Raw genomic sequence first — 57,671 nt, 5'->3', positions numbered from 1 at the left:
TCCGCGGATCGTGGCCCAGACGACCTTGCCGTGCCGGGTGGGCATCGCGCCCCACACGGTGGCGGCCGCGTGCACCGCCCGCAGGCCCAGGCCGCGCCGGCTCAGAGTGTCAGGTGTCATCGGGTCACGGGTGAGCAGTCGAGGCAGCCCCGGGTCGCCGTCGCACACCGCCAGATGGACTCCGTCGCCCCGGCGGGAGAGTAGGACGGTGATCGGGGTGCCGGCGTGCTGGACCGCGTTGTTCACCAGTTCGGAGATCACCAGGCGGGCCCGGTCGCGCAGGTCCGGAACCCGCCAGGCCACGCAGATGTCGGAGACGAGGTTGCGGGCTCGCGTTGCCGCGTGGGCGTCCGGGGCGAGGTCGAGTTGCATCCGGCCGGTCAGCGGCAGCCGTTGCGCGGCGGCCGTGCACGCCTGGGCCACGGTGGGAAAGATCGGCAGCGACCGGACCACGCCGAGGCGGTACAGCCGCTGGGTCAGCCTGCTGTCCTCCGGTACACACGCCAGCACCTGCACCGCGGGATCCATGGCGGCACCCAGGCGCCGCGCGGTCATCCACATCGGCGCGCTCGTCGCATGGCTGTCGGCCAGGGCTGTGAGGTCGAGGATCAGAGCGGCGGGATGCTCGCTCAGGCACTTGTGCATCGCCGTGTCCGTCGTGCGCAGCAGCCCGCGCCCCCAGGCGCCGTGCACCCCGAGCACGGCTGTGGACGCGCCCACGTCGAGGCAGACGCTGACACCGTCGCCCTGGCCAGGGGCGTACTGGTCCAGCAGATAAGGAGGCTGCACACCGGGCACAACCGGTGTCACGCGGCGGCGGTACGGCGCCCGCGGTTTACCGGCACCATGCGCTCATACGGGCACTATGGGCATTGCCGGACTCCGGTCGCTGTGTAGATAACTCCGGCGTACAGGTTTGAGACCGGCAAAAGGGGCAATCCCGGCGGGGAAATCATCGGTCAAAGGAGCTTGGCAGCCGATTCGGGGTGCGGTCGTGGCGATGGTCGACGATGCGATTCTGGGTGATCCCGCACGTCTGGCCGCGGTGCACCGGGCGCGTCGCGCGTTGCCGGCCCAGCCGATCCCGCTGACCGCCATCGCGCGGCTGGCGGCCCGCCTGCTGCACGCGCCGATGGCGTCGGTGACGCTGGTTGGCCGCGACGAGGGATTCTTCGCCGGTAGCCATGGCCTGCCGCAGTCGCTGACCACGGACGGCCGGGCGCCCATCGAGTACTCGGTGTGCAAGTACATCGTCATTCAGGATCATCTGGTGGTGTGCGAGGACATGCTGCACGACGACATCAGTGATCTGCGTGAGCATCCGCTGGTGACCGAGTACGGCGTCCGGTCGTTCCTCGGCGTACCGGTGCGCGACGACGCCGATCGTCTGCTCGGCTCGATGACCGTGCTCGACACCACGACCCGGCAGTGGACCGACGACGACCTGACGACCCTGCTGGAGATCGCCGAGCTTCTGCGCCCGCCCGCACCCGTCGAGGCCGCCGACCAGGTGGCGTCGCTCGACAGCGCCGCGCTGCTGGACAGCGTGCAGGAGGCGGTTCTCGCGGTGGACTCGGACGGGACCGTCGTCGGTTTCAACCGTGCCGCGGAGGATCTCCTCGGATTCAGCCGGGCCGAGGTGTGTGGCAGACACCTCGACGACAGCCTGTTGCCCGGCTACGACGGGCAGCCGATCGGTGCCGCGCTCGAGCGGCTGTTCGCGGCGGGGCCGCGCCGGCCGGTGCTGCGCCGGGTCAGCGTCCAGCGGCGCGACGGGCACCGGCTGACGGTCGCGGCGTCGCTGTCGGTGGTGCACGGTGCGGCCGGGGCGCTGGCGTGCGCCTTCCTCACCGACTTGACGCAGCAGATCGCCGCGGAGAAACAGCAGGCCGCTGCGGAGGAACAGCAGGCCGCCGCGGAAGAGCTGCGGGCCGCTGCGGAGGAACAGCAGGCCGCTGCGGAAGAGCTGCGGGCGGCCGCGGAGGAGCGGGCGGACCACGACAGCAGCTTCCTGATCGCTCTGCTGGACAGCCTGTCGGTGGGAGTCCTCGCCTGCGACGAGGCCGGCCAGGTGGTCTTGATGAACCGGGTGCTGCGCGAGATCCAAGGAGTGCCGCTCACCGCGGCGGTTCCGGCCGACTATCCGGCGCTGGTACGGGACGTGCTCCACGACGCCCGGATGCGGCGGCTCCCGTGGGAGGACGTCCCGCTGATGCGGGCGTTGCGCGGCGAGAGCGTGGACGGTTTCGACGTGGTGACCGCTGCCCCCGGGGAGCCGGTGCGCACCTTCGCCACCACCGCCCGGCCGATGATCGCCGGCGACGGGCGGCTCCTGGGTGCGGTGGCGGTGGCACACGAGCTGACGGCGATCCGCCGCGCCGAACGGTTCCGCGCCTGCCACCTCGCCGTGGAGGATGCTCTTCGGGCCGCGGACTCGGAGACCGACGCCGCTGCCGCCGTCCTGGAGACGGTCGGCACCGCTCTGGGCTGGCCGTACGCGGAACTGTTCCTGATCAACGAGGGCACCGGACAGCTGCACCCGGCCGGTCAATGGGACGCGTCCGGCGACGACCCGGACGGTTTCCTCGGCGATACTCCCGTTCACGGTGCCGGGGTCACCGGCCGGGTCTGGCGCAGCGGCCGGGCGATGTGGGTCGCCGACATCGCCGCCGACACCGAGCTGAACACGCCGTACGAGCAGGCGAGGGTGCAGGCGTGGCTGCGGCACGGCATCCACACCGTCCTGGCCGTCCCGGTCCGCGACGGCGGAACCCTGCTCGGTGTTCTCACCTGCTACGCGGACGCCCCGGAACAGCACGAGCAGCTGCTCACCGTGCTGCTGGACGGTGTCGCGGCTCAGTTCGGCGTCTATGTGGCGCTGCGCCGCGCCGAACAGCTCACCCGGCAGCTCGCCCGCGCCCAGGACGACCTCATCGCCCTGGTCGGCCACGAGATGCGCACGCCGCTCACCTCGATCGCCGCGAACGTCACCATGCTGGACGAGGAGGCCGGCTTCCTCGACGAGGATCACCGGCAGATGTTGCACTCGGTCACCCGTAACACCGCGGCATTGCAGCGGGTCGTCGACAAGCTGCTCGACCTCGCCGGTCTCGACTCCGGTCACCTCGGGCTGGCGATCGGTGAGGTCGATCTCGCGGCGATCGTCGCCGAGGCGGTCGCCGGGGCCCGCCGGTCCGCCGCGGACACCGGCGTCCTGCTGCGCACGGACCTGCCGGCGCGGGTACTGCTGGACGGGGACGCGCGCCGGTTGCGGCAGGTGGTCGACGATCTGCTGTCGAACGCCGTGAAGTACAGCCCGCTCGGCGGGGAGGTGCGCATCGAGCTGATCGCGGGCGGGAGCATGGCCGAGCTCTGCATCTCCGATACCGGAATCGGTACGCCGGCCGAAGAGCGTGACCGGGTCTTCGACCGGTTCTTCCGTGGCAGCAACGTTCGTCATCAGGGGACTACCGGCAGCGGGCTCGGGCTGAGCCTGGCCCGCACGATCGTCCGGATGCACGGCGGGACGATCCAGCTGACCGCCAATCAGCCGTCCGGTACGGCGGTTCACGTCCGGCTGCCACGGGCGGAAGCCGGCCGCCCGGAAGCCTGAGCCGGGATGGGCTGACCCGGCTCATGAGCCGGCGGCTGCCGGCGGCCTTGCGGTGCGGGTGGCTGTGCCGCGCGATTGTCCGAGGGCTTTTCGTGGGTCGTACGAAAAAGGGATCTTGAAGTTGAGGCCACCCTTGGGGGATGAGGCGCGTGGGGGTGGTGGTCGTGACGATGATGCCGAGGGCACCGTGCCGATCGGACGGAGTGCGGCATGTCGGACAAAGTTGGACAACAGCAGGTGGATGGCGGATCGCGGGAGCAGAGCGCGGCAGCCCCGTCGCCGTTTCCGCCGATCGCCGACCACGCGTTTCTCTCCGACTGTCACACCGGGGCGCTGATCGCACCGGACGGGTCGGTCGCGTGGCTGTGCGTGCCGAGCTTCGACTCACCGAGCGTGTTCGGCACCGTGCTGGACCGGCAGGCCGGCTACTTCCGGCTGGCACCGTTCGGTATCAACCACCCGGCCGCCCGTGCCTACGAGCCCGGGACGAACGTGCTGGTCACCACGTGGAAGACGCCCACCGGCTGGGTCGAGGTGCGCGAAGCGCTCACCATGGGGCCGCACGACGGTACGGACGAGGTCACGCCGCACACCCGCCCGCCGGCCGACGACGACGCCGACCACATGCTGGTGCGCACGGCGCGCTGCCTGGAGGGCACCGTCGAGGTGGAGCTGGTCTGCGAGCCGGTGTTCGACTACGGCCGGACGCCAGCGGTGTGGACCCTCGATGCGGACGCCGGCCGGCACACCGCCGAGGCGAGCGGAGCCGGTCAGAGCCTGCGGCTGCGGACCGACCTGGCGCTGGGCGTCGAAGGTGATCAAACTCGGGCACGGCGCACCCTGTACGCGGGTGACGAAGTCTTCTGTTCGCTGTCCTGGGCGGCCGGACCCGCCCCGGTGCCGAGCCTCGACGACGCCCGCGGCAGGCTGGCCGCCACCTCGCGGTACTGGCGCTCGTGGCTCGACCGCGCCCGCATGCCCGACCACCGGTGGCGTGACCCGATCCAGCGCTCCGCCCTGGTGATCAAAGGGCTGTCGTACATGCCGACCGGTGCCACGATTGCGGCGCTCACCACGTCGCTGCCGGAGACGCCGGGCGGCGAGCGCAACTGGGACTACCGCTACACCTGGATGCGGGACTCGACCTTCACGCTCCAGGCGCTGCACTATTTGAATCTCGACTGGGAGGCGAACGAGTTCATGCAGTTCGTCGCCGACCTCGAGCCGAACGCCGACGGTTCCCTGCAGATCATGTACGGCATCGACGGCCGGCGCGACCTGACCGAGTCCACCCGAGACGACCTGTCCGGATATGCCGGCGCCCGCCCGGTGCGGATCGGCAACGGGGCCTTCGACCAGCGGCAGAACGACGTGTTCGGCGCTGTACTGGACTCCGTCCTGCTGCACAGCCGCCGCAGCCAGCGCCTGCCCCGGCGGCTGTGGTCGCTCGTCGAGTCGCAGGCACGCTGCGCCATGGCGATCTGGCGGGAACCGGACCAGGGCATCTGGGAGGCGCGGGGCAAGCCGCAGCACTATGTGTCGTCCAAGCTGCTGTGCTGGGTCGCGATGGACCGGGCCGCCAAGCTGGCCGAGATCCGATCGGACGCCGCCCTGGCCGAGACCTGGCGGGCCAGCGCCGAGGAGATCAAGCAGGACGTCCTGGCACACGGCGTGACCGACGCCGGCGTGCTGCGCCAGCACTACGAGACCGATGCGCTGGACGCGTCCACGCTGCTGGCGGCGATGTTCGGCTTCTTCGACCGCGGCGACCCCCGGCTGCACGCCAGCGTTCTCGCGATCGCCGACCAGCTGACCGAGAGCGGCTTCGTGCTGCGCTATCGCACCGAGGAGACCGACGACGGCCTGTCCGGGCGGGAAGGCTCGTTCCTCATCTGCTCGTTCTGGCTGGTCTCGGCGCTGTCCATCGTCGGGGAGGAGCAGCGCGCCCGCGATCTGATGGAACGGCTGCTGCGGGTCGCCTCGCCGCTCGGGCTCTACGCGGAGGAGTTCGACGTGGAGACCGGGCGCCACCTGGGCAACTTCCCGCAGGCGTTCTCCCATCTGGCGCTGATCGAGGCGGCGGCGCGGATCATCGTCACCGAGTTCGAGAAGGAGTTCTCCTGACTCCTCACTCCGCGTGGATGAGCAGCGCCGCCATGTCGAGGTCGCGGACGGTCATGGCGTCCGGCAGGCCGTGGGTCTCGACCAGGCCGCCGACCGTCACCGTCCGCTCCTCGCCGGCGGCGCCGAGGGAGAAGCTGTCCAGCTCGTCGCGGATCAGGCGGGCCACCCGCCTGCGGTCGTCGGGGGTCAGGTCGGCGGAGAGCACCACCCTGGTCAGTACGTCGGCGCGGATCTGCTGGAACCGGTCGGCCTGGCCGAGCAGCTGGGCCTCCTGAGCCTGGCCGATCAGGACGTCCCACTCGGGGAAGCGCCAGTCGTCGCGTTCCGGCATCACCTCGAGGCGCAGCACCAGGTGGTCGAGGCCGGCGATCGGTTCGCCGCTGCCGGTGTCGACGAGGCGGCCGTGGGAGACGGTGAACGAGCCCGCCGGCAGCTCGCCGGTCGTGGCGAGCGCGCCGACCAGGTGGCCGGGTTGCAGGCCCTGCGCGTCGGCGGTGAGGCTGCGCTGGAGGGCCAGGACCGGGCGCTGCCCGCCGGCCTCCATCCGCTCGTCGATGCGGTTGATGCCGTTGGCGACCTTGCCGGCCACCGCGGCGACGGTGGACAGCGGCGGAGTGAGCAGGGAGGAGAACTCGCCGACGATGTCCAGGGCCATGGCCAGGTCGTCGTTGCCGGCCACGTCGAGCAGGGCGACCTGCAGGTCGACGGTGCCGCCGGCGTACGGCAGGAGCGCGGTGAGCGGGATGTCCCGGCGGATACCGGGGCCCTCCTGTCCCTGCGGCGGCCGGATGACGGTGGGCAGGACGGTGCCGGGGCTGCCGGCGAAGGAGAGCCGCACCGAAGCCTGGAGTGCGGGATAGCGGTCGGTCGCGGAGCGACGGTCCTGGGCGAGTGACATCTCCGACAACCACAAACGCAGATAGCCACGGTACGGGCGGACCGGCGCGCCGCCGTCCGCGAAGAAGGCGTCCACCAGTGGTTCGGACTTCGACGACCACCATTCCTTGACACGGGTCCAGAGCCGATCGGCGGGTGTGGACATGTCAGCCCCCTTCAGGCGACGAAGTGCAACACGTGCAGGGCGATCTCCCGGGCGGCGGCGGCCTCACCGCGCTGCACGCCGTACCGGACGATCTCGGTCTTGACGGCGTCGATCGCGCCGGCCACCGCACGGCGGCCGGGCAGCCCGGACCGGTCGGCGAGCCGGCGAGCGAGCTGCCGGGTCACCGGGGTGACCAGGTCGAACGGCAGCGCCGGCAGGACGACGAGGATGGTGGCGCCGGTCGCGGCGACGTCGACGGCGAACTGGCGGAGCAGGCTGAGGTGCAGGTCGTCGACGTGCGGGGGAGCGTCGTAGGGCAGGTCCTGCAGGACGATCAGCGGGCAGGTCGCGGCGTCGATCTCGTCGGGGGCCAGCAGCCAGTCGGTGGGCGCCTTCTCCAGCCGGACGCGGCCGTCGAGGCGCAGCAGGACACCGTTGGAGGTGAGGACGGGCGTACCGACCCGGTGCCGGACCCGGTGCAGCGGGCCGCCGTCGACGGCTTCGATGCCGGTGGTCGCCAGGAGCTCGGGGGCCGGCAGGTGCTCGCCGTACCCGTTGCGCACCTGGGTGGCGCAGCCGGGCGCCGCCATGATGTCCACCCCGCCGTGCGTCCAGATGTGCGATGCGTCCCGCGGGGTGCCGGACGCGGTCCGGTGCCAGGTCAGCCGCCAGCTGTCGGTCCGGCCGGTGGCGGCGGCTATCGTGGCCTCCCAGTCCAGCGTCGCCACGTCGGGGGGCGTCACCAGCGTGCCGTAGCGAGGTCCGCTGCCGGAACCCCGCTGGGAGAAGACGTGGGAGGCAGCCTGCTCGGCGCTCGGCGGGCCGCCGATCTCGATGGACCAGCGGTCTGCGCTCGGCAACAGCAGCCACCGGGTCGCCGCCCGGGCGGGCCTGAGCGAAGCCACTGGTGCGACGGTGAGAGCCACGAGGCTGGCGTGTCCTCCGGCGACAGCCTCGGTCATTCCGAACGCCCAGATGAGCCGGCGTCGCACCACCGGTATCCGCGGAATACCCCAGAAGGCCACAGCGACCGCGCCCAGAGCGACGGCGATGACTGTCCTGCTGCCGGAGGTCCCGTTTCCGCCGCCCGCACGAGGCGGTTCGGGCAGGCTTGTCGTGGTGGGGCGGGGCCCCGGGAGATCTGATCCGGGCGTGGAGCCGACGGTCGGGGTGGGTTGGACCGCCCCGCTATGGGGGTCGTCCGCGAAGAACCACAGGAACAGCCCAGTCAGCGTGGCCACGATCAGTACGAGGAGGCCGAGCACCCCAGACGTGCGCACGAGCCGGGAACGCCGGACCGGCGCGGACGGATGACCCAGAGTAGAGAACCCATAGTCCAGAGGGGCGGGCTCGTCATCCAGAGGTGCGGGCGCATAAGCAGGCGGCGGCGGCCGATCTTCGATCTGCTGCGAGAACACCGCCCGGAACCGCGCCGGATCGACCTCCGGCGACCGCGGCCCCTTCGGCGGCTCGGGCAGCGTCTCCCCGGCGGCGAACGCCGCGGCCACCCGGCACCGGATCAGCCAGTCCCGCCACACCCCCTGATATCCGGTCGCCTCCGGCAGGTCCTCCCACGACGGCAGATCCGCACCGGTGTGCTCCCGGAACTCCTCGTAGTAGCCGGCCAGGTCCCGCCGCCCCCCGCCGTCGTGCAGGTGACCCGACACCAGGGTGGCGCAGACCTCCGCCTGGAAGGCGAGCACCGGACTACGGCCCCGTGCCAGCCGGGCGGCCAGGTCGAGCAGATCGAGCGCCTCCTCCGGCCGGCGCAGCGCACACAGCTCCCCGGCCTCCAGCGCCGCCGACGCCACCGACACGGGAGGGGCGGTGAGCAACGCCGTACGGAAAAGGGCTGAACCCACCGGCTCGGGATCGGTGAACCGGAAGTCAGCCGATGCGGGCTCGCCCGGCTGCAGCGAAAGCCAGTACCGCAGGTCGTCGAGGCCGGGGCCGGTTCCGATTCGCACCGCCTGCCGAACCGCGGCCGCCAAGTCGTCAACCGGCTTGGATCGGTTGCGTGGCCACGAGGCGGCGGGCAGGTGCACCCGTCCCGTTGTCGGGTCGATCCGCTGGCTGGACCACCAGGCCAGCCACATCGCTGTCTGCCACTCGGCACGGGAGTCGAAGGCCGGCGCGACGTCCTCGAGCAGCAGCCGGGCACCCCACAACCGTCCGCAGACACGCGGATCGCCGATCGCGCCGACCCCCGTCCCGGTGTAGCGGTTGAGCTGGTTGGCCAGCGACGCGGACATCGGCGTGCGCATCCGGCGGGCCAGCCGGGCGAGCGCCAGGTTGGCGAGCCGCTCGGTCGCGTCCTCGCCCCGGGCCGACCGGCTCGCCTTGCGGTCCTTCTCCAGCACCTGCTGGGCCCGGTCCGGGCGGCCCGCGGCCAGGTAGCCCTCGGCGAGGGTGACGAACAGCGGCGGTACCGCGTCGTGGATCAGCCGGTCCGGCCGGCGCTGCGCGGAGTAGCTGTGCAGGGCGGCGATCGCGTTCAGGCGCTCCACCGGGACGGTGCCGACGCTCAGCTCCAGCTGGAGGCACTGCGAGACCAGCCGTTCACCGTCGACGGTGGCCAGCCGGGTACGGCCCAGGAACAGCCACTGCTCCCGTTTCCGCGGGTCGGTCATCTCCGCGTACCGGCTGCCGAGCCGGGCCCGGTGCAGCCGGATCCAGGTCAGCGGGTCGGGCCGTCCGGGCAGGTCCGCGGCCGGTGGCCCGCCGTCACCGGAGCGGATCTGCACCTCGGCGGTGACCAGGTAGGACTCCGCCTCCCGGGCGTGCGACGCGGTCATCGTCGCCAGGGCCACACCGGCCGCGGCCGCGGCGTCGGGCGACAGATCGTGTGCGCCGAACCACCGGGTCGCGGTTTCGCGCAGCTCCGTGAGCACGGCGGGGTCGTTTTGCTCGGCGAGGGTCTCCAGCGCGGCCGCGATCGACGGGTTCAGCGCCGGGTCGATGTCCGGTTCACGCAGCAGCGCGACCACGTCGGTGAGCGGGTTCGGGAAGGACGGCTGACGGCGTACGGCAGCGGCGCCCAGAATCGCGCGGCGCAACAGCATCGCGGCCGAACCCGGCGCCCAGTCGTCGCCGGCCGGCGGCACCGGCAGATGCGCGGCGGCCACCGTTTCCGCCACCGCCTGCCAGGCCGCTTCGAGGTCGTCGAACGGGTTCTCCCGCCTGCGCACCGCGATCGCGGTGGCCGCGAGCCCAGCGGCCAGCAGCGGGCGCCCGGCGTCCTCGGCGAACTCTCCCCGCACCCGGGGCAGCACGTTGACCGCCCAGTCCCACCGTCCCTCAGCGGCGATCCGCTCCTCGGCGCCGCTCCAGAGCCGCGCCGCCTCTTCCGGCGCGACCAGCCGCAGCGCGGTGATGACGTGGTCCGCACCGATCCGGTCCAGGTCCTTCTCGGCCAGGTGTTCGGTGAGCCGCTGCGCGAGCCGGGTGCGGGCCGCGTCCAGCCGGGCCCGGCGCTCGGATCGTCCGGCCCATCGCAGCAGGCGGGGCAGGAGCAGCTCGGCGACCTGGAGGACACGATCGCCGGTGTCCGGGTGGGTGGCCGTCTCGACCCATTCCTGCTCGGCCAGCCTGGCGATCGCCGTCACGGCGGTGGTGCCGGCGTCGGCGGCGACCGGCGCGAGCAGTGTCTCGTCGAACCGGCCGAGCAGCGCCACCGCCGGCAGCAGCCGTTCCAGGGCCGGGTCCTGGAGTCGGCCGGCGATGCGGGCCTCCACGTAGGCGTCCTCACCCGCGGTGCGGAGGCGTTCGCCGGTGAGCGCGCGGTCGGACTGCCACCACGACCGGTAGAGCGCCAGGTCGAACGGGTTGTACCGGTCGCCGGGCCGGTCGCTGTGCCGGTCATTGGGCCGGTCGGCGGCGGCGATGCCGGCGGTGCGGCCGGCCTCCGGGGAGCGGGCCAGGATCGCCTCGGCGAGTTCGGCGGGCATCACGCCGGCGCCCAGATAGTCGAGGGCCTCCTCGCGGGTGAACCCGCGCAGCTCGGCCCGGCGCAGGTAGTCGCGCGGCGGCAGCGGGCCGGGCTCGGCCAGGCGCCAGCCGGCACCGCTGGAGGCCAGGTGCCGGCGGCCGGCCAGCAGGACCCGGACGCCGGGCGCGGCCGCGTGCACCTCTTCCAGCAGGGCGAAGGTACGGGCCAGCGCGGGCGCCTCGGCGTTGCCGGGGTGCATCTTGGCCAGCTCCTCGCAGGTGTCGAGGACCAGCACCACCGGCTGGGGCAGTGCCGCCAGGAACCGCCCGAACAGGCTGGTCGCCAGCCGCACGATCGGGTCGGCGTCCGGATCGCCGGTGGGCGGGCGGCCGGCGGCGGAGGCGTGCGCGCTGACCGCCATCTCGAGGAACGCGTCGAGCATCGCGCCCCGGATGGTGTCGTCGGCGTACGGCGCCAGTTCGTCGGCGAGCTCGACCAGCAGCTGCACCGGCCGGCGCATCGGATAGGCCGGGCTGAGATGGTCGAAGTCGACCCGGGCAACCGGGAACTCGGGGACGTGCTCGTCGCGGGCGAAGGCGCCGCTGGACAGGTAGCGGATCAGCATGGTCTTGCCGACGCCGCCCATTCCGATCAGGTGCAGCGCCCAGGCCCGGCCGGACCCGCGGATCAGCTCCCGGACCGCGGTGACCTGCTCCTCGCGGCGCAGGAAGCCGCCGAGTGCCACGGTGTCGTGGCGGCGGCGATAGCCCAGGTGCACCAGGCGCCGGGCCCGGACCACCGCGGAGGCCAGGTGCGGTGCGAGCGGGCCGAGGGCCTCCGCGGTGGACAGCGCCCGCATCGCGCGCGCCAGGTCGTCGGCGATCACCGCGTCGCGGACCCGGTCCAGCAGGGTGTCCCCGGCCACGTGGCCGTTGCCGGCCAGCACCAGTTGGGCCCAGTCGTGCACGGTGTCGCCGACGTCGTGGCCGTCGCTCTCGGCGTCCAGGATCCGCTCGGCGATGGTCGCCGCGGTGTGCTGCACGGTCTCCAGCCCGAAGTGGTCCAGGCATCCGGTGAGCAGCGACTCGCGGACGCTGTCGCGCGGCCAGAAGGTCTTGGTCTCGGAGCCGTCCTCGGCGATCGACTCGTTGAACTCGACGACCGACGCCTGCGCGGCGCGTTCCACGAACGCGCCGACCGGCGGCGCGGGGAACCGGGCTTGTTCAGCGACGTCGACGGTCCAGGCCGGTGGCAGCGCCAGCCACAGCGCCTCCTCCTGCCCCAGATCCCACAGGCCCGGTCCGGCCGCCGGCGCGTCGCGATCCATCTCGGCCACCAGTGCGGCGAGATCTTCGTGGGTCGGTGGCCGGCCGTCGGTCATGTGATGATCCCGTACGCCCGGAGTATCTCGTCGTCAGTGCTCGTGGTGAACCATGCGCGCTCCACCGCGAACTTGGCGAAGCGGCTGAGCCGGACCGGGTCGTACACCTGGTGGCTCTCCTCCATCTTCAGGCGCGCCACCTCGGCCCAGAGATTGTTCGCGACCCGGCGTGGTGCCAGCACCGTGGCCGGACCGCCGGTCGCGGGCGCCGGGTTGAGGTACCACCACTGGTACGCCAGCAGGTCCTCCTCGCTGTTGTTCCGCAGAGCCAGCTCCCGGAAGTTCCGGACGTCACGCAGCGACCACCAGCCCCCGCCGACGTTGGTGGCGGCGATCCCGGCCAGCCGCTGCTCGTTGGCGAGCGCCACCTTGCCGAACAGCACCGTCGGCAGGATCCGCGAGCCCGCGCCGAAGCCGGCCGGCCCCAGACCGCCCTCCTCCGCCAGAGCGTCGAGCGCATGGTCGTAGAGATGCACGTCGTCGAGGAGCAACAGCGGCCGGCAGGCCGCGGCGAACGGCCCGCCCATCGCGGCGGCGTCGGCGGCCAGCGTGAACAGGTCCTCCCGCAGCGGATCCGTGACCTCCTGGATCGACATGTCGTCCGGCGCCAGCCGGGCGAGGCGTTCGAGGCGGGCGATCATCGCGGCCGGCGGCAGGCCGGCGGGCACGTCCACGCCGGCGGCCAGCTGCGCCAGGGTCGCGCTCTGCCAGCCCTGGTCCACGCCGAGGGTCTTGCGCAGCCGCAGCACCCCGTTGGTGATCTTGAGGGCGAGAGTCCGGACGGTGGTGGGCGCCCGCCCCTTCACGAACGGGCCGATCAGGCAGGGGAGGTGACCGGCCCGGACCGCGGCCGCGGCCAGTTCCCGCAGCAGCCGGGTTCCGCCGTACGCGGCGCCGTCGTCACTCTGTGCGGCCAGGACCGCGAGCCCGTCCGCCGGGTCCAGCAGCCGGTCCAGGTCCTGGAAGAACTCGTCCCGCCCGTAGAACACCGGCGTCCAGTCCAGCCCGAGCTGGCACACCTTGTCGCGGATCATCCGGGACGCTGCGGTGTCGACGAGGGTGAAGCCCTCCGCGATCTCCGGGGTGACGAAGAGCGCCGGCAGCGCCCAGTCGAAGGGGTTGAGGTCGTCGACCTTGCGGCGGAACGCGACCCGGCGGCCCTCCCGCACCGCCCGGGCCAGCGGAGTCCCGTCCGAGACCGACGCCGCCACCGAGCGGGTGAACAGGCGGCAGGCGGTGTCCGCCACATCGCCGGCCATCGCGATCACGACCGGCACACCGTCGGCCACCAGGGTCGCGGCCAGCGGCGCGCCACCCTCGCTGTACGCCACCCCGCTCTCACAAGCGCTGATCACCACGGCCACCGGCGGCGGAGCGCTGCCCGCCAGGGCGCCGAACAGCTCCGGCCCGGTGACCTCGGCGCGGGCCGCCGTGTTCTCGTCCGAGCGCAACTCCAGCACCGCCCGCGACGCCAGCTCGTCCCAGCGGCCGTGCCCGATCAGGTGCACGATCTGCGGCTGGAACTCGGCGCAGCTCTGACCGATGCCGGCCAGGCTCGCATCGGTGAGCACCCGCTGCCGGATCGCGCCGCCACCGCGCTGGAGAGCGCGCAGCACCCCCATGAACTCGGCGCCGGGCCGGATCCGCGGATCGGTGAGCAGGCTTCCCACCGCGAACAGGACCCGGGGGATGGTGCGGATCGGCCGGTCCTCGACGGTGACCTTCGACTCCGGCACCTCGCGCAGGAAGACCACCGGCAGGTCCTCGCTCAGGGCCAGGTGCCCCTCGCCGTCGTGCATCAGCTCCCAGACCATCCGGTGCAGGGCACCGTCGGTCACCGGCCAGGACAGCCGGAACTCGAGGACGTCGGCCGGGTCGGCGCGGTCACGGACGACGGCCCAGGCCTCCTGACCGAGCAGGAAGTCGAACAGCAGCCGCCCGTAGGTCAGGACGTCGGCGGCGGTCGCGCTGCGGTCGGCGAGGCGGCCGGACAACCCGGGCAGCACCGCGGCGTCACCGGAATCCGCCCGGGCCGGCCACCAGCGGCCCTCCGTGTCGACGTGCGCCGGGATCGTCCGGTGCGCCACCAGGGTGCCGGCGGTGCGCACCGACACGTTCCAGAGCGGGCCGGACTCCGGCTGGTCCCGGCTGACCGTGATCGTCACTTTCACGGCTCCTCCTCGACGAGCGGGGAGAAGAGCACATCGGTCATCGAGCGGGCGGCGTCCCGTACCGTTCGCGGTGCCGGTGCGTCCGCCGCCCGTACCCCATCCGGCCCACATCCCGGCAGCGTCGCCAGCAGCCGGCGCCGCAACAGGTCCGCGTCCTTCTCGCCGGTGCCGTCGCGCCAGGCCGCCACCGCACCGGCCACGCACAACCGCGCCGCCTCGACGGTGGCCGAAGGCCGCGGCTCGGCCGGCGCCGTCAACTGGCGGCGCCACACCGCCGACGCCTGCCGCCACGCGGCGGCCTTTGCCGCTGCCACCGCGAGAGATTGCTGCCCCACCGGTACGGTCAGCAGCGCCGCGGCGACCCGCGGGACCCTGGCCAGCAGCCCGGCGACACCCGCCGCCGCCGGAGTCGGCTCCTCGGCAGGCTCCCCGGTGACCGCCGCCAACAGCGCGAGGCGCACCAGCGGCGGCGGATATCCCGGCGCCGGTGATCGCAGCTGCCCGTCGCCGGCCCGCAGCTCCAGCTCGCCGACCGCCCACGAGATCGCCGGGCCGACCATCACCGCCGCGTACGCGTCGGCGAACATCTCCACCGACCAGGTCTCCCACCGCAGCACCTCGTCCGGGCCCGCGCCGGCCTCCGCGGCAGCCGCCGCCACCCGGTCACGCGCCGGCTCGGCGCCGCCCGGCGACAGCTCGAACTGCACCTGATGCCCGGTCTCGTGTGCCAGCAGCACCAGCCACCACGGCCGCCAGGCCACCCGCTCCGGCAGCGCGATCACCGGGACCGGCATCGCCCGCACCTGCCCGGCGAGGACGCTGTCGCGCACCGCCAGCAGGTCGTGCGGCATGTCCACCCGCGGTGTCGTCGACGCCGACACTTGTGGATCCAGGTACGGCAGCGGGGCGGGCCCCGGCTTGCCCGCACCGGTCAACTGCCACGTCTGCGCCCAGCAGCTCCACACCACCTGGTCGGCGGCACGCAGCACGTCCTCCAGATGCGGCTGTCTGCGCTGGTCGAACCGCACGGCGAACCACCGCCACAGCCGGCGCACGAAGACGGTCCGCCGATCGGCGCGCCGGCACTCGTCGTAGACCTCGCCCGGGTCCCGGCCGGTCGCGATGCCGCTCAGGAACTCGCGGTTACGCTCCAGCGCCGGGCGCACCACCTCGGACAGGGTGGCGAGCTGCGTCGTGTACTGCCCGAGCGCGTCGACGCCGGCCGCCGCGGTGAACCACTCGTCGAGCTCCGCGATGAACCGGTCCACCTCGTCGATGGACTCGGCAACCCTGGCGACGCTCCGCGACCCGAGCACCCCACCACGTTAGGAGCGCCCGGACGCTGCGGGAACAACCTCGGTTATCAGATCTAGGACCCTGCCCCCGGATGTGATCCTGCTCGCCCGGCGGTCCGGTCCGTTCCAGGAGGGCCCCGGTCGTGCGTACGTTTGTACGCACGACGAGAGGGAACCATGGATCAGACCACCGCGCGCCGCAGGCTCGCGCTCTTCGCGCTCTTCTTCCTGCCCGGCCTCGGCATCTCGTCCTGGGTGACCCGCACCCCCGACATCCGCGACCTGCTCGGCGCCTCCACCGCCGAGATGGGCCTGGTGCTGTTCGGCCTCTCGGCCGGCTCGATGATCGGCATCCTCGGCTCCGGCGCGCTCGTCAGCCGCTTCGGTACGCGCCCGGTCGTGACCGCCGGCATCGTCACCTCCACCCTCAGCATCTCGGTGATCGGCCTGGGCGCGGCCCTGTCGCAGAGCCCGGTGGTGGCGGCCGGGCTGTTCCTGTTCGGCTTCGGCATGGGCGGCGGCGAGGTGGCCATGAACATCGAGGGCGCCGACGTGGAACGCCTCATCGGCCGTCCGGTGCTGCCCACCATGCACGGCTTCTTCAGCCTCGGCACCGTCGCCGGGGCGATCGCCGGCATGGTCCTGACCGCCGTGGCGTTCCCGGTGACCTGGCACCTGCTGGTCATCGGCCTGATCAGCGTCCCGGTGGCGGTGTTCGCCGTCGGCCGTCTGCCCGCCGGCCTGGGCCGTGCGACCCGGGCCACCCGCTCGGCGGCGCCGAGCGAGCCGGTCTGGCGCGACTCGCGGCTGCTGCTCATCGGTGTGGTCGTGCTCGCCATGGCCCTCGCCGAGGGCGCGGCGAACGACTGGCTCCCCCTGATCATGGTCGACGGCCACGGGTTCGATCCCGCCCTGGGCTCCGCCGTCTACGTGGTCTTCGCCGCCGCCATGACGATCGGCCGGTTCACCGGCGACCGGTTCCTGAACCGCTACGGCCGCGCCAAGGTCCTCGGCGCGAGCGCGATCATCGGCGGGGTCGGCGTCGCCCTCGTCGTCTTCGTCGACAGCCAGGTCGTGGCGGCGGCCGCGGTGCTGCTCTGGGGCCTCGGCGCGGCTCTCGGCTTTCCGGTGGCGCTCTCCGCCGCCGGCGACTCCGGCGAGAACCCGGCCGCACGCGTCTCCCTGGTCGCGACCGTCGGATATGTGGCCTTCCTGGTCGGGCCGCCGGCCCTCGGCTTCCTCGGCGAACACTTCGGCCTGCGCGCGGCGATGATCGTCGTCCTGGCGCTGCTGGCGATCGCAGCGGCCGCGGCACCGGCCCTCAACCGCACCGGCACCCGCACCGGCACCGGCACCCGGATCGAAGAGCCGGTCTGACCCCCGGCGGCACCGCTGGGCGCCAGCTGGTGGGCTCGGCTGGGCGTGAGTGGTGTGTTGAGCGGCGCGGAGCACCTCTGAGCGCCAGCTGGTGGGTTCGGCTGGCGCTGAGCGGGGTCTCCGTGCGGCACGGTTGTCGACGGGGCTTTCAGAGGGTGATGACGATGCCGATGCCGGGCGGGCGCTTGATGCGGAGCAGTCGGGAGAGCCCGCCACCGATGCGGGCGGAGAAGTAGCGGCTCTCCAGGAGGCGGCGTGCGGTGTCGGTCTCGGAGGGCGGAAGCAGTGTGGCGGTGCCCCGGACCGGCGTGGCGTCCGGCGCGACCTTACCCCGGATGTCGCAGGCGACGACCTCCACCTCGGGGTTCCGGCGGATCCGCTTGACCTTCCAGGCGTCGGCGGCCGACACGGTGGTCACGGTGTTGCCCTCGGCCACGTGCCAGACCGGCGTCGACACCGGTGTGCCGTCTTTGCGGTAGGTGGTCAGGCTTATCTGCTTGCTCGCGGCGATCTCTGCGGGCACGGTCATGGCGACTCCTCGTGGTTGTTCCGACGGCTTTCGGGCCGGCGAGCGAGTACCAGCGTGACAGGACCGAGCGTGACAGGACCGAGCGGGACAGGACCGAGCGGGACAGGCGCGCACGCGGCAAGGGAGGACCCTCCACGGCGATCCGGCGGCCACCCCCGGCAACGATGGCGGCCGCTCCCGGCAACGATGGCTGCGGCCCCGGCGACGATGGCTGCCGAGCCGGTTTCCGACAGTGACTGGCCCGGCAGCCGTGTGTGATGATTCGCCGGTGGCACACGACGCCGCTCTCGTGGCCCGGTTGCTCGACGAGGCGCGGAGCCTGGTGCTCGGCGAGATCCGCCGCGCCATCGCCGACCGGCGCCGCACCGGGTATGCCCCCCTCTACGACCAGCTCGAGGTCTACCCGTTCCGGGAGGGCAAGGGACTGCGGCCGGCCATCCTGCTGTCCGCCTGCCGCAGCGTCGGCGGATGGACGGAACAGGCGATCGTCTCGGCGACGGCCGTCGAACTGTTCCACAACGCCTTCCTGGTGCACGACGACATCGAGGACGGCTCCGAGCTGCGCCGGGGGCTGGTGACGCTGCCCGAGCAGTTCGGCGTTCCGTCCGCCGTCAACGTCGGTGACGCCACCAACGTGCTGGCGATCGCCATGCTGCTGGACAACCTCGAGGTGCTGGGCGTACGCAAGGCGCTGCTGACGATCCGGGAGATCGAGCGGATGGCCCGCGAGTCGGTGGAGGGCCAGGCGATCGAGCTGGAGTGGATCCGCCTTCGCCACTACGACCTCAGCGACGACGACTACGCCCGTATGGCCCACAAGAAGACCTGCTGGTACACGGTCATAGCGCCGCTGCGACTCGGTGTCATCGCGGGCAGCGTGCCGGGGGTGGGTGCACCCACCGACACCGAGCTGGAGCCGCTGATCGGTGTCGGTTTCCTGGCCGGGATCGCCTTCCAGATCCAGGACGACCTGCTGAACCTGGTCGGCGACCCCGGCGTCTACGGCAAGGAGGCCGCCGGTGACCTGTGGGAGGGCAAGCGGACCGTGATGTTGAATCATTTCATCCGCGGCGCTTCCGCGCCGGTGCGCGACCGGGCGCTCGCCGTCCTGAACACCGAACGCAGGGACAAGGACGCCGCCGAGGTGTCCTGGCTGCACGCCGCCATGCACGAGGCGGGCTCGATCGAGCACGGCCGCAGGCTGGCCAACGAGTACTGCGAGCGCGCCCTGGAGGCGTACGCGCAGATGAACGTGTTCACCGTGGACGGCACGGACCGCCGTTTCCTGCAGGAAATGTTGACCTACGTCATCGACCGGATCAAATAGGCGGGGTTGAGCGTATGCGGATCAGTAACCACGAGGCCGGCGGGGACAGTGGCTGGGACGATCTGGTCCGCCTGCAGTCGGAGTACCAGGCTCGGCTGACCGAGGAGACGCTGAGGTATCTGCGGGGAGTGCAGGCCGCCTTCAGCCCGCGGGCACCGGGCACGGTGGTCCAGACGGCCGGCGTTCAGGTGCGCGTCTCCGGCCTGCCCGGGAGTCGCGTCGATGTGAAGTTCTCCGTCGAGAACCGGCAACGGGTCCACACGACCGTCGTGCCGGCGATCAGCCTCATGATCAACGACGAGGGCTGGACGTGGTACCCGAGGGCGGAGCCGAGCCCGGCCGCGCTCGTGCTGGCGCCGCAGGACGTCGTCACCGTGTCGATGAGCGTGGAGCTTCCCGCCGAGCTGCCGCCCGGTGTGTTCCGGGGGTCCATCATCCTGCAGGGTTTCCTGCCCGACCCGATGCCGTTGCAGATCACGGTCGGTGCCGCGGCCGAGCAGGCGCCGGAGGGGGACCGATGAGCGAGCCCGACGTGCGGCTCGTCGACGTGCCCGGCGAGCAGGGCCGGACGACCGTCACCCTGCTGGCCTCTCTCACGGCCCGGCTGGCCACGCTGCCGCTGGCCTCGGGAAGCGACGTCATCGGCTCGATCGCCGCCGGTTACGCGGCCCTCGGGCGGGCTGTCGCGCGCAGCGCCGAGGGTGCCCAGATGCGCCGGGCGATCGAGACCAGCGTGGCAGGTGCGAACGGCGACGCGATCTGGCAGCGGCTGCATCTGGACGAGTGGCTGGGGTCGTTGCCGCCGGCACCGGTGCTCCAGCAGTTGCAGAACGACATCGCCCTGCTCGCCGCCGACGACCTGGGGCGCGTGCTGGACCTGCCGGCGGCTCCGGCGGAACCGGTCGGTGTGGCCGGCGCGGCCCGGCCCGAGGACGCCACGTTCGCCGACTTCCTGACCGGCATGTGGGCCCTCTCTCGGCTGGTGGTCACCGGGGTGGAGCACCTGGCGGCGTCCGGACAGCAGCATCCGGACGGCGTACCGGACGGGGCGACCGCCCCCGGTGACCGGTCCGGCGCGATACTGCGGTGATCCCGCCCGACGTCCTGCGCCCGCCGGCGGCCGGCGATCCGGCGGCCGCGGCGTACAAGGACTGGCTGCACCTCAACCTGTTCGACCACGAGCGCGACACGGTCGGGCTGGTCAACATCTCGATACACGGCCGGCCGGGAAGCCCGGAGACCCAGGTCGTCACGGCCGCTCTGTTCGACGCCGGGTACGGCGGCTGGGCAGGCGACATCACGTCGGCGTCGTGGGCGCAGGCCGCCGTCTCGCTCACCGGGCTGTCGACGCGGACGTCGTCGATCGCCATGGTCGGCGACACCGTGGTGGCCGGGGTCACCGGTGACGTGACGCGGGTGCGCGTCACCGCCGCTCCGGCTGTCGAGGCGGAGCAGATCCCCACGACGCGGGCCTTCGGCACGGGCTGGATCGGGTGGCGTCTCGTACCGCGGATGCGGGCGGACGGCTGGATCGATGCCGGGGGCACCCGCCACCCGGGCCCCTTCGACGCCTACCACGACCACACATGGGGCCGCTGGCACTGGGGTGACGACATCGGCTGGGAGTGGGGCACCTTCATGGCGGGACCCGGTTCCGGCTCGGGCGCCGGCGTGGTGCTCGCCAGGACGACAACCCGATCGCACCGGGACGCCGCGCCGTTCACCGTGGTCCTCGACGTCGACGGGGAACGCCGTCGATTCGGTGGTGCTCGGGTGCGGGTGGTCCGGGGTTCCGCCGCTCCGGCCCCGGTGTGCCGGCTGCCGGGCGCGCTGGCGGCCCTGCACGCGGACCGGCGCCGGCCGCGGCTGCCGGGGACGCTGAGCCTGACCGCCCGGTCCGGTGACGACCTGGTGGAGCTGGAGTTCACCTGCCGTGCCGTGGCCCAGCTGATTCTGGCCGACCCGGTCCGAGCCGGTTACTCGTTCCTGCACGAGCTGAGCGGTCACTTCGCGGCGCAGGCCCGGGTCTCCGGCCGTACCCGATCATTTGAAGGTTTGGGCATTGTCGAGTTCCTCTCGTGAGCGAGCCGCTGGCCTGGTATGTCCGGGAGCTGGTGTCGCGACTGGGTGACGGTGACCCCGCGGCGCTGGCCCGGCTGCGCACGATCGTCGGTGTCCGGCGGGCCCGTGTCGGCCTCGAGGGCGAGACCGTGACGGTCCGTTTCGAACCCGGCGGGGAATTCGTCGCCGGCGCCGGTGACGGCGAGCAGGTGGAGGGTACGGGCTGGACCAGGCACGCGGTGGTGCTCGCCGTGCTGGCCGGTGCGCTCGATGCCACCGATGCCGTTGTGGACGGGATGATCGAGGTGCGGGGATCCGCCGAGGCGGTGAACGCCATGTTCCTCGCTGTCGAGATCCTCATCGATGCCGCGACCCGAATACCGGCACTGCGGGAATTGTCCGAACAGTACGTCGGTGAATACTCCGCCTATCGCGCTCATGCGGTGAATCAGAGAAATGACAGATCCGACACCGACGTGATCAAGAATTGACGTGAGACCATACGCCGGGACACCGAACCGTCAGGGGATGTGTTATGGGCGTTGATATTCCGCAACCGTTCGTCACCAAGATCGCGGGCCCGATCGGACCGGTCACCGTGGACGGGGTCCCGGACAACTTCGACATCGATATCGACATCAACAGCCTGCCGAAGATTCAGCTCGGCATCGATCCGGTGACGTTGAACCCGGTGGATGCCCGGATCACCCTCGCCCCCGTCGACGTGACGATGCGCATCGACCGGCTCCCCGACACCCGGACCCACCTGCCGGCCGACTTCGTGCTGGGCGTGTGTGTGCTGGGGATGGAGCTGATGGCCGTCCGGCTGCGCGGCGAGGCCCAGATGATCACCGAGCCCTATGTGCCCGGCCCGTGCGAGCGACCCGGCCGCCCGGAGACCGGACCGGATCTCAGGCCGCTGCCGCAGCGCGAGGGCTGACCGGTGACCACGGACGACGACCGCGTCGTCTTCGCGGGACCTCCCGAGTTGGTGGAGGGTTTCGTCCCGGTCGACCCGGCGAACCGTCGCGACATCCGCGTCCTGCTCGCCTCGGATGACGGCTACCAGCAGGTCCGGGCGCTCACCGCGCCGGCGGGCGGCCAGACCCTGGTGCGGCTGGTGCTGCCCGGCGCGATGCCGCCGGACGAGGTCGCGGCCCAGGTGCAGGTCGGCGACCAGCGGTACGAGGCGGTGGTTCGGCCGGGTCCGCACACCCAGCTCGAGTGTTCGCCGGCCCGGCTCGACCTGGAACCGGGTGATGCGCCCGCCGAGGCGACGCTGCGGATCGTCAACGTGGGCAACACCTCGGTGGACGTCGCGAAGGTCTCCGGGTTCGGCCTGATGCGCGAGGGCGGCGTCGACTCGGCGATCGGCGCCGGCCTGCGGACCGGCGACCGGGGCCTGGATCGGCTGGGACACTTCGCGGACACCCTCGCCGAGCTGCACGGCGGGCTGGTCCGGGTGAGCGTGCGATCCGGCGCCGGCATCCTCGAGCCCTCGTCGGCCACGACGGTGCGGGCGGTCTTCGACATCGACCGGGCCGAGCTGGTCCCGGGACGGCGGTACTCCGGTGTCTGGGTCATCGCCACTCTCCGGGTTCCGGTGTCGGTGAGCCCGTCCACCCCGCCGGCCCAACCCAAGCCCACCCGGCGCAGGCGGACTCCGAAGGGACAGACCTCATGACGCAGACCTCCACCGTCCCGTCCCTGACCGAGGCACTACGAGCAGCCCGTGCCCTCGGTGAGCGCGCGGCGCGCTCCCTCGTGACCCTGGCCGGGCAGGCCGACGACGACCTGCGCGGCCTCGCCGGCGCGGGCGCCGCCGCGGCCCGTTGTGAGCAGCCGCGCCCGCCGGCCTGCTGGTTGCCCACCGAGCTGCCCCCGATCAGCTGCGAGGTCGGCCGGGGCGGGACCGCCCGGATCTGCTTCCGGGTGCACAACGGCGGGCTCACGACGCGGACGGTCTTCGTCGCGGCGACCGGACCTGACGCCGGGTTCGCAACGGGGCATCCCTCGAGCGTCAACCTGGGCGCGCTGGAGACCGGTGAGCTGGTCGCCGTGGTGACCCTGCCGGACGGGGTTCACCGCGCGGACCTGATCCTCTGGGTGCGCGGCTGCGGGGACACGGCCGTGCGGCTGACGGTCGTCGCCGAGGATGACGGATGCTCGTGTGAGCGGCGCATCGACATCGAGGACGCCCCGGGCACCCGGCACGAATGGCACGACCACTTCGACCAGCCGTGCGGGTGCCGGAGGTAACGGGATGGCTGAGGGACTTCAGGACGCCTGGCGCCGGGCGATCGACGCCAATCTGCGCTACTACGGGGCGTGGAGCAGCCTCGTCGAGGACTACGTCCGCGACCTCGGCAACGTGCTCAAGGACAACGCGCCCGCGGTACGCCTGCCGTCGTTCACCGTGCCCGGAGTCGTACCGCCGGCGGACCCCGGGGCGGCCCGGCAGCCGCCCCCGCCCGGCCGGTTGCCGGCCGTGGTCCTGGAAGGGCCGCCCGGCGCCACCGTGCAGGGCGCCGTGCTCGTGCAGAACCATCTGCCGCACCCGGTGACAGCGGCGGTCGACGTCCGGATGGACACGGCCGGCCCTCAGGTGATCGTCGAGCCCGCCGCCGTGACCCTGGCACCCGGTGAGACGACCGTTGTCCGCATCACCGCCACCGTGCCCGACGATCCAGCGGCGCCGGAGAGCAGCGGCCGGGTCCTGGTTCCCGAACTGGTCGGAACGGCGGTGCCGGTGGTGGTTCGCACGCGGCTCGACCCGGCCGGAGGCGGCCGGTGAGCGGCGTCCATCCCAGCACCGCCGCGACCTCCACGCTCGCCGCGATGATGTGGTGGTACGCCTCGGCGGTCCTCGAACCCGCACGGGCTCTGCGTGCCCGGGGGATCCCGGTCGTCGCGCCGCCGAGCGGTGACGACCTGCATCCGATGCCCTCGCCCGGCCTCGGTCCCCGGTTCGCCCGGCAGTGGCCGTCGCCGCGGCTGCTGGACAGCGACTCCGAGCACAGCCACCTGGTCACCGAGTTCGAGCAGATGGCGCAGGTGTACGACGCGTTCGTCCGGCCGTTCTCCACGCCGATCTTCGCGGAGGCCCTGCGAATCCTGCGCCCGATGGTGGCGCCCGACGCTCGCGCCCTCGACGCCGGGTGCGGCCCCGGCCGCGAGCTCAAGGAGGTCGCGCGACTGGTTCCGCGCGGTGAGGTGGTGGGCATCGACCTGGCCGCCGAGATGGTCACCCAGGCTCGCGCATCGGCCCGGGCGTCCGGCCTGGACAACACCGCCTTCGCGCAGGCCGACGTCGGACGGCTCCCGGACGACTTCATCGCGGCCTTCGACCTCGTCTACTGCTGCCTGGCGCACCATCACTACCCGGATCCGCCCGCCGCGGCCGCCGCCATCCACCGCGCGCTGCGCCCCGGCGGCGTCTACGCCGTGGTGGACCCCGGGCCGGCCTGGTTCACCGCGTCGGCGGCGCCACTGGCCCGCGAGTCGGATCCCGGCTGGGTCTCGTTCCACACCCAGGAGCAGTTCCGAAAGCTTCTGCTGGACGCGGGCTTCGCCCGGGTGCGCGTCCACGAGCTGCTGCCCGGATTCCTGCTGGTGCTGGCGCAGCGAGCCGGCCATGCTGCCTGATGTGATCGATCACATCGATGATGTCAACTAGCTAAACACCATCGGCATTGATATTTCTCGAACCTTGACACCGGGTTGGTTATCGCTAACATCGCCGGGTAACAAGCTCGTAATCTCCCCGACGTAATGCCGGTGCCGAGGCGCCCCCATGTCTTCGTGCGGCATCGGATCCCCCATCCCCGCTCCGAGGAGAGCCGCCACCGTGGTCATGTCCCGCAGAACCTTCACCATGCTTCCGGTCCTGTCCGCGGCCGCCGCCGCGGCCGCCGTAGGGGCCGCACCGGGTGCCGCGTCAGCGGCCAACGCCGCCTACGTGTTCGGCTACTTCAAGGAGACCCCGAACCAGAGCGGCGACAGCTACGCCCTGCACCTGGCGGTCAGCACCGACGGGCTGAACTGGCGGCCGCTGAACCAGAACAACCCGGTGGTCACCCCGACCGCAGGCACGCAGGGGCTGCGCGACCCGTTCATCCTGCGCAAGCAGGACGGCACGTTCGTGGTGCTGGCCACCGACCTCAAGGGCCGGATCTTCAACACGAACAACCAGTACCTGCACGTCTGGGACTCGCCGGACCTGCGCAGCTTCAACAACTACCGCCGGGTCCGGATGCACGGCCTGAACACCCACACGTGGGCGCCCACCGCGTTCTGGGTGCCGTCGCGCAACGAGTACGCGATCGTCTACTCGGCCAACAACGGCGCCGACGTCTTCATGGTCAACTACACGTCGGACTTCCGGACGGTGAGCACCAACCAGGTCTACTTCAGCCCGGGATACCCGGTGCTGGACGCGGACATCGTGGCCGACGGGTCGACGTTCTACATGTACTACAAGAACATGAACGACGGCCTGATCTACGGCGCCCGTTCCTCGACCGGCAACCCGAACAGCTACAGCAACTACACCAGCGGGCTGCGGCAGGGTAACGCCATCGAGGCGCCGCTGCTGATCAAGAACAACACCGGCAGCGGGTGGCGGCTGTGGGGCGACTCGTTCAGCCCGGTCAACAACGACTACTACGCGTGGTCCAGCTCGAACATCGGCGGCAGCTCCTGGACGCAGCTGAACCAGCGCGACTACACCCCGCCGCTGAACGGCAAGCACGGCTCGATCGTCGGGATCACCACCGCCGAGTACGACGGCCTCGTCGCCCGGTGGGGCCTGCCGAGCTGGGTACGGCTCAAGTCGTACAACTTCCCGGACCGGTTCGTGCGCCACGCCGACAGCATCGCCCGCATCGACGCCTACCCGTTCGACCCGCACCAGGACCAGCTGTGGCGCATGGTGGCCGGCCTGGCCGACGCCGCCGGTGTGTCGTTCGAGTCGATCAACTATCCCGGCCGGTACCTGCGGCACAGCAACTACGCGATCCGGCTCGACACCAACGACAACACCGCGGCGTTCCGCGGCGACGCGACCTTCACCCGGGTCGCCGGCCTGGCCGACTCCTCCTGGTCGTCGTTCCGGTCCTACAACGTCCCGGACCGCTACCTGCGCCACTCCGGCTACGTGCTGCGCATCGACCCGCTCACCACGAGCTCCAGCGCCACCGACCGCCAGGACGCCACGTTCCGCGTCGTCTGACATGTCGTCTGAGAGGCCCGAAATCGTCTGAGGTGCCTGAAGGAGTAAAGATGCGTGCTCGTTCCCTGCTCGGCGCGACCATCCTGCTGACCGGTTCCGTCGTCGTGCTCTCCGGCACCCCGGCCCAGGCCGCCTCACTGGCGACCGGCGCCCGATCGCTGGAATCGGTCAGCCATCCCGGCCGGTACATACGTCACCAGGACTCCCTGGGCCGGCTCGACCCGGTCACGGCGAGCAGCACGGCCCAGGTCAAGCTCGACGCCACCTTCACCGTGGTGAACGGGCTCGCCTCGCCGTCCTGCTACTCGTTCCAGGCGAAGAACGGCCAGTTCCTGCGGCACCGGGACTGGCGGCTGCGGCTGGACACCAACACCGGCGATCCGACGTTCCGCGGCGACGCCACGTTCTGCGCCGTGGACGGTTCGGTCGCCGGGTCCGTGTCGCTCACCTCGTACAACTATCCGGCCCGGCGGATCCGGCACCGCGACTTCACACTCTGGCTGGACACCTACCAGGACACGGCCGCGTTCCGGGCGGACAGCTCGTTCCGGCTCACCACCGCCTGGGCGCCGAGGACCAGCAAGAACCCGGTCCTGCCCGGCCTGTTCGCCGACCCGCACATCGCCAGCTTCAACGGCCGCTACTACCTCTACCCGACCACCGACGGGTACGCGGGCTGGAGCGGCACCTACTACAAGGCGTTCTCCTCCACCGACCTGGTGAACTGGACCGACCACGGTGTGATCCTCGACCACGGTCCGGACGTGTCCTGGGCCGACAACTCGGCCTGGGCGCCGGCGGTCGCCACCCGCAACGGCCGCTACTACCTGTACTTCTCCGGCGGGCTGGCCAGCGGTAACACCGCCAAGCAGCTCGGCGTGGCGGTGGCCGACTCACCGACGGGCCCGTTCCGCGACGCGCTGGGCCGGCCCCTGGTCCGCAGCGACCAGTTCTCCGGCGGCCAGGCCATCGACCCGATGGTCTTCGTCGACGGCGACGGGCAGGCGTATCTGTACTGGGGCCAGGGCGTCGCCCGCGCGGTGCGGCTGAACGCCGACATGGTGTCGTTCGACCCCGCCCAGGTGCGCACCATCACTCCGCCGGGATACAACGAGGCGCCGTTCGTGTTCAAGCGCAACGGCACCTACTACCTGATGTGGTCGCAGAACGACACCAGAAGCGAGAACTACCAGGTCGCGTACGCCACCGGCACCTCGCCGCTCGGACCGTGGACGAACCGGGGCGTCGTGCTCCAGAAACGGCTCGACCTCGGCATCAAGGGCACCGGGCACCATTCGGTGGTCCAGGCACCCGGCACGGACACCTGGTACGTGGCCTACCACCGGTTCGCCGTACCGGCCGGCGACGGCACCAACCGCGAGACCGCCATCGACCGCATGGAGTTCAACGCCGACGGCACCATCCGTCCCGTCGTACCGTCGCTCTGACCCAGCCGCCGTCCGTTCTGACGCTCATCGCCGGGCGATCGGAGGCTTTTCGGATCTTGGGTAATTGGCCTCGTCCCGCGGTGTAAAAACGCTCAAGATCGCGTCAGGTGTCGGTGTCGCTCGGTTCGGGGGTGTTTCGGGTGGTGCGGCGGGCGCGCTCCTCGTACCCCTGCCGCACGGCCTCGTCGGCCTGGCTCAGGACCTTCCCGGCGTCGGACAGTCGGTCGAGCAGGCCCGCGACGCGGCGGGGGAGGGCCTGGGTGAACTTCGTGGGGCCCTGGATCCAGCGCGGAACCCAGAGTTCGGCGCGCGGCTTGCGCAGGGCGGATTCGATCACCTTGGCCACGTCCTCGGGGGTGACCCGTTTGACGCCCTTCGCGTCGGGGACGCCGGCGGACAGTTCGGTCTGCACCACGGTCGGCAGGATGAGCGTGACGTCGACGCCGGCGGGTGCGAGTTCGGCGCGCATGGCCTCGCTGAAGCCGACCACGGCGAACTTCGAGGACGAGTAGGTGGCGGCGTTGGCGACGGCGAGGCGTCCCACCGCTGAGGCCACGTTGACGATGTGGCCGTGACCGCGGTCGACCATGCCGGGAGCGACCGCCTTCGTACCGTTGATCATTCCGAAGACGTTGACGTCGAAGATCGTCCGGGTGATCTGGTCGGGTTCCTTGAGCAGGGAGCCGAGCGGCATGATGCCCGCGTTGTTGATCAGCGCGTCCCACGGGCCGAGGTGGCCGACCTCGGCCAGGAAGTCCCGCCACGAGGCGGGGTCGGTGACGTCGAGCCGGGCGGCCACGACCCGGTCGCCGAAGGGTGCGGCGGTCGAGGCCGCCAGGTCGGCGTCGAGGTCGCCGATCGCGACGGACGCGCCGAGCCGGGCCAGGCGCTGGGCGGTGGCGCGGCCGATGCCGCGCGCGCCACCGGTGACGATCACGGCCATCCCCGGGATTCTGCGGCTCATCGTGACTTCCTGACCAGATCGCGTACGGCCTTGCGGTTGATCTTCCCGACGCTGGTCAGCGGGACCGCGTCCAGCACGGTGACCTCGCGGGGGTGTTTGTACTTGGCCATCCGGGCCCGGGTGTACTCGACGAGGTCCGCGCCGCTGACCTGGTGGCCCGGCAGGAGCTGCACGACGGCGACCACCTCTTCGCCGTTCTTGGCGTCCGGTCGGCCCACGCAGGCCGCGATCTGCACCGCCGGGTGCTCGAGCAGCACGTCCTCGACGTCGCGCGGGAAGACGTTGAAGCCGCCCCGGATGATCAGGTCCTTCATCCGGTCCACGACGTAGAGGTAGCCGTCGGCGTCGAGGCGGCCGATGTCACCGGTGTGCAGCCACCCGTCCCGTACGGTCTGCGCGGTCAGCTCCGGGTCGTTCCAGTAGCCGAGCATCACGCCCGGCCCGCGGACGCAGATCTCGCCGTCCTCGCCTGCCGCGACGGGGTTCCCGGCGAGGTCGAGGATGGCGACCTCGGCGTTGGGCAGCGGCTTGCCGACGCTGCCGGGGCGGTGCTCGGTCATCGTCTCCGCCGAGATCACCGCGCTGGACTCCGTGCAGCCGTAGCCCTGCAGGACGGTCACGCCGAAGGTCTTCTCGGCCGCGGCGCGGATCGCGGGTGGCAGGGTGGCGCCGCCCGAGCCGAAGGACTGCAGCGAGGACAGATCGTAGTCACCGAGCGGCTGGGCCAGCAGCATCTGGAGCATGGTGGGTACGACCGGGCTGGTCTCCAGCCGGTGCTCGGCGACCAGCCGCAGCCAGCCGGTCGCGTCGAACCAGCGCTGCAGGACCGAGACGAGCCTGCGCTCGCTGTGCAGGCCGGCGATGGCGACGATCAGCCCGTAGGCGTGCGACAGCGGCAGCGGCAGCAGCGACCGGGTCGAGGTCCCCGATCGGGAGCCCAGTTCCAGGCCGCGCCCGGCCTCCCACAGCCCGCGGTGGCTGAGCATGACGCCCTTGGCCCGCCCGGTGGTGCCGCCGGTGTAGAGCAGCGCCGCCAGGTCGTCGTCCGCGCGCGGCTCGATCGCGGCCGGCTCGCCGGCTTCGAGGGCGGTGTACGAGTCCTCGCCGATGACGAACGTGGTGATCGCCAGCCCGTCGGCGGCGGCGCCGAACAGGGTGGCCAGCTCCGGGCTGATGATCGCGGCGGTGGCGCCGGAATCGTCGAGGATGTGCCGCAGCTCCGGCCCGCTCTGCAGGAAGATCACCGGCGTGACCACCGCGCCGGCCCGCCAGATCGCCCGGTAGGAGATGAACACCTCGGGGGCGTTCATCGTCATCACGACCACCCGGTCGCCCGGCTGGACCCCGTGCGCGCGCAGCCCCGCGGCGACCCGGGCCGACCGCTGGTGTATCTCGGCCGAGGTCAGCCACCTGCCCTCGAAGAACAGCGACTCGTAGTCGCCGAGGCGCTCGAAGGACTTCTCGGCGAGGACAGCGAGGTTGTGATCACTCATCGCGTTGCCACCTCCATGGCCAGCCGCGCCACCTCGTCGAAGGCCGCGACGTCGTCACCGAGCAGGAATCGATCGACCTTGGCGCGCCGCCAGTACAGATGCGCGTCGTGCTCCCAGGTGAACCCGATGCCGCCGTGCACCTGGATCACCGTCTCGGCCGCGTGGTCGAGGGTGGTCGCCGCGGCGGCCTTGGCGGCGGCCGCGGCCAGGGGCAGCTCGCCGGGCGCGTGGTCGGCGGCCCAGGCGGCCCACCAGACCAGCGACCGCAGCTGCTCCACCTCGACGTAGACGTCGACGAGCATGTGCTTGATCGCCTGGTAGGAGCCGATCGCGCGCCCGAACGCGCGCCGCTCTTTCGCGTAGGCAACCCCGAGGTCCAAGACCTGGGCGGCGGCGCCGAGGCTTTCCGCGGCCAATACCGTACGGCCGACCCGCTCGGCCCGCCGCCACAGCTCGGTGGCGCCGGGAACTAGCACGCTCGCCTCGCCCAGGTCGACGTCGCCGAGCCCGCGGGTCGCGTCGATCGGCTCCCGGGCGGTCACCCGGCCGGGCCCGCAGACCAGGGCGCCGTCGCGCAGGGCCAGGAAGGTGTCGCTGCCGGCCGCGTCCAGGACGGGCCCGCTCTCGTCGATCACCGCGACCGCCAGGCTGCCGTCGGCGAGACCGGCCAGGCGGTCGCGGTCGCCCTCCAGCAGCACGGCCGCCCGCGCGAAAGTCACCAGCGACGGGCCGGCGAGGACCCGGCCGGCCTGCTCGGCCACCACGGCGAGTTGCAGCACGCTGCCGCCGCCCCCGCTCGCACTCTCCGGAACCGTGATGGTGGCGTATCCGCTCTTGACCAGCTCCGCACGACCGGGCCGGGCCGCGGCGCCGCCCTCCAGCGCCGCCCGGGCCGCCGCCGGTGAGGCCGAGGCCGACAGGAATTCGCGGGCCGCGGCGGCCAGATCCAGGTGCTCCTGATCCAGGTCGAAGTTCACGCGAGGCTCTCCTTGAACGTGAGGCCCTTGTCGGCGCGGGGTTCGGCGGGCAGGCCGAGGACACGTTCCCCGATGATGTTGCGCAGCACCTGGTCGCTGCCGCCCGCGATGGCCATGCCGGGCAGCACCGCCTGCACGGTCTGCCAGGTGCCGTCGCCGTCGCGCGACGCCGCGACACGGGCGTCGGCGCCGAGGACGCGGACGGCGAGGTCGGCCAGGTCACGTGCCGAGCGGGTGCCGCTCAGCTTGCCCGCCGACGCCTCGGGGCCGGGGAACTCGCCGCGGCTGAGTTTCGACAGCTGCCGGTAACCGGTGTAGCGGGCGCCGAGCGCGGCGACGTAGCCCCGGCCCAGCTCCTGGCGGGCCAGCACCTGCCGGTCGGCGGGCAGCGCGCCGATGTGCTCGGCGACGTGCCGGGCCACCGTTTCCGGCTTGGACCCGATCGCCGTACCGCCGCCGCCGAGCGAGAGCCGCTCGTTCATCAGGGTCGTCAGCGCCACCGTCCAGCCGTCGCCTACCTCGCCGAGGCGCTCGGCGTCGGCCACCACCACGTCGTCGAAGAACACCTCGTTGAAATGCGCCTCGCCGTTCATCTGCTTCAGCGGCCGGACCGTGACACCGGGGGCTTTCATATCGACGACGAACATCGTCAGGCCGCGATGTTTGGGCACGTCAGCATCGGTACGGGTGAGCAGGATCCCGTAGTCGGCCAGGTGAGCCAGGGTCGTCCACACCTTCTGCCCGGTGATCCGCCAATCGCCGCCGGCGTCACGGACGGCCCGGGTACGCAGGGCGGCCAGGTCACTGCCGGCCTCCGGCTCGCTGAACAGCTGGCACCACAGGTCGTCGGCCCGCAGCAGCCGCTTGAGGTAGCGCTGCTTCTGGCTGTCGCTGCCGTGCACGATCATGGTCGGCCCGCACATGCCGATGCCGATCAGGTTGATCAGGCGGGGGAGGCCGAGCCGGTCCATCTCCTGGTCGACGATCGCCTGCTGCATCGGCGTGCCGCCGCGCCCGCCGGCCTCCACCGGCCAGGCCACCCCGACGAAGCCGGCCTCGTAGAGGGTGGCCTGCCAGGCCCGGTGATCGTGGTGCCCGTCGCGGTGCTGCTCCAGGAACGAGCGGACCTCGGCGCGCCAGGCCGCCTCGTCCGGGGTGTCGTCGAAATCCATGCTGGTCCCTTCTGCGCGATCACCGGATGCCGAGCCGCCGCAGCAGCTTCAACTGCCTGTTGCCGAGCGCCACGAACGACTCCGCCGGCCGGCCCGGCGGCGGGCCGACCGGGCCGAGACGGGAGACGGCCACCGTCTGCGCGTCGGTGTACTTGCGGATGCCCTCGGCACCGTGGCGGCGGCCCAGGCCGCTGTCACCGCGGCCACCCATCGGCGCCTCCACCGTGCCGATGGCGAGGCCGGCGCCGTCGTTGATGTTGACCGCGCCGGAGCGGATCCGGCGGGCCATCGCCTCGGCACCGGCGATGTCGCCGCTGAAGATGCTGGCGGACAGGCCGTGGCGGCCACGGTTGGCGGCGGCGACGGCGGCCGCGTCGTCGGCCACCCGGTGCAGGGCGACGACCGGGCCGAAGGTTTCGCCGAGGCAGACGTCCATGTCGTCGGTGACGCCGGCCAGGACGGTGGGCTGGTAGGCGTACGGGCCGATGTCGGGTCTGGCTCGGCCGCCCGCCAGCACCGTGGCGCCCTTGGCGACGGCGTCGCGGACGTGCGCGCTGACCCGGTCCAGCTGGGCCTGGCCGGCCAGCGGGCCGACGTCGTAGCCGAAGCCGATGCCCTGGCCCAGCCGCTGCCCGCTGGTGGCGGCCAGCAGCGCGCCGGTGAACGCGTCGTACACGTCCGTGTGCACGATCACGCGCTCGATGTGGATGCACATCTGGCCGCTGTTGGCGAACGCCGCCTCCGCGGTGCCGCGGGCGGCGAGGTCCAGGTCGGCGTCGGCGCGGACGATCAGCGGGTTCTTGCCGCCGAGTTCGAGCGAGGTGCCGATCAGGCGGCGTGCGGCGCGCTCGGCCACGATCCGGCCGGTGGCGGTGGAGCCGGTGAAACAGACGTAGTCGACGGCGTCGACGAGGGCCGTGCCGATCGCCGGCCCGTCGCCGGAGACGACCTGCCAGACGTTCTCCGGCAGGCCGGCCTCCGCGAGGAGGGCCCGGGCCCACAGCAGGGTCAGCGGTGTCTGTTCGTCCGCCTTGCTGACGGCGGTGTTGCCGGCCAGCAGCGCCGGGATCAGGTCGCCCGCGCCGAGGTAGAGCGGGTAGTTCCAGGGCGACACGATCCCGACGACGCCCTTGGGGATGCGCAGCTCCCGGGCCCGGGTGACCACCGGGACGGCCGGGCGGACGACCCGGTCCTTGAGGTACGCCTGGCCGTGCCGGGCGTAGTGACGGGCCACGGTGCCGAGCAGGAGGACCTCCTGCCAGGCGTGGAAGCGCGCCTTGCCCATCTCCCACTGGATGAGGTCGAGCACCTCGTCCTGCCGCTCGACCAGCAGGTCGTGGAAGCGGAGCACGACCGCTGCGCGGGCGCCGTAGGACAGTTCGGCCCAGTGCTCCTGCGCTGTCCGGGCTCGGGTGACGGCGGCTGCGACGTCGCCGGCGGTACAGGCCGGCACGGCGGCGGTCGGCAGGGCATCGAACGGCGCGATCGCCGTGGTCGTGCTCGAGCCGCCGTCGGGAGCGGCGACCCAGCGCCGTAGTGAAGCGAGCCGGGCGCCGGTCAGCCAGGCTGGGCGGTGGGCGCTGACCGTACCGTTGCCCATGATTGAGCCTTTTTCAACGTGGCGAGGGCCTCGGCCGCCGGTGCCGGACAACGGCCCGGCAGCCTCAGGCCCGATGCCAGGTAGAAAATTGCTCATTGTCGCTCAGTTCCTGATCAGTTGGATCGGCTGGCCGTCCTTGGGGAACGGGAGTGAATGCTGATCGAGCGGCGGGACATATCCCGGGTCGACGCTCCAGTGATATTCGCGCAGCAGCCGGTGCATGATCGCCTTGACCTCCAGGCCGGCGAAGTGCATGCCGATGCACTTGTGCACGCCGCCCCCGAACGGCTCCCAGGCGAACCGGTGCGAACGGTCCTCGCGGCGCTCCGGTGCGAAGCGCTCGGGGTCGAAGACCATCGGGTTGGTCCAGTACTCCTCCATCAGGTGGGTGAACTGGATGCCGACCGTGCACATCGTGTCGGCCGGGATGCGGACCCCCTGGACGACGGTGTCCTTGACGGTGTAGCGGACCAGCACCGGAACCGGCGCCCGCAAGCGCAGCGCCTCGCGCATGACCAGGTCGATCGAGACCAGCGACTCCAGCTCGCCCCGGTCCGGCGCCGGTCCGAGAGCCAGCGCCTCGGCCCGGCAGCGTTCCTGCCACGCGGGGTGCTGGCCGAGGTATTGAAGGATCGCGGAGGTGGTGATGGTCGACGTGTCGTGCGCCGCCATCATCAGGAAGATCATGTGGTTGATGACATCGTCGTCGGAGAACCGGTCGCCGTTCTCGGTCTCGATGTGGCAGAGCACCGAGAAGATGTCGTCGGTCACCGCGGCCCGCTTGGCCGGCAGGTAACCCCTGAGAAAGCTCTCCAGCACCCGCCGGCCGCGGTAGGCCCGGCCCCAGCGGGTGAGCGGCACGTCGGCCCGGACGACACCGGCGGCGGCCTGTACGCAGGAGATGAACGCTTTGTTGATCCGGTCCATCTCGGCCCTGCTGGTGTCGTGCGCGCCGCCCATGAACAGATCCGCGGCGATGTCGAGGGTGAGCTGCTTGAGACGCCAGTGCGCCCGGACCTGCCGGCCGGCCTCCCAGCCCGCCATGCCGCGCTCGATGGCCGGGTGCAGCCGGCGCGTGTAGCCGTCCAGCCGCTCCCGGGTGAACGCCTCCTGCATGATCCGCCGATGATCGTGGTGGTCCTCGAAGTCGATGAGCATGAGCCCGCGGTGGAAGAACGGGCCGACCAGCTGTGACCAGGCCGGTTCGTTGGCGAACGCCTTGTCCCTGTTCTGCAGCGCCTCGCCGCAGGCGTCCGGGCCGATCAGCATCACCGTGGTCCTGCCGAGCATGTAGGACGGGGCGACCGGGCCGTAGTGCTCCCACTGGCGCCGGTACAGCCGGACCGGGTCCCGCTGATAGTCGAAGAACCGGCCGATCCAGGGCAGCCCGCGATCGTCGGGGCGCAGGTGGCTCAGTTCCAGAGTCTCGGCCGTCATGGCTCACCTCGAAACGACATCGTCGTATCGACCAGCGTGATTCGGGAAGGGCGTCCTGTCAATGTTTCGGACCGGCTGTGGCATGGTTGGCGACATGGCGGTCCGATCAGGGATCTACCGGGGCGTCAGCGCCGCCGACCGGGTCGTGCGGCGCCGCACCCGGCTGCTCGCCGCCGGCCTCACGGTCTGGGCCGATCCGCTGACGCGCACCACGATGACCGCCGTCTGCGCCGAGGCAGGCCTCAGCGAGCGGTACTTCTACGAGAGCTTCACCGGGCTCGAAGCGCTGCTCGAAGCGGTCATGGACACCATCGCGGCCGAGATCGAGGAGACCAGCCATGCCGCGGCCGAGGCCGCGGGCGACGATCCGATGGCACGGGTACGCGCCTCGGTACGGGCGTTCATGGACCTGCTCCTGGACGACCCCCGGAAGGGCCGGGTCGCGATCGTGGAGTCCCTCGCCGTGCCGAAACTTCGGCAGCGCCGCACCGAACTGCTCCGCCACCTGGCTCACCAGTCGGCGATCGAGTCCCGCAAGGTCCTCGGAGCGCCCGGCCGCAGCCGGGTCCTCGGAGCGCCCGGCCGCAGCCGGGTCCTCGGAGCGCCCGCCCGCAGCCGGAACGAGGACGAGATCGGCGGCATGCTGTTCATCGGCGGCATGGCCGAGTTGATCACCGCCTGGCTGGACGGCACGCTCGAGGCGTCGACGGATGAGATCGTGGAAGCCGCGTCGCGGGCGCTGCTGGGAATCTACGGCTGATCATCCCGGTGCCTGCGTAACCCGGTGGGTGGCCGGGTAACGGTGGCTGCGTGACGGAGCGGACTTTCGCGGGGAGGGTCGCGGCAGGCTGGCGACGCCTGCGCGACCGGGCCGGCTGGCTGGACCATGTGATCCGGGCCGGGGTGCGTTACGACGAGGCCGACGGTGGCCGGCTCGCCGCCGCCGTGACCTACTACGCGTTCTTCGCCACGTTCGCCCTGGCGCTGATGGGCTTCGCGGTCTTCGGGTTCTTCCTGGACGATCCGGTGGTGCTGCGGACGGTGGAGCGTTACTTCGCGGAATACCTGCCCCACGTCGAGGTGCAGACGTTGCGCGACGCCAGGAACACCGCCGGCGTCATCGCGTTCATCGGCCTGCCGATCACGGGATGGTTCTGGGTCGACGCGTTGCGCTCGTCGATCCGCAAGATGTGGCGGCTGCCCGAATACCCGGGCCGGCTCGTCGTCCGCGTACTCATCGACCTGCTCGTGCTGGCCGGGCTGGGACTCCTGCTGGCGGCCTCGCTCTCGATCGCCAACCTGACCACGAACGTCGCGAACCGGGTGCTGGACGCCGCTGACACCGCCGCGACGCCGTCCCGGTGGCTGCTGGCCACGATCGGGCTCCTGCTGGGCATCGGCGTGAACATGGTGCTGGCCGCGGGCATGCTCACCGGGCTGCCCCGCGTGCGGATGCCGTGGCGCCGGGTCCTGGGGCCGGCCCTGATGGTGGCGGCCGCCCTGGAACTGCTCAAGACCCTCGGTCGCCTGTACGTGGAACGCACCGAGGACAATCCGGCGTACCACCTGGTCGCGGGCTCGGTCGGCCTGCTCGTCTTCCTCAACGCCGTGAACCAGACGGTGCTGTTCGCCGCCGCACTGACGGCGACGAGCAGCACGGGCCGCCCGGCCGACCTCGCCACCGAGGCCACCGTCTAACGGGCCGGGGCGACGACATCGGCCGGCTCACTCTGATGAGCCTCGAACTCGCGGCACAGCTCGGCGAGGATACCGGCCCGGTCGCCGAAGTGGTCGTGGACCAGGGGTTCAGTGGAGCCGCGTGGCTGCCGTTCGCACGCTCATCCGTTCGCCGGGGCGCCCGAAGATGCTCAGGATCTCGGCGGGCTCATCTCCGGTGCTGCCGAACCAGTGCGGCACCCGGGTGTCGAACTCGGCGACTTCGCCGGCAGCCAGCACCCAGTCCTGATCGCCCAGGACGAGACGCATCCGGCCGGACAGCACGTAGATCCATTCGTAGCCGTCGTGTGAGCGGGGCTCCGGCGTCATCTTGCTGACCGGGATGACGATCTTCCAGGCCTGCATGCCGTCGGGCTGGCGCGTCAGCGGGATCACCGTACGGCCCTTCACCCGGCCCGGCTTGAGCCGGACCCGCGGGTCGCCCACGTCGGGCGCACCCACGAGGTCGTCGAGCGGCACCCGGTACGCCTGCGACAGGGCCAGCAGCAACTCCAGGGTCGGCCGCCGCTGCCCGTTCTCCAGCCGCGACAGCGTGCTCTTCGAGATCCCGGTGGCCTCCGCCACCCCGGTCAGGGTCAGCCGGCGCCGCGTACGCACGCTCTTCAGCCGGGCCCCGACGTGCTCCAGCCCGCCTGTCCCAGTGACCTCCACGAGCTGATCCCACTCCCATTTCCCGGTAACGGCAACATTCGTTGGCCCGGCGCGGTGGCAGGACCAGGCTCCTGTTCATGAGCCAATACGACGTAGCAATCATCGGCGGGGGAGCCGCCGGCCTGTCCGCAGCCCTGGTCCTGTCCCGGGCTCGACGGAAAGTCCTGGTGCTCGACGCAGGCGCACCGCGCAACGCTCCCGCCACCCACATGCACGGCTACCTGTCCCGCGACGGCCTCCCGCCCGGCGAACTGCTGGCCGCCGGCCGCAAGGAGGTCCAGCACTACGGCGGTGAGATCGTCGACGGCACCGTGGACAGCTCGGCACCCGGCGGCCGCGGCGGTTTCCAGGTGACGCTCGCGGGCGGGCAGCGCATATCGGCGCGGCGCCTGCTGATCACCACCGGCTTGCGAGACGAACTGCCCGACATCCCGGGCCTCCGGGAGCGCTGGGCCCGCGACGTGCTGCACTGCCCCTACTGCCACGGCTACGAGGTCCGCGACCGGCGGCTCGGCGTGCTCGGCGGCACCCCCGGCGCCGTCCGGTACGCCCAGATCGTGCGCCAGTGGACCCACGACCTCGTCTACTTCGCCCGCCCCGGCACGCTGACCGCCGCCGAGCGAACCCAGCTCGCCGCCCGCGCCATCGGCGTCGTCGAGGGAACCGTCGAGCACCTCGTCCTCGACGGCGACCGGCTGCGCGGCGTGCAGATGGACGACGGATGTGTCGTACCCCGCGACGCGCTGTTCGTGCCGCCGCGATTCGCCCCCAACGATCACCTGCTCACCAGCCTCGGCTGCGACGTCACCGAGGACGGCTGGGTGAAGACCGACCCGGCCGGACGCACGAGCGTCCCCGGCGTCTGGGCCGCCGGCAACGTCGTCGACCCCCGCGCCCAGGTCATCACCGCCGCGGGCGCCGGTTCCGCGGCCGCCATCGCCCTCAACGCCGACCTCGTCGACGACGACGTCCGCACCGCACTCGCAACGCCCCTGGAGGAGACACCGTGACCAGCTCTCGCCCCCACGCCACAAACCCGCCGGCCCCGGCCGGGCCGCCGACCAAGCACCAGCTCGCCGTGATGATCTGGCTCGCGGTCTTTCCCACCCTGACAGTGCTGAACCTCGCACTCGGTGACTGGCTCAGCGCCCTCACACCCGTACTGCGCACCCTCGTGCTCGTCACCATCGCGGTGCCCATCGTCATCTACGGGCTGATGCCGCAGTTGCACCGACTCCGCGTCCGCCTCCTGACCCGGCAGCCGGCCGACTTTTGACACTCGGAGCGAAAGTTAGCAATGATCCAACCAAAGTCCTTGACGGCAGAAGGCACCACCAGTAAACAAACCTCATCGTTCATTTAGGAGCGTCGATGGGGGAAATCGTGAACACAGTCGCCGCGGCCCTGGTGGCCCTACTCGCCCTGCCGGCCCTCGCCGCACCCCCCGTCCAGACGACCGCGGAGGCCGGCAACCCCTTCGTCGACGGCCGGTACGCCGACCCCGACGTGGCCATCTACAACGACCGGTACTGGGTGTTCCCCACCTCGTCGCGCGGCTACGCCGAGCAGACCTACCTGGACGCCTTCTCCTCCGCCGACCTGATCACGTGGACCAAGCACCCGAACGTGCTGACCACCGCGAACGTCTCCTGGGCGAAGTACGCGGTCTGGGCGCCAGCGCCGATCCAGCGCAACGGCAAGTACTACCTGTACTTCGCGGCGAACGACATCCAGAGCAACACCGAGCTCGGCGGCATCGGCGTCGCCGTCGCGAACCGGCCCGAGGGACCGTACGTGGACGCCATCGGACGGCCGCTCGTCGACCGGTTCGTCAACGGCGCACAGCCGATCGACCAGGACGTGTTCATCGACGACGACGGTCAGGCGTACATCTACTACGGCGGCCACGGCCACGCCAACGTCGCCAAGCTGAACAACGACATGACAAGCTTGGGTACGTTCGCCGACGGCACGGTCTTCAAGGAGATCACCCCCGCGGGGTACATCGAGGGCCCGCAGATGCTCAAGCGCAACGGCAAGTACTACCTGATGTGGTCCGAAGGCGGCTGGACCGGTCCGGACTACTCCGTCGCCTACGCCATGTCCGACTCACCCATCGGCCCGTTCCGGCGCCTCGACAAGATCCTCGCGCAGGACGCCACTGTCGCCCGCGGCGCGGGCCACAACGCGGTCCTCAACATCCCCGGCACCGACACCTGGTACATCTTCTACCACCGCCGGCCGCTGGGCGAGACCGACGGCAACGCCCGGTTCCTGGCCTACGACCGGATGAACTTCGCCGCCGACGGCACCATCCAGCGGGTCAAAATGCTCGTCAAGGACAACTTCGACGACAACAACGCGATCGGCTGGAAGACGTACGGCGGCACCTGGACCGCCACCGCCGGGCAATACCGGGCCCAGCACTCCTACGGCGGCAAGTCACTGCTGACCGACAACCACACGAACGCGGTCTACGACGCCGACGTCACCGTCACCTCCGGCGGCGGCGACGCCGGCCTGGTCTTCCGGGCCACCTCCGCCGCGGTCGGCACCGACAGCTACCGCGGCTACTACGCGGGCATCACCCCGGCCGGCCAGGTCATCCTCGGCAAGGCAAACAACAACTGGACCCGGCTGGGCGCCACACCCATGCCCATCACCCCCGGCACGCGCTACCACCTGCGGATCGAGGCGGCCGGCACGTCCCTGAAGGTGTTCGTCAACGACATGACCAACCCCAAAATCACAGTCACCGACAACACGTACGCCTCGGGCTCCTCCGGCGTACGCGTCTACAACGCCGCCGCAGCCTTCGACAACCTCACCATCACGACCTCGTAACTCACTCCCGCCCGGACTGTGGCTTCAGCGAGCGCCGTGGGTTTGCGCAAGCTGGGACGGTTTTGGGCGGGGATGGCCCACGCAGGACCGTCAGGCTTGATATCCCGCGTGGGCCATCCCCGCCCAAAACCTTGCAACTCAACCTCCGCCGGGCACGGCAAGAGGGCGGAGCAAGCGCCGACCGGCACTCATGGACCGAATAGCGACCCGATAACGTCCACCACCGCCAGCCGGCCGGCGTCGGCTGGCACCGGTGTACCGAACAGCGGGCCGGTTACGTCCACCACCGCCAGCCGTCCCCGCGCCCAAAGCGCGGTTGGGTGCCTCACCGACGGCTGAGGCGACCGAGCCGTAGCCGCGGCACGTAGTCGCCGACGCATTCGGTGTCTGGGCGACGGCCGAGCCACGCCAGCCGTCGCAGGCGCACGTAATCGAGTCGCCATTCGGTGTCGGGGCGACGGCCGGGCGGTGTGAGCCGTCGCAACGGCACCCCACCGCTGAGTGCCCACCCTGAGCCGGCTGATCGAGTAGGCGGAAGGCGCCGGACGGATCGGACGCCTCGCGACGCGCTCAGCTGCCGGTGCCAACCGCCGCCGTCGGTCTCCGCGCTCGGCTGTCGGTGTTGGGTGGCGGCTGTCAGTGGCGGCCGGCTGTTGCGATCGGGGCGACGGCGCGGAGTTCGGCGGTCAGTCGGGTGGACAGTTGTAGGGCGGACTCCGACGGTGGTGGCGGTGTGGGTTCGAAGAAGGTGACCTTCAGGCGGGGGCGGCGCGGGAAGCGGGCGATGTCGACAGTCCCGGAGACCGCCGCGCAGACGATGCGGGCCTCGGGTACGGCCTGGGCGAGACGTCCGGCGCCGCTTCGGGCACGCAGTTGGCGGCCCTGGGAGCGGGTGCCTTCGGGGAAGATGCCGAGGCAGCCGCCGGCGGAGAGGCACTGCACCGCGGCGTCCAGTGCGTCCATGTCGGCCTGGCCGCGCCGGACGGGTATCTGCCCCATCCCGTCGAGCACGCGGCGCAGCAGCGGATTTTTCCAGAGTGACGCCTTGGCGAGGGCCTGGATCTGGCGCTGCCGGCGGGCGGCGAACGCGATGACCACGGGGTCCCATGCGCTGTCGTGGTTGGCGGGGACGATCGTCGCGCCGTGCAGTGGAAGGGTGTCCAAGCCGACCACTTCGAGTCGGCCCCACCAGCGGACGATGGGTCCCGCCGCCGCCATGACCGCTCGGTAGACGGGCGGGATCCGGCCTGCTCGGTTCGCCGCAGCGGCAGAACGATTACGCTCCATGACTCACTCTCACTGTTCAGGCCCGTGCCGGACGCTTGCTGGCCTGTTTAACAGGCGGAGCGGCCCTCAGCAACAACAGGTGGAGCGGCGCTCAGCAACGCGTCGTCGGAGCCGCGCCGGCGGTCACCAGTCCAGGAGCACCAGCTCGGAGCAGAATCCGGGTCCCATGGCGAGCATCACCGCCGGCTGGCTGGAGACGGCGATGTCCCGGGTGGCCAGCGTCTCCTGCAGGACGTGCAGTACTGACGATGACGACAGGTTCCCGACGGATGCCAGGCTGCGCCGGGTCACGTCGAGGGCGTCGGGTTTCAGGTCGAGGGCCCGGATGATCGCGTCGATGATCTTGGGGCCGCCGGGGTGGGAGATCCAGGTGCTGACGTCCGTGACGGCCAGATCGTGGCCGGCGAGGAAGGTGTCGACGTCGTCTCTGAGGTAGGTGTCCACGATGCCGGCGACGGTGGCCGCGAGGACGAGCCGGAACCCGGACGTGCCGATGTCCCAGCCCATGATTCGCTCGGAGTCCGGGTAGAGCCGGCTGCGGGTCGCCCGTACCCGCGGGGAGCGCCCGTGCCCGGCCGCGGCGGCGCGCCGCTCGCCCATCAGGACGACAGCCGCCGCGCCGTCGCCGAAGAGGCCGGAACCGACGAGGTTCGCTGTTGATGTGTCGTCGCGCTGGAACGTGAGCGAGCACAGTTCGACGGACAGCAGCACCGCGACGTCGTCCGGGTGGCCCTGAAGGTAGTCATGGATTCGGGCAATACCGGCGGCCCCAGCGACGCATCCGAGGCCGAACATCGGGACCCGCTTGACGTCGTCGCGCAGGCCGAGCCGGCCGGCGATCCGCGCGTCCAGGCTGGGGGCCGCCAGCCCGGTCACCGAGGTCGTCATGATGAGGTCGACGTCGGACGGTGCCAGGCCGGCGTCCGCGAGGGCGGCGGAGACGGCTTGCTCACCGAGCCGGCGGCCGGCCTCGATCCACACGTCGTTGGCGGCTCCGAAACCGCCGAGGTCGGCGTAGCGGTCCAGCGGTAGGGCGAGGTGCCGAGTCTGGACGCCGGCCGCGGTGTGCAGCCGTCGCATGAGCTCGCGACGAGGAGAGGCCGCCGGTTCGTCACCCAGGACGACGTCGGCCAGCACCTCGGTGATCTGTTCCTGCCGGTACACGTGCTCCGGCAGGACGGCACGGGCCGCCACGATTCTCGACATGCGGAGACCGTATCGGTGGAGATCATTATGGGCCCGGCCCGGGTCAGTCGGGATCGTTGCCGTCACCCATGGTGTACGGCGTGGACACACCGTCGTACATCAGGTGCACGACGAGCCCCTCCCGGGCGTGCTTGAGGTTGTGGCAGTGGTCCGACCAGATGCCCGGGTTGCCGGCCGTGAACATCACGTCGTACGTCTCATGGTTGGCGATGTTGATCGAATCGACCCACCAGGGGCTTCCGGTCGCGGCCACCCCGTCGCGGGAGACGACAAGCATGTGGTGGCCGTGCAGGTGCATGGGGTGGACCTCGCCGCTGTCGTTGCTGATCCGCATCCGGACGACGTCGCCGGAGCTGACCTGGAACATCGGCATGTCCGGCAGCATGTGCCCGTTGACGGTCCACCAGTTGCCGGGTCTGCCGTCGACGAAGCCGAGCCGCCGCCCGATGTCGTAGCGGAAGGTGCGGGTGACCGGCCCGAACGTGACCGGCGACGGTGTGCCGTAGGTGAGCGGATCAAGCACGCCGGACGGTTTGCCGACGGGCGCGGCGCCGGCGCCGACGACGATGCCCGGGTTGCCGCCAAGCTGCACGCGGGCGGGTGCGGTTACCTCGAGATCGGCACGGCCACCGGCGGTGATCTGCACCGACTTGCCGGACACCTCGGGCGGCTCGTTGACGTCGGTGCCGTCGATCGCCAGCAGCCGGTATGGTGCGCCGGTCCACGCGTACATCGGGCCGCTGTCGGTGTTGACGATCCGCACCCGGACCCTGGTGCCGGCGGCTGCCGCGACCGGCATGTCCGTGGTGGCGCCGTTCACCGTGTGCTTCCCGCCGCTGTACAGGTGGACGAGGGCGGTCGCGTCGGTGCGGGCGCCGCCGATCACCACGGCACCGAACAGGCCCTTGATCACCTGCACGTGCGAGACCTGGTGCGAGTGGTACCAGTAGGTTCCAGGCTGGTCGGCGACGAAGCGGTACACGAAGGACTGGCCGGGCAGCACCGCGTCCTGAGTGATGCCGGCGACGCCGTCCATCGCGTTGGGCACGTCGATGCCGTGCCAGTGCAGGGTCACGCCGTCCGGCACGTCCTGATTGACCAGCCTGACCTCGACGAGATCTCCGGGCGAGGCGAGCACCGGGGGACCGGGCGTGGTGCCGTTCAGCGTGTACCGGCCGCTCTCGAACCGGGCCACCATCGTCATCGACACGTCCGCGCGGCGCCCGGCGGCGACGGTGAGCCCGGAGACCGGCCGGCCGCCGGAGTGCGCATCGTGGGACGGTCCGCCGCCGGAGTCCGCGTACCCCATGATTGTCGCGGAATACGAGTCCGGCAGCAGGCTGTCCTGCCAGAAGTAGCCGATCGGCGCGACGAGCGCGGCGGTGGCCGCGCCCGCGGCCAGCAGCCGCCACGCGCTCATTCAGACCACCGATTCGGCATTCGCCTCGACGGGACGGTGAACTTCCCGCGCCGGGGCACGGCGCGCCGTCATCACCGACACCGAGAACAGCGCGAGGGCGTTGAAGCCGTGCAGCGCGCCGGCGGCCGGGAAGTCGTGGCCGAGGTAGCCGAGTTGTCCCTGCACGATGGTCAGCACGAAGACCGCGGCGGCCCACTTGATCCCGCCGGGGATCTTCGCGAAGAACGAGACGACGAGCAGCGCCAGGGCGAAGACCGGCACGACGATCGAGCCGTTGATGCCGTGCACGATGACGCCGTAGAGCTCGGTGAACGGGATCTCGTCGCTCTCCATCGCGGCGCTGTCCATCACCCCGCCGCCCACGACCCAGTGGCCGAGGCCGGCGACGAACCAGGCGATGGCGATCGCCTGCACGACGACCTCGGCGGCGACGATCCAGGCGAGGACCCGGTAGGTCTTTCTCATGACTCCTCCTTGAACACGTGTTCGGCGAGCAGCAGGGTGAAGACCGGCTGGGCGAGCCACGCGAGCACACCGATGCCGATTCCCGCGGCCAGGAAGGCCTGCCGAAGCGGCTCCGGCGTCACCAGGCCCGGCAGCAGCAGGACCACGCCGACCAGCAGCCCGGCACCGATGAACAGACCCGCGCGGGTCAGCGGCCGCGGCAGGCTGCGGCGCCGGTGCCCGGTCAGGCTGACGATCAAGATCCAGGCAAAGATGAGGTACGCGGAAACTGCGCCCGGCCAGATGCCCTGGTGGGTGACGACCTCGATCAGAGGCGTGAGCAGGGCCGCCGCGGCGACGACCACGCAGGCGACCCGCACGGCCCGCGCCGCCGGCATCCGCTGCCGCAGGGCCAGAGCCACCGGTGCCAGCGCGACCAACTGCACCGAGCCCAGCACGTCAGAGGCGATTCCGGCCCACTCGAACCCGCCGCCCGGGCCGCCGGCGGCGAAGAAGAGCACGAAGAACACTCCGGCGGCCAGCCCGAACACGCCGCTGACGACGGCGAACGGCCTCGCTGCGGAGGGCCGGCTGAGCAGGCTCGTGGTCATGGGAGAACACTCGCCCCGCCGGTGTCCCGCCGTCACGGGACAATGTCCCGAATCGGCCGGGAAATTTCAGCCCAGACCCGCGTCGCGGGCCCGCATGACCGCTGCCGTACGGTCGCTGACCTGCAGTTTGGTGATGACGTTGGACACGTGGTTGCGGACTGTCTTGCTGCTGACCCCGAGCCGCCGGCCGATCGCCGTGTTGTCCGCCCCGCCCGCCAGCAGCCGCAGCACCTCGTGCTCGCGCTCGGTCAGCTGGGGGAACGGCGCCACCGTCACGCTCCGGGAGAAGTGCCGCAGCATCCGCCCGGCCACCCCCGCGCCGAACACCGCCTCGCCGCGAGCCACCGCGCGTACCGCCGCCACGATGTCGTCCGGGTGCGAGCCCTTCAGCGTGTAGCCGGAGGCACCGTTACGCAGCGCGGCGAACACGCTCTCGTCGTCGTCCGCCATGGTCAGCATCAGTATCCGGGTGGACAGCCCCGCGGAGCGCATCTGCGCCGCGGCCCACAGCCCGTCGCCGTCCGGCATGGCGATGTCCAGCACTGCCACGTCCGGCGCGTGCCGCAGGGCCGCCTCGACCGCGCCGCGGCCCGACCCGGCCACCTCGGCGACCGCGCAGTCCTCCTCGGCCTCGAAGACCGCACGCAGCCCTCTGGCGAAGACCGGATGGTCGTCCGCCAGGATCAGCCGGATCATCCCGGTGCTCCCACCGCGAGCGGCAGCCGCGCGCGGACCACGGTGCCACCCGCACTCTCCACGGTGCTACCCGCACTCTCCACCGTGCCACCCGCACTCTCCACCGTGCACTCGCCGCCGAGCTCCGCGGCACGCTCGCGCATCGAGCGCAATCCCACCCCTGGCGTACGCGCCTCGGCCAGCCCTCCGCCGTCGTCGCGGATCTCGACCCGCACCTCACGGTCGCCGGCCTCGATGGTGACCGTGCAGGTGGTGCCACCGCTGTGCCGGACCGCGTTCGTCATCCCCTCGACCGCGATCCGGTACCCCGCCGTCTCCACCGCCGCGGGCAGCACCGCCCGGTCGGCCGGGCCGATCACCTCGATCACCAGGTCGGCGGTGAGCGCCACGGCCCGGGCCCGTACCGCGGCCACCAGGCCCAGCTCGTCCAGCGCCGGCGGGCGCAACGCGTCGACCACCCGGCGAACGTCGGCCAGGCTGGTCCGCACCTCGTCGGTGATCTCGCCGAGCAGGTTCCGGGCGCTGCCGGCCGGGACCTGACGCGCGGCGAGGCCGGCCTTCAGCGCGATCGCGGCGAGCGCCGGTCCGAGCCCGTCGTGCAGGTCCCGGCGCAGGCGGCGGCGCTCGTCCTCGCGCAGGGCCACCACCTCGGCCCGGGACCGGACCAGGTCGTGATGCAGCCGGACCGCCTGCAGCGCCGGGCCGATCTGCTGGGCCAGCGACCGGATCAGCGCCAGGTCGGCGGGTTCCAGCGGGTCGTCGACACCGCGGCCGGACACCCGCAGCCGGCCGACTCTCTCGCCGTAGTGATAGAGAGGCTCGACGTGGACGGCGCCGGCCGGTACGCCGTACTCGGCGGCCGGGAGCTGGTCGTCGCCGACGTCGATCGCCACGTACGGCACACGCAGTGACCTGGCGACTGTCTCCACCACGGTCGGTGAGACGTCGTCGGGCAGCATCACCGTCTCCAGGCGCCCGCCGAGCCCGGCCAGCACTCCGGCGGGGTCGTCGCGATCGCCGTACATCATGCGGTTGACCAGGTCTTGGGCCGCGGACCGCAACGGTGCCAGAACCAGCGCGGCCACCGCGGCAGCCAGGGCGGCGGCGACCGCGTCGGAGAGCCTGAGCACCGACGCCAGCAGCGCGACCACGGCGGTGTAGAGGCCGGCGAGCACCGTCACGACCGCCGCGTAGACCAGCGACCGGTTCGCGAGGCGCTCGATGTCGAAGAGCCGGTGCCGGCGCAACGCGATGGCCAGCCCGGCGACGAACGGCATGGCGGCCAGGCCGAGCGCGCCATCGGGCAGGAGCGGGCGGCCGGTGAGCAGCGTGGGAAGCTGCCACCCGGCCAGGCCGAGCACCAGGGAGAGCACACCGCCGCAGGCCACCCAGCGCAGCCGGTTCCGCGAGGCGGGATCCCGATCGGCGCGGTACGCGACGACGCCCGCCACGCCCGCGGCCAGCGCGGTCACCGTCACGACAGCGTTCTGCGCGATGACGAGCGTGGTGTAGCGGGTGACGGCGTCCTGCCCGGCGACGACCGCGCCGAGCGTGACGGTCACCATCGCGGCGAGCGGCAGCAGATATCCGGCCCGGATCACGGCCGGGCGCGCCCACGGATGCCGCGGCGTGAACCGCAGCGCCAGCACGAAGATCGCACCCCAGGCGATCGAGTAGACGCCGACGGTGTTCAGGAAGTACAGCACCGGACCCGGACCGCCGGCCGCCAGCGCGAGCGGCGGCAACCCGGCGACCACCACCACGGTGCTGCCGAGCAACCCCGCGGCGGCGACCAGCAGCGGCGTCACCGCCGGCTCGTTCGGCCGGCGAAGGTAGAGCGCCACCGCGAGCAGCGCCAGCGACACCACGAACACCAGGTCGCCCCAGCCGTCCCGCAGCGGGCCACCGATATCCGCCCGGGTGATGGTCACGTCCCGGATCTCGCCACCGCGCAGCTGATAGGCGACGGTGTCACCCGGCCGGACGACCAGCCCGCCGGTGAACCGTTCACCCCCGATCGAGGTCACCTCGTCGCCGTCACGCAACGCGGACTCGCCGGTCACATCCACCCGCAACGCGTCCGCCCGCCAGGCCGCACCGCCGAACCGGATCACGCTGCCGTCCGACGGGCCGTCCAGGCGGGCCGTGGCACCGACGCCACCCAGCACGACGAGGAGCACAGCCAGCACCGCCGGCCACCGCCTCCTGCGGTCACCCATCCCGCCATCATCGGCCCGCCCCGCAGCGATTGGCGACACCCCGGACGGGTCGTTTCCGCGACACCCGCGCCGCAACGATCCTGGCCGCCGCACCGGGCCTCGCAGGCGGCGACGGCGGCGGAAATCCGAGCCGCGTTCCCCGCCCAAGATCGGCCCGCCCGGTAACGGGCTGGCTCCCGGTGCTGCCCCGCGGCGCTGGACACAGCACTCACGTCCAGCTGGGCTGCCCGGCTGGGCGTGGGTGGGGTGTTGGTGGGCGAAAGGTGCCGCTGAGTGCCAGCCGGGTGGCTCGGCTGGGCGTGGGTGGGGTGTTGGTGGGCGAAAAGTGACGCTCAGCGCCAGCTGGGCTGTCTGGCTGGCGCTGAGCGGGGTGTTGGCGGGTGAAAAGTGCCGCTCAGCGCCAGCCGGGCTGCCTGGCTGGGTTGGGCGGCGCGGGCCATCCCTGGGAAGCTCGGGCTAGAGCCACTTGGTCAGGTTGAGCATGTTGCCGTCGGGGTCGAGGACGTGCGCGACCCGCTGCCCCCACGGCATGTCGTTGGCCTGCCCCGGCACGGTGCCCCCGGCCGCCTCGACCGTAGGAAGCAGCGCGTCGACGTCCGCGACCTCGGCACTGAGGATGATCCGCACCGGTGCGCCGATCTGGGTGCCTTCCTCCTGCACGAGCCCGAGCGTGGACGCGCCGATTCGCAGCTCGACATAGAACTCGGGGCCTTCCTCGGGTACGCGCAAGGTCTGCGCCGCGCCGAGCACCTTCTCGTAGAAGGCGCGTAGCCGGGGAAGGTCAGGCGTGCTGGCGATGGGCTGGATCGAGGTCACGGTTCTCCCTAGGCAGTCGGTTCGTGAGATGGACCGTGCAGCCTGAGAAAACTCATCGGTGTCGGGAGAACCGGAGTCCGTGCCTTGGTCGGGACGGGTGCGGAAATTGGCTGGCGGCGCTTGGTGCGGCCCGCTAGCGTGCGGATTCCGGCTCGGTGAGGAGGTCCCGATGACGTGCATGGTTCCCAGCGAGGTGGCTACCACCGCTACGACCCGTGAGTTCGCCGCGGCCTGAGCGCACCGGCGACAACGCGAGTAGCGGTTCAGCCGGCCACGGGCTTTCCCGCGCCGCCGGCTCTTGGCGCCGTCATCAGGCGCTGTATCACCGCTTACCGCGCTGACACGAGGAGAATTCGTGGTTTCCGCATCGTCCTTCGAGCCGCTGACGGCGGCTGAAGGCGGACCCAGTCATGTTTTCCGTTCCGGCGGGACGATCAAGCGTTCCGCTCGGCCCTGGACCGGCACCATCCATGCCCTGCTGCGCCACCTCGAGGAGGCCGGGTTCGCCGGCGCACCGCGGGTGGCCGGCGACGGGTTCGACGCCGACGGCAACGAGGTGCTGACGTACGTCGAGGGCAGCATCGTCCACCCGCACGCGTGGGCGGACGAGAACGTCGGGCAGGTCGGCACGCTGTTGCGCGACCTGCACACCGCCACGTCCGGCTTCCGCCCGCCGGACGCGGTGTGGCAGCCCTGGTGGATGCATCACCAGGGCCCCGATTCGGTGATCGGCCACTGTGACGCCGGGCCGTGGCACACCGTTGCCCGGGACGGCGTACCCGTGGCGTTCATCGATTGGACCCTCGCGGGGCCAGTCGATCGTCTGGACGAGGTCGCTGCCACCGCGTGGTGGCACGCTCAGCTGCACGACGACGACATCGCCGAACGTCACGGCCTGCCCGGCGCGGCCACTCGCGCCAGGCAGTTGCGGCTGTTCCTCGACGGCTACGGGTTGTCCCGGGCTGATCGTGAGGGGCTGGTCAGCAGGATGATCGAGTTCGCGATCCGGGACTGTGCCGCCGAGGCGGACCGGGCCGGCATCACTCCGGACTCGACCGATCCGGCGCCGTTGTGGTCGCTGACCTGGCGGGCCCGTGCCGCCCGGTGGATGATCCACCATCGCACCATGCTCGAGCGGGCCGTCACGGCTTAGCGAGAGCACGGCCGGGACCGTCGTGCGGCGGCGGTCCCGGCCCCAGAATCAAATGCCCAAAATGCAGATGTACGGCGCGCCGCCCGCAAAACCGCCCGCAAAACCGCCCGCAAACCGCCCGCAAACCGCCCGCAAAAGGCCCGTCAGACTCCCGCCACATTCCATGCGACCGGCCGGACGACCCCCGCGGCGTTCTGCGCGTTGGCCACCAGCAGCCCGGCCTCGGTCAGCTCGACCACCGACGTCACGTTCCACCCGCTCGGGGCAGCCAGCCGGGTGCGGACGCCATCGTCCCACAGCGACAGGCGGCTGGTGCCGTCCTCATGCTGGGCAAGGATCGCCATCCGCCCGCCACCGGCGACCGCCACCCCCGATGCCGACTGCTCCCCGGCCTCACGCGGGACGACCGTCAGCGTGTTGGCCGCGTCCCAGTACGCCGCACTCCGGCTACCGGATTCGATCAGATACCCGGCGATGCCGCCGTCGGGCGCGAGAGTGTCGCCCGCCGCCCCGGCCGTGCAGTCGACGCCACCGTAGGGCTGTCCCGGCCCTGTCGCCCGCGACAGGATGACGTCGGTGCCTGGCACCCCGCCGACATGCCGGGCCAGCAGGAAGGCAACCCCACCGTCGGCGGGCTGATACCCGCTGTAGACGACACTTCCGTCGGCTTCCACCCGGGAGAGGCACGCGGCGCCCAGGAAGTAGGAGCCGATGACGGGGAGGCGCTTGGTGGCACCGTCGCGCCACAGCACCGGCCGTGCGGTGGTGCCCTGGCCGAGCCCTTCACTGACCCAGACGATCGCGGTGCCGGGGCCGCCGACGGAGCCGACCGAGCGGCGGTTGCCGGTGTCGAGGTCCGGTGTTCCGCGCAGCGGGGTGCGCGTGTTGTCGCGGTTCACGAGTTCGGCGTCGCCGAGGATGGGGATCTCGGGGTTGAACGTGGAGACCCCCCACGGGCCGTTCGGGCCGACCGCGGTGACGTTGCCGGGACCGTCGCTGATCAGGGTGGTGGATCGTCCGTCGAGCGACCAGCGGGCCGCCCGGGCCGAGCCCAGCATCACGGATCCGGCGGCTTCACCCCGGTCGGTGAGGGCGGCGACCTGGCCGGACGTCGCGCCGCGGGGGAGTGTCAGCTGTTGGCGCAGCCAGCCGGCCCGTCCGGCGTACGCCCAGCGTTGTGGCCGCTCCACGTAGGAGACCGAGCCGTCGGGGGCGGTGACGGTCTCCAGGGCGTTGCCGGCGACCACTCCGAGTGGGGAGACGTCGATTGCCCGTACGGAAATCTGCTTCTGCGGACCCGCGAAGGGTGCCGGAAGCAGTTCGCCGCGGATGGTGGTCCCCGCGGCCGCGGCCGGGGTGGCCGCGCCGGTCACGCCGAGCGCACCGGCCAGCAGGATGGGGGCGAGGGCGCTCGCGGCGGCCCGGCCCGACGACCGTTTATCGAACACCTTCCATGCCTACCACGAAAACCTACTCTCGGGTAACCTCAGCCCCGCATGCTGGTTCGCGGACCATTTCGGACGTTCGCCACCGTCCGTCCGAGACACCACTCACCTGTCACATGGAGGAACCGTGGGCTACCTACGTCGCCCCATCATGCTCGTCACGACGGCGCTCCTCGGGGCCGCCGCCACCATCGCTGTCGCCGCTCCGGCGCAGGCCGCTCCCATCAACATCGACTTCAACAAGGTCACGGGTACGACGCATCTGGCCAAACCCAACGTCGACGTCACCGTCCCGACGTCGTCGGTGAAGACCCAGATCGACCTCGACACCAACACGGTCACCGGCAGTGCCAACCTCTCCGACCTGACCGCGAAGCTGAAGCTGGCCAACCTGATCGGCGTCACCTCGACGGTGAAGATCGTGCCGGTGGGCGGCCTGACCGGGACGATCGATCTCGGCGCGTCCAAGCTGTCGACCACGACGACCTTCACGCTCCAGGTCGTCGACGTGCACCAGGACGCCGCGCCGAAACTGAACCTGGTGAAGTCGAGCTGCCGCACGGTGCGGCCGTCGACGCTCACGCTGAACAACACCACACCGGTGGAGCTGTTCAAGCCGATCACGATGGTGGGCACCTACACGATCCCGCGGTTCACCGGGTGCGGGCTGCTCACGCCGCTGCTGTCCCTGCTGCTGTCGGGGCCGAACAACACGATGACGCTCACCCTGGAGTAACACCGCGACGCGGGTTCCCGTGGTCGTTCCGGCGGCCACGGGAACCGGTATACCTTGGTCAGTGCCGCGTAGACCATCGGCTGTCGCCGATGCGCGACGGCGTACCCGAGGCTGGACGCATCCTGAATGGAGGCGTCACATGAGGTTCACCCGAGCCGAGTTCCTCGGTCTGGCCGCGGCGGCGAGCGGCGCGGTGCTCCTGCCGCAGGCCGGTGCCGAGGCGAATGCGACAAGACGTGGCCTGGCCCTTCGGGGCGTCGTGTACGAGGTCGGTGACGCCTGGAGCGTCTCCCGCATGCGCCACGACATCCGGGCCGTACGGCACGACCTGCACGCCAGTTCCGTCAAGGTCACCGGCTCCGGTGCCGACCGGCTCGCCGCCACCGCGGCCGAGGCCGCGGAGCAAGGGCTGCACGTCTGGCTGGAGCCGACGCTCGGCGACCGGCCGGCGCCGGAGATCCTCGAACACCTCGCGGAGACCGGCCGTGCCGCCGAACGACTGCGCCGCCAGGGCGCCGGTGTCCACCTGAGCGTCGGTTGTGAGTTCGTCCTGTTCGTTCCGGGGATCGTCCCCGGCGACACCGTCATGGAGCGGGTCGAGAACCTGCTGAGCGGAAACTTCGATCCCGAACAGATGCGCCGGCGCCTGCACCGTTTCACGGCTAAGGCCGCCGCCGTGGGCCGATCGGTCTTCCAGGGCAGGATGACGTACGCGGCCGCCGACGACGAGGACGTCGACTGGGACCTCTTCGACATTATCGGCATCGACTACTACGGATACTTCGAGCACCACGCCGACTACGTCCGCGACATCAGGCGCCACATCCGCCCGGGCAAGCCGCTGGCCATCATGGAGTTCGGCACCTGCACGTTCAAGGGCGCCCCGGAGCAGGGCGGCATGGGGTGGAACGTCGTCGACTACACGAAGGAACCGCCCGAGATCAAGGGCGACCTGGAGCGCAGCGAGCGGACACAGGCCCGCTATCTGGCGAGCGTTCTCGCGGCCTTCGAGTCGCTGAACCTCTATTCGGCGCTGGCGTACACCTTCGTCACCCCGGAGTCCGAGCACCATCCCGACCCGCGCTACGACCTGGACATGGCCAGCTATGCCATCGTCAAGCCGATCCGGGACCGGCCCGGCGACCCGGCGTCCGACTGGCACTGGTCCCCGAAGGAGGCGTTCCATACGCTTGCCCGGGCGTACGGTCGCGCCAGATGATCGTCGCGTCATCGGTAGCGACACCGTCGCGGGCCTCGGCTGCCCGGACCTGCCGGATGACCTCGCCGGCTCCGGCGGTGTCCAGCAGGTCCAGCAGCCCGGCCCAGCCGGTCAGCCCGAAGGTGTCGACGAGCCGGCTCGCGCCGTTGCTGAGCAGCGCCGTCACGGTCACCTCGTCCGCCGGGCAGCTGCCGGTGATCGCCTCGGCAGCGGCCTGCGGATCGTCCTTGGCCACCCAGTAACCGCCCGGCGTGTTCCGGTGGGCCCGCAACTCCGCCAGCAGCCGCCGGTATTCGTCGCCGCCCTCGGGAACGCCCGCCAGCCGGGCCTCGAAGGACCGGGCGATCACCACCTCGCGGGGGTCGTGCGCGACGAACGGCTCGTCCCCCGCCCGGCCGACGATCGCGACGGCGTCACCGAGGACCAGGTGCTCGACGAGACCGCCGGAGAAACGGAGCATCGCCACGGCCGCATACGGGCTGCTCGGGTGGGTGACGTCGCAGGTGCCCCGATGCTCGCTGGTGATCCGTTCGATGCTCTCGGCCAGCACACCGGGCAGGCTCCGTTTGTCGGCCAGCGCGCCCAGCAGAGCGCCGCCAAGACGGGCGGCATACCAGGCCACACCGTGCCGGCACAGCTCCTCGGCACCGGCGATGCCACCCGCGCCGTCGACCAGAACCATCCCGGCCGGAACAGCACCGGCGAAGTCCTCGTTGCTGCGCCCGGCGTGCCCCGCATCGGTAACCATCATCACCCGCACACCGCGATCATCGCACCGCGGGCCCGCCACCGAGCCGATGGAATCAAGATCAACAGCAACGTCAAACGGCAGGTGTACGGCAACCGGCTCCGATTCGTGCCGCTGTGTCAGCGGCTCGTCCGGTAACCGCTGACGAGTTCATGGAGCTGGTTCGCCCTGGCCGCCAGATCGGAGCAGGCGTTCTGGGTGACGCTGGCGGCCGACCGGGCCTGTTCGCTGGCGGCCCGTACGTCACCGGTGTTGCCCGCGATCAGCTGTGAGCCGCCGGCGGCTTCCCCGAGGCTGCGGCTGATCTCGGACGTGGTGGCGGTCTGCTCCTCCACGGCCGACGCGATGGTGTTCTGGGAGTCGCTGATCCCCTCGATGATCGAGCTGATCTCGGCGATGGCGTCCACGACGGCGACGGTGTCGGTCTGGATGGTGGCCATCCGGCCGGTGATGTCGCCGGTGGCCCGGGCGGTCTCCTGGGCGAGGTCCTTGACCTCGCTGGCCACGACGGCGAAGCCCTTACCCGCCTCGCCGGCGCGGGCGGCTTCGATGGTGGCGTTGAGTGCCAGCAGGTTGGTCTGCTCGGCGATCCCGTTGATCAGCGTGACCACGCTGCTGATCGCGGCCGAGCTCTCGCCGAGGCGCGCCACGGTATGCCGGGTCGTCTCGGCGACCTGCACGGCGGACGCGGCGACCTGTGCGGCCCGGGCGGCGTTCTGCGAGATCTCGCCGATCGAGGCGGTCATCTCCTCGACGCCGGCCGATACGGCGGCCACGTTGTGCGACACCTCGTCGGCCACGGTGGAGACGTCGCCGGTGCGGTCGGTCGCGGCGGTGCTGAAGGCGAGAAGGTCGCTGCTGAGCCCGGTCAGTTGATCGGCCGAGGCGCGAACCTCGTCGGCGTTTGCGCGCACCGCGACGACCAGCTGCCGAACCTGCTCGAACTGGTCGTTGAACCCGCCGGCCAGTTCCCGCAGCTCGGTGGTGCCGCCGGCGGGCAGCACGAAGTCCAGGTCCTTCGGGTCCCGCTGGCGTAGCGCACCGGCATAACGCACGACGGTGCGGCCGACCAGCCGGTGAACCACCAGCAGCACCGCGGCGATGCCGACTGCCAGAAGTGCGCTCAGCGTCCACAGGGTGTTCATCAACCGGCGGGTGGTCTTCTCCGCGCCGGCCACCTGTGCCGCGGCGATGGCGTGCAGTTGGTCCTGGAACTGTCCGACCGGCGCGGTGATCAGCGCCTTGTCGGTGGCATACTGCTCGTCGGACATGATCCGCGCGGCCTTCGCCATCTTGGCGGACCGGCTCAGTGCCGCGTCGGACGCGGACAGCTGGAACTCGGCGACCGGTCCCGGCATCGCCGCCGGACTCGTGCCGTTCGCCTGCAACACCAGCCGCATCGCGCGGGTCTCCGTGTTGATCAGCGCGTCGGAGTTCTCCTTAGCCGTCGCCAGCAGGTCGAACAGGGCGGCCGGCGCACCCAGCACCCGCAGCTCAGCGATCACCCGATCCCGGGTCTTCGTCTTGTCGATCTCCGCCCAGTACGCGTCCAGATGGCTCTCGTCGCCGGTGACCGCGTACATCCGCGCCTCGTTGGTCAGCTGGTCCGACGCCCCGCCCAGGTCGATGGCGAGCTGTTCGAACTGCGACTGCCGCTGAAACGCGGCCCGCTCGTCGGCGACGGCCCGGCCCACCTGCAGCACGGTGAAGCAGAGCATCAGGGCCAGCACGGCGAGAACCACCGCCGTGCCCCAGGTCAGCGTCGACTGCTTCACCGAACGCCGGTAACCCTGCTGCACCACGGTCCATCCCCGTTTCCTCCACCGCAGCCACCCCCACGTCCGCTCGCCGAGCAGCATGCAGGGGTGTCAGGCAGACGAAATGCCGCACCTGTCACGCAAAGCCTACGAAACCTGCCATCTCCGCCAGGCCGAATCCGAAAAACGTGCGGATACATCCCGGTCGCGGGCCCGGGAGCTTCAGGACTTGAAGGAGCGTTGCTCAACGTCCGACGGAGCGGCGACGCGGTAGACGTCACGCAGGGTCGACACCATCAGCTCGGCGATCCGGGCGGCGTCGCGGCTGTGCAGCGGCCACTTGCCGACCTCGTGCCACCAGTTCTGCCGCATCGGCCCGGCCGGCGGCTGCCAGCCCAGGGTTTGCAGCTCCCGCTCCTGCTCGGCGGTGAGCTGACCGTCCGGCGGCAGGAAGGCGTTGGAGACCGCGTCGAGCGCGAGCCCGTTCTTCAGCTGGACCAGCTCGGTGTATCGGTTACCGGGTGCCGCGAGGATGACGACGTCGTCGATCTCCAGCCGGGGAAGGCGGGCCGCGAGCTGCTCGGTCAGTTCCTCCCACGAGGACGCGCTCATGCCAGCGCCTCCACGATCTGGTCCCACTCGTCCTGAAACCGATTGCTCGCCCACGTCACCGTCACGGCGCTCTCGAGATTCTTCACCAGAATGGTGGAGTCCTCCAGGCGCCAGCGCACCGTCGGCGGTTCGGTGTGATCCCGATCGGTCGGTTCCCCCAGGACGGCCACGCCTTCAGCGGCGGTGTCGGCGAAGGCGTCCCACATGAAGCGGTCCCGGTCGGTTCCGTCTTCTCTGACGTTCTCGGTGATGCCGACGGTGATGTGATCGAGGAGACCTTCGTGGAAATAGCAGACGATCTCATTCTTGCGTACGCCGAAACCGGCATGACCGGTTGCGATCTCGCCTTCGATGACCTCGTTCAGGGTCCACCCCATCCGGCGGCTCAGCCCATGCACATCGTCCGTCTGCCAGGGCCCCCGATGGGCCTTCATGTCGGTCAACAGGGACCGGATCGCTTCGGGGCCGGCCTGTAGCCAGGTCGTCATGTGGATCTCCTTCAGGGATGCCGGTCGCATGATGCCATAGCCCTCACCTCCCCCGGAGTCCCCGCCGCTGGACACCTTCCGGGGTCGAGGTCCGCGGTGGACCGAGTCCGCCAGCTGGGCGTCAGCGGTGCTTTTCGGCCCGGAACGCCCCGCTGGCGGCCAGCTGGTTGTCTCGGCTGGTGCTCAGTGGTGTTTTTCGGGCCGGTACTGCCCGCTGGCGGCCAGCTGGTTGTCTCGGCTGGTGCTCAGTGGTGCTTTTCGGGCCGTAACTGCCCGCTGGCGGCCAGCTGGCTGTCCTGGCTGGTGCTCAGTGGTGTCTCGGGGGCCGGGAGGCATCAAGGCCACGAAGTTAAGTTTCGTGGCGGGGTGTCAACACTCGCGTGGGTGATGAATGGCTCGGCTCGGGTTGTGGT

At 71.4% G+C, this 57,671-nt stretch carries 49 protein-coding genes (1 of these 49 running past the window's edge); 23 read left to right on the top strand and 26 right to left on the bottom strand.

Going from position 1 to position 57,671, the window contains the following annotated elements; genetic code table 11:
- On the bottom strand, positions 1-810 hold the 5' portion of the coding sequence (locus ACFQV6_RS19460; RefSeq protein ID WP_378028926.1) for an ATP-binding protein. It extends 18 nt beyond the left edge of the window; only the first 810 of its 828 coding nucleotides appear in the window; it begins with the start codon at positions 808-810; its stop codon lies beyond the left edge, outside the window.
- Between the two features lie 190 nt (positions 811-1,000).
- Between ACFQV6_RS19460 and ACFQV6_RS19455 the strand changes: the two genes are divergently transcribed.
- Entirely contained in the window at positions 1,001-3,613 is a 2,613-nt protein-coding gene (locus ACFQV6_RS19455) for an ATP-binding protein (protein WP_378029050.1), read from the top strand.
- 210 nt (positions 3,614-3,823) lie between these two features.
- A complete protein-coding gene (locus ACFQV6_RS19450; protein ID WP_378028925.1) occupies positions 3,824-5,737 on the top strand; it encodes a glycoside hydrolase family 15 protein in 1,914 nt (637 codons plus the stop codon).
- A gap of 4 nt (positions 5,738-5,741) precedes the next feature.
- Here the strand turns inward: ACFQV6_RS19450 and ACFQV6_RS19445 are convergent, their stop codons facing one another.
- The 4 genes from ACFQV6_RS19445 to ACFQV6_RS19430 are packed head-to-tail and all read right to left on the bottom strand — an operon-like array spanning position 5,742 to position 15,575.
- Positions 5,742-6,779, bottom strand: coding sequence for a hypothetical protein (locus ACFQV6_RS19445; RefSeq protein WP_378028924.1), 1,038 nt, complete (start codon positions 6,777-6,779; stop codon positions 5,742-5,744).
- A gap of 11 nt (positions 6,780-6,790) precedes the next feature.
- Positions 6,791-12,088 carry an AAA family ATPase gene (locus ACFQV6_RS19440; RefSeq protein ID WP_378028923.1) on the bottom strand — a complete coding sequence of 1,766 codons (5,298 nt, stop codon included), beginning with the start codon at positions 12,086-12,088 and terminating at the stop codon, positions 6,791-6,793.
- Entirely contained in the window at positions 12,085-14,259 is a 2,175-nt protein-coding gene (locus tag ACFQV6_RS19435; protein ID WP_378028922.1) for a CHAT domain-containing protein, read from the bottom strand. Before ACFQV6_RS19435 ends, ACFQV6_RS19440 begins: the two co-directional genes overlap by 4 nt.
- Entirely contained in the window at positions 14,256-15,575 is a 1,320-nt protein-coding gene (locus ACFQV6_RS19430) for a hypothetical protein (RefSeq protein ID WP_378028921.1), read from the bottom strand. The genes ACFQV6_RS19435 and ACFQV6_RS19430 overlap by 4 nt, the downstream gene beginning before the upstream one ends.
- Positions 15,576-15,731: 156 nt before the next feature.
- Between ACFQV6_RS19430 and ACFQV6_RS19425 the strand changes: the two genes are divergently transcribed.
- Positions 15,732-16,931 carry an MFS transporter gene (locus tag ACFQV6_RS19425; protein WP_378028920.1) on the top strand — a complete coding sequence of 400 codons (1,200 nt, stop codon included), beginning with the start codon at positions 15,732-15,734 and terminating at the stop codon, positions 16,929-16,931.
- Positions 16,932-17,079: 148 nt separating this feature from the next.
- Here the strand turns inward: ACFQV6_RS19425 and ACFQV6_RS19420 are convergent, their stop codons facing one another.
- The gene (locus tag ACFQV6_RS19420; protein WP_378028919.1) at positions 17,080-17,460 is read right to left on the bottom strand and encodes a PPOX class F420-dependent oxidoreductase; all 381 of its coding nucleotides are present in this window, start codon (positions 17,458-17,460) and stop codon (positions 17,080-17,082) included.
- A 268-nt stretch (positions 17,461-17,728) separates the two neighbouring features.
- Between ACFQV6_RS19420 and ACFQV6_RS19415 the strand changes: the two genes are divergently transcribed.
- The 12 genes from ACFQV6_RS19415 to ACFQV6_RS19360 all read left to right on the top strand — a co-directional run bounded on the left by ACFQV6_RS19415 (position 17,729) and on the right by ACFQV6_RS19360 (position 27,526).
- Positions 17,729-18,787, top strand: a complete 1,059-nt coding sequence (locus ACFQV6_RS19415; protein ID WP_378028918.1) for a polyprenyl synthetase family protein — start codon at positions 17,729-17,731, stop codon at positions 18,785-18,787.
- A 14-nt stretch (positions 18,788-18,801) separates the two neighbouring features.
- Complete coding sequence (locus tag ACFQV6_RS19410) at positions 18,802-19,308, top strand: hypothetical protein (protein WP_378028917.1); 507 nt, start codon at positions 18,802-18,804, stop codon at positions 19,306-19,308.
- Positions 19,305-19,877 (top strand): hypothetical protein, encoded by a 573-nt coding sequence (locus tag ACFQV6_RS19405; RefSeq protein WP_378028916.1) that lies wholly within the window; start codon positions 19,305-19,307, stop codon positions 19,875-19,877. The genes ACFQV6_RS19410 and ACFQV6_RS19405 overlap by 4 nt, the downstream gene beginning before the upstream one ends.
- On the top strand, positions 19,874-20,869 hold the full coding sequence (locus ACFQV6_RS19400) for a hypothetical protein (RefSeq protein ID WP_378028915.1): 996 nt from the start codon (positions 19,874-19,876) through the stop codon (positions 20,867-20,869). Before ACFQV6_RS19405 ends, ACFQV6_RS19400 begins: the two co-directional genes overlap by 4 nt.
- Complete coding sequence (locus ACFQV6_RS19395) at positions 20,866-21,339, top strand: hypothetical protein (RefSeq protein ID WP_378028914.1); 474 nt, start codon at positions 20,866-20,868, stop codon at positions 21,337-21,339. Before ACFQV6_RS19400 ends, ACFQV6_RS19395 begins: the two co-directional genes overlap by 4 nt.
- A 44-nt stretch (positions 21,340-21,383) precedes the next feature.
- Entirely contained in the window at positions 21,384-21,788 is a 405-nt protein-coding gene (locus ACFQV6_RS19390) for a hypothetical protein (RefSeq protein WP_378028913.1), read from the top strand.
- A 3-nt stretch (positions 21,789-21,791) separates the two neighbouring features.
- Complete coding sequence (locus ACFQV6_RS19385; RefSeq protein WP_378028912.1) at positions 21,792-22,532, top strand: hypothetical protein; 741 nt, start codon at positions 21,792-21,794, stop codon at positions 22,530-22,532.
- A complete protein-coding gene (locus ACFQV6_RS19380; RefSeq protein ID WP_378028911.1) occupies positions 22,529-23,107 on the top strand; it encodes a hypothetical protein in 579 nt (192 codons plus the stop codon). The genes ACFQV6_RS19385 and ACFQV6_RS19380 overlap by 4 nt, the downstream gene beginning before the upstream one ends.
- A 4-nt stretch (positions 23,108-23,111) precedes the next feature.
- Positions 23,112-23,642 carry a hypothetical protein gene (locus tag ACFQV6_RS19375; protein WP_378028910.1) on the top strand — a complete coding sequence of 177 codons (531 nt, stop codon included), beginning with the start codon at positions 23,112-23,114 and terminating at the stop codon, positions 23,640-23,642.
- Positions 23,639-24,493: a class I SAM-dependent methyltransferase gene (locus ACFQV6_RS19370; RefSeq protein ID WP_378028909.1), complete on the top strand. Its 855-nt coding sequence runs from the start codon at positions 23,639-23,641 to the stop codon at positions 24,491-24,493. Before ACFQV6_RS19375 ends, ACFQV6_RS19370 begins: the two co-directional genes overlap by 4 nt.
- A gap of 208 nt (positions 24,494-24,701) precedes the next feature.
- Complete coding sequence (locus ACFQV6_RS19365; protein WP_378028908.1) at positions 24,702-26,078, top strand: glycoside hydrolase family 43 protein; 1,377 nt, start codon at positions 24,702-24,704, stop codon at positions 26,076-26,078.
- Positions 26,079-26,128: 50 nt separating this feature from the next.
- Positions 26,129-27,526, top strand: a complete 1,398-nt coding sequence (locus ACFQV6_RS19360) for a family 43 glycosylhydrolase (protein ID WP_378028907.1) — start codon at positions 26,129-26,131, stop codon at positions 27,524-27,526.
- 103 nt (positions 27,527-27,629) lie between these two features.
- Here the strand turns inward: ACFQV6_RS19360 and ACFQV6_RS19355 are convergent, their stop codons facing one another.
- The 6 genes from ACFQV6_RS19355 to ACFQV6_RS19330 form a co-directional block, all read right to left on the bottom strand.
- Positions 27,630-28,490, bottom strand: coding sequence for an SDR family oxidoreductase (locus tag ACFQV6_RS19355; protein ID WP_378028906.1), 861 nt, complete (start codon positions 28,488-28,490; stop codon positions 27,630-27,632).
- Entirely contained in the window at positions 28,487-29,983 is a 1,497-nt protein-coding gene (locus ACFQV6_RS19350) for a class I adenylate-forming enzyme family protein (RefSeq protein WP_378028905.1), read from the bottom strand. The genes ACFQV6_RS19355 and ACFQV6_RS19350 overlap by 4 nt, the downstream gene beginning before the upstream one ends.
- Positions 29,980-30,960 carry an acyl-CoA dehydrogenase family protein gene (locus ACFQV6_RS19345; protein ID WP_378028904.1) on the bottom strand — a complete coding sequence of 327 codons (981 nt, stop codon included), beginning with the start codon at positions 30,958-30,960 and terminating at the stop codon, positions 29,980-29,982. Before ACFQV6_RS19345 ends, ACFQV6_RS19350 begins: the two co-directional genes overlap by 4 nt.
- Complete coding sequence (locus tag ACFQV6_RS19340) at positions 30,957-32,132, bottom strand: acyl-CoA dehydrogenase family protein (protein ID WP_378028903.1); 1,176 nt, start codon at positions 32,130-32,132, stop codon at positions 30,957-30,959. The genes ACFQV6_RS19345 and ACFQV6_RS19340 overlap by 4 nt, the downstream gene beginning before the upstream one ends.
- A 19-nt stretch (positions 32,133-32,151) precedes the next feature.
- On the bottom strand, positions 32,152-33,732 hold the full coding sequence (locus ACFQV6_RS19335; protein WP_378028902.1) for a succinic semialdehyde dehydrogenase: 1,581 nt from the start codon (positions 33,730-33,732) through the stop codon (positions 32,152-32,154).
- Between the two features lie 102 nt (positions 33,733-33,834).
- Positions 33,835-35,169 (bottom strand): cytochrome P450, encoded by a 1,335-nt coding sequence (locus ACFQV6_RS19330; RefSeq protein ID WP_378028901.1) that lies wholly within the window; start codon positions 35,167-35,169, stop codon positions 33,835-33,837.
- Positions 35,170-35,263: 94 nt separating this feature from the next.
- Here ACFQV6_RS19330 and ACFQV6_RS19325 point away from each other — a divergent pair, with 94 nt between their 5' ends.
- Both ACFQV6_RS19325 and ACFQV6_RS19320 read left to right on the top strand, forming a co-directional pair.
- Positions 35,264-35,929: a TetR/AcrR family transcriptional regulator gene (locus ACFQV6_RS19325; protein ID WP_378028900.1), complete on the top strand. Its 666-nt coding sequence runs from the start codon at positions 35,264-35,266 to the stop codon at positions 35,927-35,929.
- 50 nt (positions 35,930-35,979) lie between these two features.
- The gene (locus ACFQV6_RS19320) at positions 35,980-36,867 is read left to right on the top strand and encodes a YihY/virulence factor BrkB family protein (protein WP_378028899.1); all 888 of its coding nucleotides are present in this window, start codon (positions 35,980-35,982) and stop codon (positions 36,865-36,867) included.
- Between the two features lie 108 nt (positions 36,868-36,975).
- On the opposite strand, the gene ACFQV6_RS19315 is transcribed toward ACFQV6_RS19320, so the two are convergent.
- On the bottom strand, positions 36,976-37,557 hold the full coding sequence (locus ACFQV6_RS19315) for a helix-turn-helix domain-containing protein (protein ID WP_378028898.1): 582 nt from the start codon (positions 37,555-37,557) through the stop codon (positions 36,976-36,978).
- Between the two features lie 77 nt (positions 37,558-37,634).
- Here ACFQV6_RS19315 and ACFQV6_RS19310 point away from each other — a divergent pair, with 77 nt between their 5' ends.
- From ACFQV6_RS19310 to ACFQV6_RS19300, 3 genes are all read left to right on the top strand, one after another.
- Entirely contained in the window at positions 37,635-38,567 is a 933-nt protein-coding gene (locus tag ACFQV6_RS19310) for an NAD(P)/FAD-dependent oxidoreductase (RefSeq protein ID WP_378028897.1), read from the top strand.
- Positions 38,564-38,833: a hypothetical protein gene (locus tag ACFQV6_RS19305; RefSeq protein ID WP_378028896.1), complete on the top strand. Its 270-nt coding sequence runs from the start codon at positions 38,564-38,566 to the stop codon at positions 38,831-38,833. Before ACFQV6_RS19310 ends, ACFQV6_RS19305 begins: the two co-directional genes overlap by 4 nt.
- A 95-nt stretch (positions 38,834-38,928) precedes the next feature.
- Positions 38,929-40,401: a family 43 glycosylhydrolase gene (locus ACFQV6_RS19300; RefSeq protein WP_378028895.1), complete on the top strand. Its 1,473-nt coding sequence runs from the start codon at positions 38,929-38,931 to the stop codon at positions 40,399-40,401.
- 636 nt (positions 40,402-41,037) lie between these two features.
- On the opposite strand, the gene ACFQV6_RS19295 is transcribed toward ACFQV6_RS19300, so the two are convergent.
- The 8 genes from ACFQV6_RS19295 to ACFQV6_RS19260 all read right to left on the bottom strand — a co-directional run bounded on the left by ACFQV6_RS19295 (position 41,038) and on the right by ACFQV6_RS19260 (position 49,100).
- On the bottom strand, positions 41,038-41,688 hold the full coding sequence (locus ACFQV6_RS19295; RefSeq protein ID WP_378028894.1) for a lysophospholipid acyltransferase family protein: 651 nt from the start codon (positions 41,686-41,688) through the stop codon (positions 41,038-41,040).
- A gap of 123 nt (positions 41,689-41,811) precedes the next feature.
- Entirely contained in the window at positions 41,812-42,894 is a 1,083-nt protein-coding gene (locus ACFQV6_RS19290) for a type III polyketide synthase (RefSeq protein ID WP_378028893.1), read from the bottom strand.
- A 43-nt stretch (positions 42,895-42,937) separates the two neighbouring features.
- Positions 42,938-44,314, bottom strand: coding sequence for a multicopper oxidase family protein (locus ACFQV6_RS19285; RefSeq protein WP_378028892.1), 1,377 nt, complete (start codon positions 44,312-44,314; stop codon positions 42,938-42,940).
- Positions 44,315-44,779, bottom strand: coding sequence for a hypothetical protein (locus tag ACFQV6_RS19280; protein WP_378028891.1), 465 nt, complete (start codon positions 44,777-44,779; stop codon positions 44,315-44,317).
- On the bottom strand, positions 44,776-45,369 hold the full coding sequence (locus tag ACFQV6_RS19275; RefSeq protein WP_378028890.1) for a hypothetical protein: 594 nt from the start codon (positions 45,367-45,369) through the stop codon (positions 44,776-44,778). Before ACFQV6_RS19275 ends, ACFQV6_RS19280 begins: the two co-directional genes overlap by 4 nt.
- A 66-nt stretch (positions 45,370-45,435) precedes the next feature.
- Positions 45,436-46,065: a response regulator gene (locus ACFQV6_RS19270; RefSeq protein ID WP_378028889.1), complete on the bottom strand. Its 630-nt coding sequence runs from the start codon at positions 46,063-46,065 to the stop codon at positions 45,436-45,438.
- Entirely contained in the window at positions 46,062-48,284 is a 2,223-nt protein-coding gene (locus ACFQV6_RS19265) for a histidine kinase (RefSeq protein ID WP_378028888.1), read from the bottom strand. The genes ACFQV6_RS19270 and ACFQV6_RS19265 overlap by 4 nt, the downstream gene beginning before the upstream one ends.
- A gap of 456 nt (positions 48,285-48,740) precedes the next feature.
- Entirely contained in the window at positions 48,741-49,100 is a 360-nt protein-coding gene (locus tag ACFQV6_RS19260) for a VOC family protein (RefSeq protein WP_378028887.1), read from the bottom strand.
- Between the two features lie 355 nt (positions 49,101-49,455).
- On the opposite strand from ACFQV6_RS19260, the gene ACFQV6_RS19255 reads away from it, so the two are divergent.
- The gene (locus ACFQV6_RS19255; protein ID WP_378028886.1) at positions 49,456-50,253 is read left to right on the top strand and encodes an aminoglycoside phosphotransferase family protein; all 798 of its coding nucleotides are present in this window, start codon (positions 49,456-49,458) and stop codon (positions 50,251-50,253) included.
- A 143-nt stretch (positions 50,254-50,396) separates the two neighbouring features.
- On the opposite strand, the gene ACFQV6_RS19250 is transcribed toward ACFQV6_RS19255, so the two are convergent.
- On the bottom strand, positions 50,397-51,701 hold the full coding sequence (locus ACFQV6_RS19250; protein ID WP_378028885.1) for a hypothetical protein: 1,305 nt from the start codon (positions 51,699-51,701) through the stop codon (positions 50,397-50,399).
- A gap of 124 nt (positions 51,702-51,825) precedes the next feature.
- On the opposite strand from ACFQV6_RS19250, the gene ACFQV6_RS19245 reads away from it, so the two are divergent.
- Entirely contained in the window at positions 51,826-52,434 is a 609-nt protein-coding gene (locus tag ACFQV6_RS19245; protein ID WP_378028884.1) for a hypothetical protein, read from the top strand.
- Between the two features lie 139 nt (positions 52,435-52,573).
- On the top strand, positions 52,574-53,653 hold the full coding sequence (locus ACFQV6_RS19240) for an abortive infection protein (protein ID WP_378028883.1): 1,080 nt from the start codon (positions 52,574-52,576) through the stop codon (positions 53,651-53,653).
- On the opposite strand, the gene ACFQV6_RS19235 is transcribed toward ACFQV6_RS19240, so the two are convergent.
- The 4 genes from ACFQV6_RS19235 to ACFQV6_RS19220 form a co-directional block, all read right to left on the bottom strand.
- Positions 53,550-54,404 carry a hypothetical protein gene (locus tag ACFQV6_RS19235; protein WP_378028882.1) on the bottom strand — a complete coding sequence of 285 codons (855 nt, stop codon included), beginning with the start codon at positions 54,402-54,404 and terminating at the stop codon, positions 53,550-53,552. The genes ACFQV6_RS19240 and ACFQV6_RS19235 overlap by 104 nt on opposite strands.
- Before the next feature lie 116 nt (positions 54,405-54,520).
- Complete coding sequence (locus tag ACFQV6_RS19230; protein WP_378028881.1) at positions 54,521-56,203, bottom strand: methyl-accepting chemotaxis protein; 1,683 nt, start codon at positions 56,201-56,203, stop codon at positions 54,521-54,523.
- Between the two features lie 177 nt (positions 56,204-56,380).
- Positions 56,381-56,770 carry a hypothetical protein gene (locus tag ACFQV6_RS19225; RefSeq protein WP_378028880.1) on the bottom strand — a complete coding sequence of 130 codons (390 nt, stop codon included), beginning with the start codon at positions 56,768-56,770 and terminating at the stop codon, positions 56,381-56,383.
- Positions 56,767-57,258: a DUF6301 family protein gene (locus tag ACFQV6_RS19220; RefSeq protein WP_378028879.1), complete on the bottom strand. Its 492-nt coding sequence runs from the start codon at positions 57,256-57,258 to the stop codon at positions 56,767-56,769. The genes ACFQV6_RS19225 and ACFQV6_RS19220 overlap by 4 nt, the downstream gene beginning before the upstream one ends.
- Between the last annotated feature and the right edge of the window lie 413 nt (positions 57,259-57,671).

The sequence above is a fragment of the Actinoplanes sp. GCM10030250 genome (assembly GCF_042666575.1).
Taxonomy (GTDB): Bacteria; Actinomycetota; Actinomycetes; order Mycobacteriales; family Micromonosporaceae; genus Actinoplanes.
Note: the sequence above shows the minus strand (reverse complement) of the source record. Positions and strands in the feature narration are given on the sequence as shown.

What these genes read in the sequence shown, in the direction of transcription:
- ACFQV6_RS19365 (WP_378028908.1), top strand. Translation starts at nt 24,702, where the DNA reads ATGTCCCGCAGAACCTTCACCATGCTTCCGGTCCTGTCCGCGGCCGCC.
- ACFQV6_RS19280 (WP_378028891.1), bottom strand. Translation starts at nt 44,779, where the DNA reads ATGAGAAAGACCTACCGGGTCCTCGCCTGGATCGTCGCCGCCGAGGTC.
- ACFQV6_RS19275 (WP_378028890.1), bottom strand. Translation starts at nt 45,369, where the DNA reads ATGACCACGAGCCTGCTCAGCCGGCCCTCCGCAGCGAGGCCGTTCGCC.
- ACFQV6_RS19265 (WP_378028888.1), bottom strand. Translation starts at nt 48,284, where the DNA reads ATGGGTGACCGCAGGAGGCGGTGGCCGGCGGTGCTGGCTGTGCTCCTC.
- ACFQV6_RS19380 (WP_378028911.1), top strand. Translation starts at nt 22,529, where the DNA reads ATGACGCAGACCTCCACCGTCCCGTCCCTGACCGAGGCACTACGAGCA.
- ACFQV6_RS19325 (WP_378028900.1), top strand. Translation starts at nt 35,264, where the DNA reads ATGGCGGTCCGATCAGGGATCTACCGGGGCGTCAGCGCCGCCGACCGG.
- ACFQV6_RS19420 (WP_378028919.1), bottom strand. Translation starts at nt 17,460, where the DNA reads ATGACCGTGCCCGCAGAGATCGCCGCGAGCAAGCAGATAAGCCTGACC.
- ACFQV6_RS19410 (WP_378028917.1), top strand. Translation starts at nt 18,802, where the DNA reads ATGCGGATCAGTAACCACGAGGCCGGCGGGGACAGTGGCTGGGACGAT.
- ACFQV6_RS19335 (WP_378028902.1), bottom strand. Translation starts at nt 33,732, where the DNA reads ATGGGCAACGGTACGGTCAGCGCCCACCGCCCAGCCTGGCTGACCGGC.
- ACFQV6_RS19350 (WP_378028905.1), bottom strand. Translation starts at nt 29,983, where the DNA reads ATGAGTGATCACAACCTCGCTGTCCTCGCCGAGAAGTCCTTCGAGCGC.
- ACFQV6_RS19390 (WP_378028913.1), top strand. Translation starts at nt 21,384, where the DNA reads ATGGGCGTTGATATTCCGCAACCGTTCGTCACCAAGATCGCGGGCCCG.
- ACFQV6_RS19240 (WP_378028883.1), top strand. Translation starts at nt 52,574, where the DNA reads ATGAGGTTCACCCGAGCCGAGTTCCTCGGTCTGGCCGCGGCGGCGAGC.
- ACFQV6_RS19375 (WP_378028910.1), top strand. Translation starts at nt 23,112, where the DNA reads ATGGCTGAGGGACTTCAGGACGCCTGGCGCCGGGCGATCGACGCCAAT.
- ACFQV6_RS19355 (WP_378028906.1), bottom strand. Translation starts at nt 28,490, where the DNA reads ATGAGCCGCAGAATCCCGGGGATGGCCGTGATCGTCACCGGTGGCGCG.
- ACFQV6_RS19310 (WP_378028897.1), top strand. Translation starts at nt 37,635, where the DNA reads ATGAGCCAATACGACGTAGCAATCATCGGCGGGGGAGCCGCCGGCCTG.
- ACFQV6_RS19225 (WP_378028880.1), bottom strand. Translation starts at nt 56,770, where the DNA reads ATGAGCGCGTCCTCGTGGGAGGAACTGACCGAGCAGCTCGCGGCCCGC.
- ACFQV6_RS19220 (WP_378028879.1), bottom strand. Translation starts at nt 57,258, where the DNA reads ATGACGACCTGGCTACAGGCCGGCCCCGAAGCGATCCGGTCCCTGTTG.
- ACFQV6_RS19360 (WP_378028907.1), top strand. Translation starts at nt 26,129, where the DNA reads ATGCGTGCTCGTTCCCTGCTCGGCGCGACCATCCTGCTGACCGGTTCC.
- ACFQV6_RS19235 (WP_378028882.1), bottom strand. Translation starts at nt 54,404, where the DNA reads ATGATGGTTACCGATGCGGGGCACGCCGGGCGCAGCAACGAGGACTTC.
- ACFQV6_RS19445 (WP_378028924.1), bottom strand. Translation starts at nt 6,779, where the DNA reads ATGTCCACACCCGCCGATCGGCTCTGGACCCGTGTCAAGGAATGGTGG.
- ACFQV6_RS19270 (WP_378028889.1), bottom strand. Translation starts at nt 46,065, where the DNA reads ATGATCCGGCTGATCCTGGCGGACGACCATCCGGTCTTCGCCAGAGGG.
- ACFQV6_RS19405 (WP_378028916.1), top strand. Translation starts at nt 19,305, where the DNA reads ATGAGCGAGCCCGACGTGCGGCTCGTCGACGTGCCCGGCGAGCAGGGC.
- ACFQV6_RS19300 (WP_378028895.1), top strand. Translation starts at nt 38,929, where the DNA reads ATGGGGGAAATCGTGAACACAGTCGCCGCGGCCCTGGTGGCCCTACTC.
- ACFQV6_RS19340 (WP_378028903.1), bottom strand. Translation starts at nt 32,132, where the DNA reads ATGGATTTCGACGACACCCCGGACGAGGCGGCCTGGCGCGCCGAGGTC.
- ACFQV6_RS19295 (WP_378028894.1), bottom strand. Translation starts at nt 41,688, where the DNA reads ATGGAGCGTAATCGTTCTGCCGCTGCGGCGAACCGAGCAGGCCGGATC.
- ACFQV6_RS19425 (WP_378028920.1), top strand. Translation starts at nt 15,732, where the DNA reads ATGGATCAGACCACCGCGCGCCGCAGGCTCGCGCTCTTCGCGCTCTTC.
- ACFQV6_RS19450 (WP_378028925.1), top strand. Translation starts at nt 3,824, where the DNA reads ATGTCGGACAAAGTTGGACAACAGCAGGTGGATGGCGGATCGCGGGAG.
- ACFQV6_RS19330 (WP_378028901.1), bottom strand. Translation starts at nt 35,169, where the DNA reads ATGACGGCCGAGACTCTGGAACTGAGCCACCTGCGCCCCGACGATCGC.
- ACFQV6_RS19455 (WP_378029050.1), top strand. Translation starts at nt 1,001, where the DNA reads ATGGTCGACGATGCGATTCTGGGTGATCCCGCACGTCTGGCCGCGGTG.
- ACFQV6_RS19440 (WP_378028923.1), bottom strand. Translation starts at nt 12,088, where the DNA reads ATGACCGACGGCCGGCCACCGACCCACGAAGATCTCGCCGCACTGGTG.
- ACFQV6_RS19285 (WP_378028892.1), bottom strand. Translation starts at nt 44,314, where the DNA reads ATGAGCGCGTGGCGGCTGCTGGCCGCGGGCGCGGCCACCGCCGCGCTC.
- ACFQV6_RS19290 (WP_378028893.1), bottom strand. Translation starts at nt 42,894, where the DNA reads ATGTCGAGAATCGTGGCGGCCCGTGCCGTCCTGCCGGAGCACGTGTAC.